This window comes from Nitrospirota bacterium (genome assembly GCA_016214845.1).
GTDB lineage: Bacteria > Nitrospirota > Thermodesulfovibrionia > UBA6902 > UBA6902 > SURF-23.
This window is the reverse complement of the sequence record JACRMS010000030.1, coordinates 111,434-152,249: the sequence shown is the minus strand read 5'-3', so window position 1 is coordinate 152,249 and position 40,816 is coordinate 111,434. Positions and strand designations below refer to the sequence as shown.

At 45.6% G+C, this 40,816-nt stretch carries 35 protein-coding genes and 2 tRNA genes (1 of these 37 only partly in view); 6 read left to right on the top strand and 31 right to left on the bottom strand.

The genetic code is table 11. From position 1 onward, the window contains the following. The 9 genes from HZB61_10760 to thrC form a co-directional block, all read right to left on the bottom strand. A partial coding sequence (locus tag HZB61_10760; GenBank protein MBI5057082.1) for a hypothetical protein occupies positions 1 to 1,692 on the bottom strand: 1,692 nt, incomplete at its 3' end. 234 nt (positions 1,693 to 1,926) lie between these two features. Continuing rightward, entirely contained in the window at positions 1,927 to 2,943 is a 1,017-nt protein-coding gene (pheS, locus tag HZB61_10755) for a phenylalanine--tRNA ligase subunit alpha (GenBank protein ID MBI5057081.1), read from the bottom strand. Continuing rightward, a complete protein-coding gene (gene rplT / locus HZB61_10750; GenBank protein ID MBI5057080.1) occupies positions 2,933 to 3,292 on the bottom strand; it encodes a 50S ribosomal protein L20 in 360 nt (119 codons plus the stop codon). Before rplT ends, pheS begins: the two co-directional genes overlap by 11 nt. Before the next feature lie 227 nt (positions 3,293 to 3,519). Next, positions 3,520 to 3,714: a 50S ribosomal protein L35 gene (gene rpmI, locus HZB61_10745; protein MBI5057079.1), complete on the bottom strand. Its 195-nt coding sequence runs from the start codon at positions 3,712 to 3,714 to the stop codon at positions 3,520 to 3,522. Positions 3,715 to 3,743: 29 nt separating this feature from the next. Beyond that, positions 3,744 to 4,241, bottom strand: a complete 498-nt coding sequence (locus HZB61_10740) for a translation initiation factor IF-3 (protein MBI5057078.1) — start codon at positions 4,239 to 4,241, stop codon at positions 3,744 to 3,746. Continuing rightward, complete coding sequence (gene thrS, locus HZB61_10735) at positions 4,238 to 5,986, bottom strand: threonine--tRNA ligase (protein MBI5057077.1); 1,749 nt, start codon at positions 5,984 to 5,986, stop codon at positions 4,238 to 4,240. The genes HZB61_10740 and thrS overlap by 4 nt, the downstream gene beginning before the upstream one ends. A gap of 102 nt (positions 5,987 to 6,088) precedes the next feature. Then, positions 6,089 to 6,163, bottom strand: a tRNA-Val gene (locus tag HZB61_10730). An 84-nt stretch (positions 6,164 to 6,247) separates the two neighbouring features. Then, positions 6,248 to 6,481, bottom strand: coding sequence for a hypothetical protein (locus HZB61_10725; GenBank protein ID MBI5057076.1), 234 nt, complete (start codon positions 6,479 to 6,481; stop codon positions 6,248 to 6,250). Between the two features lie 111 nt (positions 6,482 to 6,592). Then, on the bottom strand, positions 6,593 to 8,053 hold the full coding sequence (gene thrC / locus HZB61_10720; GenBank protein ID MBI5057075.1) for a threonine synthase: 1,461 nt from the start codon (positions 8,051 to 8,053) through the stop codon (positions 6,593 to 6,595). A gap of 279 nt (positions 8,054 to 8,332) precedes the next feature. Here thrC and HZB61_10715 point away from each other — a divergent pair, with 279 nt between their 5' ends. The 3 genes from HZB61_10715 to HZB61_10705 are packed head-to-tail and all read left to right on the top strand — an operon-like array spanning position 8,333 to position 10,052. Continuing rightward, positions 8,333 to 8,785: a CBS domain-containing protein gene (locus tag HZB61_10715; GenBank protein MBI5057074.1), complete on the top strand. Its 453-nt coding sequence runs from the start codon at positions 8,333 to 8,335 to the stop codon at positions 8,783 to 8,785. A gap of 19 nt (positions 8,786 to 8,804) precedes the next feature. Next, positions 8,805 to 9,161, top strand: a complete 357-nt coding sequence (locus HZB61_10710; protein ID MBI5057073.1) for an antibiotic biosynthesis monooxygenase — start codon at positions 8,805 to 8,807, stop codon at positions 9,159 to 9,161. Between the two features lie 36 nt (positions 9,162 to 9,197). Next, positions 9,198 to 10,052, top strand: a complete 855-nt coding sequence (locus HZB61_10705; protein MBI5057072.1) for a hypothetical protein — start codon at positions 9,198 to 9,200, stop codon at positions 10,050 to 10,052. 219 nt (positions 10,053 to 10,271) lie between these two features. Here HZB61_10705 and HZB61_10700 read toward each other — a convergent pair whose 3' ends face one another. From HZB61_10700 to HZB61_10690, 3 genes are all read right to left on the bottom strand, one after another. Then, positions 10,272 to 11,663, bottom strand: a complete 1,392-nt coding sequence (locus HZB61_10700) for a glycosyltransferase family 39 protein (GenBank protein ID MBI5057071.1) — start codon at positions 11,661 to 11,663, stop codon at positions 10,272 to 10,274. A gap of 159 nt (positions 11,664 to 11,822) precedes the next feature. Continuing rightward, positions 11,823 to 12,245 (bottom strand): type II toxin-antitoxin system VapC family toxin, encoded by a 423-nt coding sequence (locus HZB61_10695; protein MBI5057070.1) that lies wholly within the window; start codon positions 12,243 to 12,245, stop codon positions 11,823 to 11,825. After that, on the bottom strand, positions 12,242 to 12,475 hold the full coding sequence (locus HZB61_10690; protein MBI5057069.1) for a hypothetical protein: 234 nt from the start codon (positions 12,473 to 12,475) through the stop codon (positions 12,242 to 12,244). Before HZB61_10690 ends, HZB61_10695 begins: the two co-directional genes overlap by 4 nt. Positions 12,476 to 12,631: 156 nt before the next feature. Between HZB61_10690 and HZB61_10685 the strand changes: the two genes are divergently transcribed. Further along, positions 12,632 to 13,114: a hypothetical protein gene (locus tag HZB61_10685; GenBank protein MBI5057068.1), complete on the top strand. Its 483-nt coding sequence runs from the start codon at positions 12,632 to 12,634 to the stop codon at positions 13,112 to 13,114. A 117-nt stretch (positions 13,115 to 13,231) separates the two neighbouring features. On the opposite strand, the gene cysK is transcribed toward HZB61_10685, so the two are convergent. The 5 genes from cysK to HZB61_10660 form a co-directional block, all read right to left on the bottom strand. Beyond that, positions 13,232 to 14,143, bottom strand: coding sequence for a cysteine synthase A (gene cysK / locus HZB61_10680; protein ID MBI5057067.1), 912 nt, complete (start codon positions 14,141 to 14,143; stop codon positions 13,232 to 13,234). A 126-nt stretch (positions 14,144 to 14,269) separates the two neighbouring features. Next, entirely contained in the window at positions 14,270 to 15,412 is a 1,143-nt protein-coding gene (locus HZB61_10675; GenBank protein ID MBI5057066.1) for a GHKL domain-containing protein, read from the bottom strand. 109 nt (positions 15,413 to 15,521) lie between these two features. Next, positions 15,522 to 15,607 (bottom strand) — tRNA-Leu (locus HZB61_10670). A gap of 156 nt (positions 15,608 to 15,763) precedes the next feature. Further along, a complete protein-coding gene (locus HZB61_10665) occupies positions 15,764 to 17,317 on the bottom strand; it encodes a 4Fe-4S binding protein (protein MBI5057065.1) in 1,554 nt (517 codons plus the stop codon). 92 nt (positions 17,318 to 17,409) lie between these two features. Continuing rightward, on the bottom strand, positions 17,410 to 18,300 hold the full coding sequence (locus HZB61_10660) for a DUF362 domain-containing protein (GenBank protein ID MBI5057064.1): 891 nt from the start codon (positions 18,298 to 18,300) through the stop codon (positions 17,410 to 17,412). 188 nt (positions 18,301 to 18,488) lie between these two features. Between HZB61_10660 and motA the strand changes: the two genes are divergently transcribed. Both motA and HZB61_10650 read left to right on the top strand, forming a co-directional pair. Then, positions 18,489 to 19,337, top strand: coding sequence for a flagellar motor stator protein MotA (motA, locus tag HZB61_10655; GenBank protein ID MBI5057063.1), 849 nt, complete (start codon positions 18,489 to 18,491; stop codon positions 19,335 to 19,337). After that, entirely contained in the window at positions 19,334 to 20,587 is a 1,254-nt protein-coding gene (locus HZB61_10650; protein ID MBI5057062.1) for an OmpA family protein, read from the top strand. Before motA ends, HZB61_10650 begins: the two co-directional genes overlap by 4 nt. 114 nt (positions 20,588 to 20,701) lie before the next feature. On the opposite strand, the gene HZB61_10645 is transcribed toward HZB61_10650, so the two are convergent. The 14 genes from HZB61_10645 to HZB61_10580 all read right to left on the bottom strand — a co-directional run. Next, positions 20,702 to 21,370: a transposase gene (locus HZB61_10645; GenBank protein MBI5057061.1), complete on the bottom strand. Its 669-nt coding sequence runs from the start codon at positions 21,368 to 21,370 to the stop codon at positions 20,702 to 20,704. Between the two features lie 82 nt (positions 21,371 to 21,452). After that, the gene (locus tag HZB61_10640) at positions 21,453 to 21,926 is read right to left on the bottom strand and encodes a hypothetical protein (GenBank protein ID MBI5057060.1); all 474 of its coding nucleotides are present in this window, start codon (positions 21,924 to 21,926) and stop codon (positions 21,453 to 21,455) included. 817 nt (positions 21,927 to 22,743) lie between these two features. Continuing rightward, positions 22,744 to 23,844 carry a PAS domain-containing protein gene (locus HZB61_10635; GenBank protein ID MBI5057059.1) on the bottom strand — a complete coding sequence of 367 codons (1,101 nt, stop codon included), beginning with the start codon at positions 23,842 to 23,844 and terminating at the stop codon, positions 22,744 to 22,746. Continuing rightward, positions 23,841 to 24,551, bottom strand: coding sequence for an OmpA family protein (locus HZB61_10630; protein MBI5057058.1), 711 nt, complete (start codon positions 24,549 to 24,551; stop codon positions 23,841 to 23,843). The genes HZB61_10635 and HZB61_10630 overlap by 4 nt, the downstream gene beginning before the upstream one ends. 128 nt (positions 24,552 to 24,679) lie before the next feature. Beyond that, complete coding sequence (locus tag HZB61_10625) at positions 24,680 to 25,435, bottom strand: flagellar motor protein (protein MBI5057057.1); 756 nt, start codon at positions 25,433 to 25,435, stop codon at positions 24,680 to 24,682. Next, complete coding sequence (locus tag HZB61_10620; protein MBI5057056.1) at positions 25,436 to 26,014, bottom strand: PilZ domain-containing protein; 579 nt, start codon at positions 26,012 to 26,014, stop codon at positions 25,436 to 25,438. Positions 26,015 to 26,127: 113 nt separating this feature from the next. Continuing rightward, entirely contained in the window at positions 26,128 to 26,754 is a 627-nt protein-coding gene (locus HZB61_10615) for a response regulator (protein ID MBI5057055.1), read from the bottom strand. A gap of 113 nt (positions 26,755 to 26,867) precedes the next feature. Next, positions 26,868 to 27,296, bottom strand: a complete 429-nt coding sequence (locus HZB61_10610) for a hypothetical protein (protein ID MBI5057054.1) — start codon at positions 27,294 to 27,296, stop codon at positions 26,868 to 26,870. Positions 27,297 to 27,345: 49 nt separating this feature from the next. Next, entirely contained in the window at positions 27,346 to 29,145 is a 1,800-nt protein-coding gene (locus tag HZB61_10605) for a glycosyltransferase family 9 protein (GenBank protein ID MBI5057053.1), read from the bottom strand. After that, positions 29,142 to 30,932 carry a glycosyltransferase gene (locus HZB61_10600; protein ID MBI5057052.1) on the bottom strand — a complete coding sequence of 597 codons (1,791 nt, stop codon included), beginning with the start codon at positions 30,930 to 30,932 and terminating at the stop codon, positions 29,142 to 29,144. The genes HZB61_10605 and HZB61_10600 overlap by 4 nt, the downstream gene beginning before the upstream one ends. A 194-nt stretch (positions 30,933 to 31,126) precedes the next feature. Further along, the gene (locus tag HZB61_10595; GenBank protein MBI5057051.1) at positions 31,127 to 34,078 is read right to left on the bottom strand and encodes a methyltransferase domain-containing protein; all 2,952 of its coding nucleotides are present in this window, start codon (positions 34,076 to 34,078) and stop codon (positions 31,127 to 31,129) included. Beyond that, complete coding sequence (locus HZB61_10590; protein MBI5057050.1) at positions 34,056 to 36,845, bottom strand: glycosyltransferase; 2,790 nt, start codon at positions 36,843 to 36,845, stop codon at positions 34,056 to 34,058. Before HZB61_10590 ends, HZB61_10595 begins: the two co-directional genes overlap by 23 nt. Continuing rightward, the gene (locus HZB61_10585; GenBank protein MBI5057049.1) at positions 36,842 to 38,533 is read right to left on the bottom strand and encodes a glycosyltransferase; all 1,692 of its coding nucleotides are present in this window, start codon (positions 38,531 to 38,533) and stop codon (positions 36,842 to 36,844) included. Before HZB61_10585 ends, HZB61_10590 begins: the two co-directional genes overlap by 4 nt. A 42-nt stretch (positions 38,534 to 38,575) precedes the next feature. Beyond that, positions 38,576 to 40,816 carry the 3' portion of a glycosyltransferase family 2 protein gene (locus HZB61_10580; GenBank protein ID MBI5057048.1) on the bottom strand. 1,638 nt of this gene lie beyond the right edge of the window, so only the last 2,241 of its 3,879 coding nucleotides appear in the window; its start codon lies off the right edge, out of view; its stop codon occupies positions 38,576 to 38,578.

Genomic DNA, 40,816 nt, shown 5'->3' with positions numbered 1-40,816 from the left:
TGCCGCGTATCCGCAATCATATCCGCCATTCAGTGTTACTGATTTATTAAGGTTGAGGTTGAAGCTCTCTGTAAACGCCGCAGCCTGAACTTGAATCGTATCCCCGTCTCCAGCCGCGTCGTAAGCCGCCTGAAGCGTGGTGAAATACACAGGACTTGTCCCTGGAATTCTTGCCGGAAGCCCTCCGGGATATATGTTGGCATCGTTATCATTGCAATCAACATCCGCAAGATAACCGTCGCCGTCTGAATCAATTATGACGGCAAAATTGTCGAAATGCGAATGGCTGTAAAGTGCCGCAAGTCCGATTGGGCCGGCCCCGGTATTTGTAAAAGCCGCCTCTGTCTTGTAAACATATCCGCTTCCGTCCCTGTCATCATCCACATACAGCCTTGCTGTGTTGCCGTTAATCTCAACCCTCAACCTGTACCATCTCGCTGCATCAACCGGCTCTGATAATTCCGCAAGGTCATGCCAGCTCCCATCATAATATCCTATCAGCCATTTATTAAGCCCTTCTTTGGCCCCGGCATATTTGAAATCGTTAGGCCCCTGATAGTCGAAAATAATAAAACCGTTGGTATACAGCACATCATCAGGCTGCATGAAGAGGTCTGATTCTATTACCACGGGATTGACTGTTTGTGAATTGCCGAGAACCGTGATCGCCAAAGTCCCGGCTGCGTCCAAACCGCTGTATTCGCCGTTCTCATAAACCCAGTCGCCGGACACAGACATCCAGACATTAGTGCCTGCCTGAATAATCGTCCCGTAATCCCCCACGGCAACAAAGGTATTATTGCCGCCATAGACTACGCCGCCGAGTGTATTGGCAGTTATTGATGTCCTCTGCGTCCAGGCTGTCCCGTCAGGAGAAGTGAGAATTGTTCCGTTTGCTCCCACTGCTACAAAGGTATTGCCCCCATAGGTGACGCCGTAAAGCCTGTAGTAAATCCCCGGGGTCCTCTGTGTCCATGTTGTCCCGTCAGGTGACGTGAGGACCGTTCCGTTGTCTCCCACAGCGACAAATGTATTGACGCCATAGGCGACGCCATAGAGGCCATTGGCAGTCCCCGATGTCCTCTGCGTCCAGGTTATCCCGTCAGGTGACGTGAGGATCACCGGATACCCCACAACAACAAAGATGCCGTTGCCATAGGTGACGCCCCCGAGATAATTGACAGTCCCCGATGTCCTCTGCGTCCAGGTTGTCCCGTCAGGTGACGTGAGGACCGTTCCGTTTGTTCCCACTGCTACAAAGATATTGCCTCCATAGGTGACGCCGGTGATGAAATTGGCAGTCCCCGATGTCCTCTGCGTCCAGGTTGTCCCGTCAGGTGACGTGAGGATCGTTCCGTTTGTTCCCACTGCTACAAAGATATTGCCTCCATAGGTAATGTCATTAAGAGGACTGGTTGTCCCCGATGTCCTCTGCGTCCAGATCGTCCCGTCAGGAGACGTGAGAATTGTTCCTGTGTTTCCCACGACAACAAAAACGCTGCCGCTGTAGGCGACGGAAATCAGGTTACCTCCAGATAAGGAATCCCTGCTCTGCCAGTCATCAAGCGGCTCAGTAAAGGGTATAAAAACCGCGGGGCTCACACTCCGGCTTAACGCCGACACAAAGATAAACAGTAAAAAGCATAATACAGGTGCTGAGAAAAACCGGTGGGTAACTTTCTTTATCATCATATTCCCCTTTCGATAAAGATTACTTTTGAAAAAGGTTCGTAAAGAATTAATGAGTTGTAAGATGTTACAGCTTAAGAGCAAATGGTTAACTTAACTTAAAACAGATTATATGAAAAGTCAATAAAAATCTTGGTAGTGGGTCAGTTTGGGAAACTGACCCACTACCAAAATCTTTGATAAGGTGTAAGTCGGATTTTTCAGATGGAAAATGCCCGGTCTGACAGTTGGGATCTTCTAAAACTGCTGCAGAAACCTTTTATCGTTCTCGTAAAAAAGTCTGATATCGTCAATCCCGTACTTAAGCATTGCAACGCGTTCGATTCCCATTCCAAAGGCAAACCCTGTATAGACCTCAGGATTATATCCTGCCATTTCAAATACCCTTGGATTGATCATGCCTGCGCCGAGGATCTCAAGCCATCCTGTATTTTTACAGACATTGCATCCGGCGCCTTTGCAAATGACGCATGATATATCAATCTCCGCGCTCGGTTCAGTGAATGGAAAGAAGCTCGGCCTGAAGCGTAACTTCGTATCAACTCCGAAAACCATTTGAATGAATACTTGCAAAACGCCCTTCAGGTCGCTCATTGTAATATGCTTGTCAACCATGAAACCTTCCAACTGGTGGAACATCGGGATGTGCGTCACATCAGCATCGCACCTGTAGACCTTTCCAGGGGCGATGACCCTTAGCGGCGGGGCAGTATTCTGCATGACACGCACCTGCACGGATGAGGTATGTGTCCTCAAGACAACGTCATCAGATATGTAAAATGTATCCTGCATATCGCGCGCGGGGTGGTTCTTCGGCATATTGAGCGCTTCAAAATTATAGAAGTCGAGTTCGATCTCAGGGCCTTCTTCAACGTTGAAGCCTAAAGAGGTAAATATTTTTATGATCTCATCAAGCACCTGAGTTGTGGGATGGAGACGCCCGGTTGGGATGTAGCATCCGGGGACTGTAACGTCAATGCGCTGGGTCTGGAGAATTTTATTCAGTTCGGCGGTATTGAAGGTCTCTTCATATTTACGGAGAAGGTCTTCAATATATATCTTTGCTTCGTTTAAAACACGCCCGTATTCGCGTCTGTCTTCCTGAGGAATAGAGCCGAGGGATTTAATCTTGACGGTAAGGAAACCTTTTTTGCCAAGGTATTTGATTTTCAGATCTTGTATTTCTTTAAGGCTTTCAGCTTTCTCGATTTCGTCCCGTGCAAGATTCTTTATGGACAGGATATCATTGAGCATTACCCTTCTTGACCATTTCTACAAGGTTGTTAAAACCCTGCGGATCGTTGTAAGCCATGTCAGCAAGGGCCTTCCTGTTCAGCGCGATATTAAGTTTCTTGAGTTTGTTCATGAATTGGCTGTAAGAAATTCCCAGCGCCCTTGCCGCTGCGTTTATCCTTATAATCCACAGGGACCTGAAGTCTCTCTTCTTCAGCTTTCTGTCTTTATAGGCATAGGTCAATGCTTTGTCAACCGCCTCGGTTGCGATCCTGTACAGGCTATTCTTTGCTCCATAATAGCCTTTCGACATCTGGAGAACTCTCTTCCTTCTCCTTCTTGTTTTAAAACCACCTTTAGCTCTCGGCATTTATAGTTACCTCCTGAATTTACTATTTACATTATGTCATTGCGAGCACCCAAAAGGTGCGCGGTCATTCTGTCTAACACTTAAGAGACTGCTTCGCCGTTACGCTTCTCGCAATGACAAGTATCAGACAATCTCGAAACGTAATTATACAGTATTTATTAAAATTTTTGAATACGTAATCTATTAATTATAAAAAGATGATGCGGATATGCCTGATCAGATGTATATTAATTAGGGAGCATTTTCTTAACGTGGTCAAGATTTGCCTTATGTACTAATCCGCTCTTTCTTAGATGTCTGGTCCTTTTAGAGGCCTTGCTTGCTAAAAGATGGCTCTTATACGCCTTAAATCTTTTTATCTTTCCGGTCGCAGTCTTTTTAAATCTCTTTGCAGCTCCTCTGTGTGTTTTCAGTTTTGCCATTTCTACCTCCTCTCTCCGTATTCTGTTTGTTACTTCGGCCCGAGAACCATTGTCATGCGGTTGCCTTCCATTTTTGTGGACTGCTCAACATTGGCTGTCTGAGAAAATTCTTCAAGGATGCGGGTAAAAACCTTTTGCCCTATTGACGCGTGAACAATCTCTCTGCCCCTGAACATCATGGTGATCTTCGCCTTGTCTCCATGCTCTAAAAATTTCTGTATGCTTTTCATCTTGAAAAGCAGGTCATGCTCATTGATCTGAGGTCTGACCTTTATCTCTTTAACATTTATAGTCTTGCTTTTTGTTGAATGCTTTTTGCTCTGCTGGTAACGGTATTTGCCATAGTCCATTATCCTGCAGACAGGAGGCGCGGCACCCGGGGCCACTTCTACAAGATCATAATCCTGCTCTTGTGCAAGCTTAACTGCGTCTCTGACATCCATGACCCCCAACTGGCTTCCGTCGCTGCCTATCACTCTAACTTCTCTTGCCCTGATCCACCTGTTTATCCGTAACTCTTTTTCTATGATTTCCTCCTGTTTGAGATTTCATCTTTGAGAAATGCTATTAATTTTTCAACTGACATTTCCCCGACATTTTCTCCGTTTCTTTTCCTGATATTTACAGTATTATTTTCTAATTCTTTATCACCTATTATACACATGTAGGGTGTTTTTAATACAGTAGCTTTCCTTATCTTATAACCTATTTTCTCATTTTCGCCGTCCATGTCAACCCTTATCCCCTCCTTAATCAAGGAGTCCATTATGCCCCTGCAATATTCTACATGTCTGTCCGAAATAGTCAATAAGGACAGTTGCACCGGGGAAAGCCATAACGGAAACGCCCCCGCGTAATGTTCGATCAGCACGCCGAAAAAGCGCTCCAGCGAGCCCATGAGCGCGCGGTGTATCATTATCGGCCTGTAGTCCTTGCTGTCCGCGCCCCTGTACGTAATGTCCAGCCGTTCAGGGATATTGAAATCGACCTGTATCGTACTGCATTGCCATTGCCTGCCGAGGGAATCTCTGACCTTGATATCGATCTTGGGCCCGTAGAAAACACCTTCGCCCGGATCGATTTCGTATTTCAATCCTTTATGTGTGAGCGCCTGCTGCAATGCATCGGTTGCCTTTTTCCACGCATCTTCAGTGCCCACGTATTTTTCAGGCCGTGTTGAAAGGTATATGTCATAATCTGAAAATCCAAAGGTCGCCAAAATGAAGAGTGTAAATTCCAGCACCTTCAGCACTTCAGTTTCGATCTGATCTTCCCTGCAAAATATATGAGCGTCATCCTGTGTAAAACCCCGGACCCTTAGAAGCCCATGCAGCACGCCTGAGCGCTCATACCTGTAAACAGTGCCTAATTCTGCAAAGCGCAGAGGCAAGTCCCTGTAGCTCCTCAACTGGCTCTTAAAAATATATACGTGGAAGGGGCAGTTCATGGGTTTTATTTCATAATCAAGACCCTCTATCTCCATCGGCGAGTACATGTTCTCTCTGTAAAAATCCAGGTGGCCTGTCTTCTTCCATAAATCAAGTTTTGCCATGTGAGGCGTGTAGAGAATCTGATAACCCGACTTGTAGTGTTCGTCCAGCCAGAAGTTTTCAATGGCCCTTCTGATCGTTGCTCCACGCGGATGCCAGAGGACCAGTCCTGAACCAATATCATCGTTCATGCTGAAAAGGTCCAGCTCTTTTCCAAGACGCCTGTGGTCTCTCTTTTTGACCTCTTCAAGGAAATCAAGGTGCTTTTTTAATTCATCTTTTGTCGGAAATGAGACCCCGTAAATGCGCTGGAGCATCTTGTTCTTTTCATCCCCGCGCCAGTAAGCGCCTGCGACGGACAGAAGCTTGAACGCCTTAACTTTTCCTGCTGATTCCAGATGCGGGCCCCGGCAGAGGTCAATGAAGTTACCTTCCTCATAGAGGGAAACCGTCTCATCCGGGATCTCATTTATAAGTTCCACCTTGTAGGTCTCGCCGCGCTCCTGGAAAAACTTTACAGCTTCCCCCTTTGGCATCTCTTTTCTCACAAACGGTTTGTTGGCCTTTATGATCTCCTTCATTTTTTCTTCGATGCGGGGCAGGTCTTCCTGAGTAAAAGCATGATCGCAATCGAAGTCATAATAAAAGCCGTCCTGAATAGCAGGGCCTATCGCAAACTTTGTGTCCGGGAAAAGTTCTTTAACAGCGTGGGCCATTATGTGGGAAGTGCTATGGCGGTAGACTTCAAGAAATTCCTTATCGTTTTGCGCAGATTCTAAAATTTAAACCTCCCTGTAATAGCTTTTAGCTGTTAGCTTGCAACAAAAAAAGCTGGGTAAAGCTTCTTCGGCTGACCGCTGATAGCTGTCTGCTTTCTTAAAAAATGGTAGGCACGAGGGGTATCGAACCCCTGACCTCTTCCGTGTCAAGGAAGCGCTCTCCCACTGAGCTACGCGCCTTCAATGTGTGTCAATTATCAAAACAGTATTCTGTATGATATTGAAAATATTAAAGAATGAAGGAAGCTTTGTCAAGGTATCGCGCTAACCGCTTTCAATAATGACACCGCAGTCTTCACATCTGTATTTTGAAATTCCTGTTTCATTCACCTCTATCTCTTCAAAGTCATAACGTTTCTCGTTGTGTGTCTCAAAACATTCAGGACAAAAACTCTTTCCGAGTTCATCAGCCTTGATTGTCAAATGGCAGCGCCTGCACCGCAGCATGTTCTTCGCCGCAGGCAATAGCACGAGATTACTGTGTTTGCATGACGTCATATCGAATACCTTATTCTCAAACCAATTGTCCCTCCGCTCATAACCAATTGGGCAGGCACAGGGGCCTGCCCCTGCTTTTGCACTTTTGCTCTATGGCACTTTGGAACTTTCCTACTTGCCGTTAATCAGTGCTTCCAGTTTCTCGACGATCGCGCCCGGCTCGGCAGGCACCCTTTTGGGGCGGATGGCTTTAAGATCTACCCTTGCCAATTTTTTAACTGCAGGGCACTGCGGAATGGGGATGTCCGGATAGTTTTTCTGAAAATCGGGAAACTTCGACGGTGACGCGGTCTCAAGCACAGCGATAATTGATTTGTCGCCGCTGAAATACTGGCGGTATCTGAAAGACGCTGCCACGCCTATTACTCCATGCGGTTCGAGGACGATGTTATTTCTCCGCCAGAATCTTACGATGTGCGCCTCGATATCTTCGTTCGTGATAATGTCCTCTCCGAAAACATCTTTGCGCAGGCTTCTCACCACCTCCGGCGAGATGCTTCTCTTTTCTAAAAGAATATCAGGTATATTTTCCGGTGATTCGCCGTACAGGTAAAGTATACGCTCAAGGTTTGAGGGCACGGAGATGTCCATTGAATTTGCAAGCGTGTTCTTATTGCTGAGACTGCCGGAGGAGGTCCCTTTACCGACAATGTTCGCAAAGATATTATTTGCGTTAGTTCCGGCGATAAAAACCTTGACAGGCAGACCCATCCGCTTTGCTATCAGTCCCGCGGTGAGATTGCCGAGATTGCCCGATGGCACAGCAAATAAAATATTCTGGCCGGGGAACTTCCTGTTGAGCTCCAGCCAGATATGGAAGTAATAAACGGTTTGAGGCAGTAACCTCCACACCGATATGGAATTGGCCGAGGTGAGATTAAACCGTTCACGGATATTATTATCATTAAGCAGCCTCTTGGCCAATTGCTGGCAATCATCAAAATTCCCATTGACCGGGACAGCGCGGACATTTCCCGTTACCGAGAGCATCTGTTTTTCCTGCACATCGGAGACCCTGTCGGCGGGGTACAGGACGAGGACATTCGTGTTCGGCACGCCGTAAAAGGCCGTCTGTATCGCCGTGCCGGTATCACCTGATGTGGCAACGATGACAGCAGCCCGTCTCTTTTTGATTGAGAGATAATGGCCCATAAGCCTTGCAAGAAACCTCGCGGCAAAGTCCTTGAAGCTGCACGAAGGCCCCCTGTCAAGACGCGCAATCACAAGATTGTTGTCATCAACGGCTTCCTCGATCGGGATGATCGTTTCACTGTACGCGCCTTCACAAATGTCCGCAAGAATGACATCGGATATATCTTCTTTAGGGAGAAAGCCCCTCATTATCACCCATGCCAGTTCCATGTAGGTAAGACCTGATAAATTATTGATGGCCGCCTCGGTAAAACAGGGAAGACAGGCCGGCATGAAAAGCCCGTAATCAAAAGAAAGACCCCTTTCAAGCACAATATTCCATTGATAACGGTTCTTCCCGACATGGTCCCGCGTAGAGACGAACAGGTGCTCGTCTTCCAGACTATCGGGCAGAAGCTGACGCAATTTATTGATGTCCATTTAAGTCTCCTTTGTAAAACATGAACGCGCGATTTAAATGCTCGTACTTATAATTTATGCAATCGATGTCTCCGTGGTCAAGTGCGCTGGTCCTCTGGCACTTTTGCTCTTATATACTTTTGCTCCTCTGCACTTTTGAACTTTTGCCCTTCCATCTCCCCGTTATTTTGTTAAAGTTGTATAATAACCGCATTCATGCGTTAGCGCTTTTTCGCTGCCATAATACGCCGCATGAAGCGATTTTATAATTGAAAAGAAATAAGATGGAGTGACCATGCAATGTTAAAAATCAAGGATGTACTGCTGTCAAAAAGTTCTGCTGTCTGGTCCATAGGCCCCCAGGACACCGCCTATACGGCTATGGAAATCATGGCGGAAAGGAATATTGGGGTATTAGTCGTCATCGACAGGGACAAGGTCGCCGGAATCGTTTCCGAGAGAGACCTGGCCAGAAATATAATCCTGAAAGAATTGTCCCCCAAAGAAGTGCCGGTCAAAAAAATAATGACAAGGGAAATCTATTGTATTACTCCAGACAAGTCCGTTGACGAGTGCATGGGCGTCATGATAACTGCGCGCATCCGCCACATGCCTGTCTTTGAGAACAAAAGGCTGATCGGGGTCGTAACTTATGGCGATATCGCAAACGCGCTGCTCCTGGAGCAGAAAATAAAGATCCAGGACCTGGAGAACTACACTGCCTGCGAGTCATTCTCATTCGATGAGAAATAGTCATGCGGGATGACCAATAGTGAATACCACTAAAGAGAGGATTAGAATGAGAGAATATGTGATGATTCCGTTTCAGGTGAAGGAAGAAAAACTTGATGAGGCGAAGAAAGCGATAAATGAACTTATCTCAAAGGTGAGGGAAAAAGAGCCGGGAACACTGCTCTACAATTCACTTCAGTTAAAGCAGGACCCGACAAGGTTTATTCACTTTATAATTTTCGCAGACAACAACGCGCACATGAAACACCGCGCCGCGGCATATGTAATGGACTTTGTGGAAAAGCTGTACGAACTTTGCCCTGAGGAACCGTTCCCTGTCTTTCTTGAGAATTTTGATTCATGCGGCATTGCCGTTGAAACATTGGAGCAGAGGTAAAAAGGGCAGACACGGCCTGCCCCTACGATTTAACTTATGAACTACATTAATATTGACAACAGGTCCGGGCTTCGATCATACCTTGGGAAGTTTGAAGAAAAAGGGCTCCATATCATCGCACTGGATATAGAGGCGGAGTCCAATCTGCACGCTTACGGAGAAAGGTTATGTTTAACGCAGATCTTCGATGGAGTGAACAAGGTGATCATCGATCCGTTCAGGATAGATACCGCTACCCTCAAACTCCTCTTTGAGAATGCGAACATACTGAAAGTAATGTATGACGCGGGGAGCGACTTATCTTTACTTAAAAACTCCGCCGATATAGAAATTAAATCGATACTGGATCTGAGGCCGGCTGCCGATCTCCTTGATTATGACAAGAAGGACCTTCATTCGGTAATTGCATTTGAACTTGGAATATTTCTGGAAAAGAAAAAGAAATTTCAGAAGCATAACTGGGCAAACAGGCCTGTATTTGAAGAGGCAATTGATTATGCCCTCAACGATGTCATACATCTGCTTCCATTGAAGGACGTTATTTTAGCGAAACTGTACGCAAAGAAATTATTTGAGCCCTTTTTCCTGAGGAACCTGCAGATCCAGAACAAGGATTACACCAGGAACCCTGAAGACAAATACAGGAAGATAAACGGATACGGCAGGCTCCGGGACGACAATAAGGCCGTTTTCCGCAAAGTTTTCGATATCAGGGAAAAGTACGCGAAACGATGCGACATGCCGCCCCATAATGTTATCCATAAAGCTGACTTGATCAACATAGTCAAAGACCCAAAATACGTTAATAAACTCCGGTTCTCAAAAAGGATCAGCACGGATTTAATTCAGGACATACTGCACGAACTGAGAGCGGCGGTTGAAGCGGATTAAATGTGGCTATGCATAGATTACTTCTTGCAGGCACTATCTTTAAATAGTGCTGGTGTTGCATTCATAAAGCGCAGCCTGCCCCAGTGTGCCAAGAGGATTATCTGATCCGGGCAGCCTGAAACTGTGGACGCTTTAAACAGAACTCCCGTCAATCTGGCACTTCCGATGATGTTATCATTCGGCAGGAGGCCGCCTGTATGTATGGGAGGTTAAGGTACACTAATAAGACTTTGTCAAATAAATTTCATCACGCTTGCCGTTGTTCTCAATTATCTTGTGCGGACTAAGATTTTGCTGATTAATTATTTCCTTAATCTTCCTGTTATTGGGGTGTCCCTGAAGGGTATAAATAATGATGTCGCAAGGCTCGTCGACCCTTACAACTTTTACAGGCTTATTCACATATCCCAGATAAGGGTATTTTAGCGCGACCGAAACGGGCCATTCGGCCAATACTGTTTTCCCGGGAAAGGTTTCTTCTATATATTGGCACGTCTCTTTATGTGTCCGGACTACGTCCACATATTGCATGTCCGTATCAAAACCGCCGCTGTGCTTTTTACTGCTGTAAGTCTTGCCGATAAAAACAGCAAGTATAACAATTACGATAGCTATCCGGAGCCTCGAATCTTTGAATAGTTGGACAACGGAATATGCGCCGAGAATGCAAAAATACGGAAGGACAGGCAGGATATAACGTCCACCAAAATAAATAAAAGAAAAAGTCCCTACAAAGAATAAAAAAATCATCATAAAAAGAGCAATTTCTTTTTTCCGGACTATTGTCTTTTTATTGATAAGTAAATTCAAAACGATCAAGGAAGTCAATATTATTCTGCCCTGCTTATAAAAGGCCCATTTTATACTATCAAAATTAGGCCGTAAGAATGGATTGGAATCAAAATATGTATTAGGAAGGAACATACCCGTGGTTATTTTTTGTACTATAAAGAAGACGCAAAGCAGGATAAAAGGGACAGCATATTTAAGGGTTTTGATTTTTACATCAGGGCGGGTCCTGTCCTGAAGATAGGAATAAAGCATTATTGCAAAGAGTATCGCTGCCGCAGATTCTTTGATCGTAAAGAGATATAAACCGCAGGCGAGATAAGCCATGTATCTTTCCTTAAGCATGAAGTATACGCACATGATTCCTAAAGAAGCGACGAGAAGCTCCGGATAAGCAATGCCTGACAGGGTAAAATAGAGCGGCGTAAAAAATAATAACAGTGAAGCTAACAGCCCGGTTACGCGATCAAACAAATGGCTCGACAGTAAGTATGTGAAATATACGCCCAAGAATGAAAAGCCTGCCATAAATAAATGGGGCAGCCATATTTTTTCACCAAAAACTTTAAAAAATAAAGCCAGGGTCAGGTGAAAACCGGGGGGATGACCGAAAAACACTTCGGGAGGATGAAGTCCCGGTAAAACTCTAAGAAGGCTGCCCTCGGCTAACCAGTGAGCGGGGACGACAAATGCGCCCATCTCGTCCCAGTGATATGGAAGGTTTAAAACGTTGGCCTTTGATATAAAAACTATTAAGAATAAAATTCCACCTATTACGACATCATACTTAGCATCTTTTCCGACAACACTGTTCTCTTGCATAATTTAAGCAATGATTATACGTCAAGCAGCTTTAAAGGGCAATAACTCGAATTGCCTTGAATTGCCTCTGAACTATTCAGCGCCGCAGAGCAACAGAACAATAATAGAAGAGCGAAAGTGCCAAAGTGTGAAAGAGTGGAATTCCCGGTTAACAAGCATCTATGGGATATCCTCGATCCATAGAATATGTTTCTTTAGATTGGACTTATGAAAGGCTTTATATAGTTTGTTGTCCGCAGTAATTAAAGCGCACTCAGCGCTCAGTGCAAGTGCAACATAGATACAGTCATAAAATGTCTGGTTGTGCTCCTTTGCTATATCTAATGCATCAGCCGATAGGTCGAAGCTCTTATGGATCTGAAAAGTTATAGCCATGAAATCCTGCATAATGCCGCTGACATCTTCACCGGACAACTCTTTCCGGCGCCATTTCTTCCATAAGACATTTCCCATCTCAGCATAAATTAAATCCGGGGCATAGAGTTCAACAGCACTGTCCAGTACCCGCAAGGAGGCCTCTTCGTGAATTTCAGGGACAAACCACTTGATGCTCACCGACGCATCTACAACATATTTCTTCAACGGTCCCGGTCCTCTCTTATCAGTTCCGCGCTGTCGCTGAACTTTTTGCCTGCGAATTTCTTGCGCCACTGCTGGACCCGTTTTCGCGCCTCTTCCATGGTGATTTTTCGCGCGGCCTCTTCCAGAATTATTTTTGCTTCACCCTGCAGGGAACGGTGATGACGCTTTGCCCGCACCTTGAGCCGGTCAATGGTTTCAGGTTCAATATTTCTTACAAGTAATTGGGCCATGCTTTCTCCTTTATAATTAGTGATAGCATTATGATAGCAAATTGACCTGGCCGATGCAACTCGATTTACATCACCTCTGCCCTTTTTCACCAGTGCGGAATGTGCAAGTCAGATAGTATGCTGGCAAATGGGATGCGTTATCTTTATAATTAAACAATGACTCGGATTAAAATATGCCCTAATTGCACCACTGAGTATTTCCCGCATATCGAGCGCTGCGCGGATTGCGGCGCGGTCCTGCTGACGCCTGAGGAAAACAAAAAGATGCAGGAGGAAAAGAAGCGGTGCATGGATAAGTCCCTGGAGAATACGGTCGTTGTCAGGGAAGGCGGTTTAAAGTGGATGGATGAGCTTTATAATGTCCTGATCGATTCCAATATCTCCTGCGCTGTCAATACCGATGCCGGCTGCAAAAAAGGATGCTGCGGCGATACATACCGGCTGCTGGTGTCATCGCAGGATGCTGAGAAGGCGAATGAGCGCATAGAGGAACACTGCGCTGAGATACATCCTGAGCTGCAGGCTTCAAGGGAAATGATGAGCCAGGGGAAGTGTCCGGCATGTGCCTCTCCTGTGAGTGATGACGCGGTAGAATGCCCCGATTGCGGCTTGACCCTTATTATTATTGAAGACAACTAACATCAAAGAGTAGTCAGTAGACGGTAGTTTGGGAGCCCTAACTACCGTCTACTAACTACTTTTTTTGTCGATTATAGAAATTCAGGAGCAGACTTTTATTTCGGCCGCCATTGCTTTTTAGTACAGCCCCTCTACTGACAGATACCTTTCACCTGTATCGTAGCAGAACGTAAGTATGCGGCTTCCCGCCGGGACCTCCTTTATTTTTTTCGAGACCGCTGCGAGAGACGCTCCTGAGGACACGCCGACAAATATCCCTTCTTCTTTAGCGCACCGCTGCGCGTATTCAAAGGCCTCTTCTTTTGTGACCAGTATGATCCCATCCAGAAGTTCTTTATGGAGTATCCCCGGAATAAACCCCGCGCCGATTCCCTGTATGGGATGCGGGCCGGGCTTGCCGCCGCTGAGAACGGGTGAAGCGGCCGGTTCAACGGCAAAGACTTTCAGATTTGGAAACTCTTTCTTGAGGACCTGAGAACATCCTGTTATGTGTCCGCCTGTTCCAACGCCTGTGATCAAACAATCAATGCCTTCGGGAAAATCCCTGAGGATCTCCTTAGCGGTAAACTTCCTGTGCGCCTCTGTGTTGGCCTCATTTTCAAACTGCTGGGGCATCCATGCATTCGGCACTTCCCCGGCCATCTCCGCGGCTTTATCAACCGCCCCTTTCATCCCCTTCTCTTTCGGGGTAAGAACGAATTCAGCTCCATAGACAGACATCAGCTTGCGGCGTTCAATTGACATTGATTCAGGCATGACGAGAATGAGCTTGTATCCCCTGACAGCCGCGACCATAGCAAGGCCGATGCCTGTATTGCCGGAGGTCGGTTCAATGATCACGCTGTCCTTTTTGAGAATGCCTTTGCTCTCAGCGTCTTCTACCATTGATAACGCTATACGGTCTTTGATGCTCCCGCCGGGATTTGAACGCTCCAGCTTCATCCAGACCTCAGCCCTGTCACCGAAAAGTTTATTGATCTTTACATGGTCCGTGTTGCCGATTGTCTCAAGTATGGTCCTGACTCTCATTCCAGCCTCCTTATGTTTAACTGCATGGTAACGTTTTATTTGACTACAATATTATGCACATTATTCTGCGGCAATCAACTTTTCAGGAAAAATGTTTGAAACGAATAATGCGGAAATTAATTGGCGCTACTTTTTCGGCAAGGTGAAATAAAACGAGGCCCCTTCATCGGGTTTTCCTTCCGCCCAGACCCTTCCGCCGTGTTTTTCAACAACTCTCCTTACTATGGCCAGCCCGATGCCGGTCCCCTCATACTTGCTTGGCTCATGTATCCGCTGGAAAGAGTCAAAAAGTTTATGACAGTACTTCATATCGAACCCTACGCCGTTGTCCTGAACGTAATATATGTTCTCATTATTCTCTGTACGGCCGGCGGCGGTGATCACTGTTGTCTTGCGGGTGCTTGTGAATTTGACAGCGTTCGATAATAGATTAACAAGGACCTGGCGGACCATTGACATGTCGCCATAAGCCGGCGGCAAGGCCCCGATCTTCAGATGCATGGACCTTCCCCAGGCAGCCTGCTTCATGTCCTCAAATATACTTTTGATCAGGGACTCCATATTTATTTCGGTACGCTGGATCTCTCTTGTGCTCACCCTGGAAAACTCGAGAAGGTCATCAATAAGCTGCGACATTTTTTTCGTATTGCCTCTAATGCTGTTCAGCAATCCTCTTCCGTTGTCGTCCAGTTTATCTGAATAATCAGTAAGCAGGATATGTGAGAACCCTTCAATGATCCTGAGCGGGGTCTTGAGATCATGAGATGCCGTATAACTGAAACTCTCCATGTCCTTGTAAGAAGCCTCAAGCTGCGCCGCGTGAAGGCGTAACTCCTCCTCGAACCTTTTTTCTCTCGTGACATCTTCCAGCACAAGCAGGGCGTATGTGCTGTCCCTGTAGGGAAAAGCGCTTGCTGTTATCGAAAGGTAGACCTCCTGTATCCCGGTGTCTGCAAGGTGTTTTACTTTTGTGGTCTTTCGGAAAACATTTTTCCCCTTGAAAACCTCGGTCACAGAATTTCTGATGACACACTCTTTACAATGCGCTGAACGCCCGCACCCTTCGGGCACTTCATGGGAGTAGAGGCAGTTTAAGACCTCCCCTCCTCTTTTCAACAGGATTGCTTCCCTGTCTTTGTTTAATAATTTTAACGCGGAAGAATTCAGATGGTGTATACGGACATCGGAATCGACAATAAAAAGAAAGGAAGGAACGGCATCAAATAAATTCTGTAAGAAATCAGCGCTCCTGAAAAATTCTGCTTTCATAATTCCATGCTTCTTTATTGAGGAGTCGACAAGAATAATAATTCCTGTTTTACAGGGATATGTTAAAAAATCTAATGGTTGTCAGTCAAACTTTCAATTAATTCATAGGTGGTGCCGGAGGGGGGACTTGAACCCCCACGAGGTTGCCCTCAGTGGATTTTGAGTCCACCGCGTCTGCCATTCCACCACTCCGGCGGCTTAGCTGTCAGGGGTTAACTGCAAGCAATCAGCTAAAAACAGAGCCTATATTTTTGCTGACCGCTGATAGCTGACCGCTTCCAGCAATATAGATAAATAAGATAAATTAACCGTTGAATAATATCAAGGGCGGAAGAGAAGCAGCGGGTTTTCCTACGACAGGAGCAGCCGGTTTTTGTCCGATCGTGATTCGCCGATGTTTGTCACATAGATAGCAGGCTGACTTTTTACCGGGCACTTTGCCTCGCATATCCCGCAGCCGATGCACAGTTCCAGGTCCACCCTCGGCTGTTGAATCTCAATGGCCCTGCCCTCTCTGTCTTTCACAATGCTTTTTTCAAACCAGACTGCCTTCCTTGGCGTAGGGCAGACTTCCTCGCAAACAATACATGGGGTTGCATGAGCGTGAGGCAGGCACCTGTTTTTATCTATCATAGCAAGACCTATCTTGACCCTCATCTTTTCTTCAAGCGGTAATTTTTTTATGGCGCCTGTGGGGCATACCTGTCCGCAGAGCGTGCACCTGTTCTCGCAATATCCGACTTTCGGCACAAGCATTGGCGACCAGATGCCCTCAAGTCCCGCTTCAAGAAAGGCCGGCTGAAGCCCGTTGGTAATGCATACCTTCATGCACTCGCCGCATTTCACGCACCTTTTTAAAAACTCGCTTTCCTCAAGAGAGCCCGGAGGCCGCAGGAGCTTTGTTGAAAGCATATTGGATTGTGAAAGCGGATTTACCCTTAGTAAAGGAACGGCAACAACACCTCCCATCATAGACGCGACCACCCTGCGCCTTCCGAGGTCAATTCCCGTCGCTGGTTTGGGACCTGCGGCAGAATGAAATCCGAAGCTGACCGCATTTTGCGGACAAATGTCATCACAATTCCAGCAGTAAAAACATTCCGTTGGTTTCCATTGGTCTTTTTTATCGGGCGAGACATTGCCCTGACACTCTATAGAACACGCGCCGCATTCCGTGCATCCCTCGCTGACCGATCTTTTAAGAAGTGAATACCTTGAGAGGATGCCGAGGAACGCGCCGAGGGGGCAGAGGTACCTGCACCAGAATCGTTTTTCATAAAGGTTCAAACCAAGTATCAGAAAGAAAATCAGCCCGACAAACGCGGCCTGTCTGAAATGCGGCTGCTGAAATGATAGGACGCTTTGCTTTAACAGAGAATATATTGATTCCGAGACATCAACAATGCCGCGCGGATTTAGATCATAAACGGTATCGAACATTGCCCTGATGCCGTAATTGAACAGCGGGTAAACACTGAGAGAAAAGGACCTGATAAGCAGGGACAGCGGGTCCATGACGCCTGTTAATTGCATTGTGAATAATGAAGACGCGAGGAGGAATATCATGAGATAATATTTGACCTTGTTCCAGTTGAAATTATTACCCCCCGCCTTCCTTCTCTTGAAATAACTTACGATGTTATTCAAAGTTCCAAGCGGGCAGGCCCAGCCGCAGAAGACCCTCCCTAAAACCACTGTCGCGATAATTACAATGAAAGATAAATAGAAGGCTTTCTGCGCGGCATGTGATGACAGGAGAGTGGTGACAAAGATCAGCGGGTCAAAATCCAGAAAGAGTTTTACAGGATAACCGAGCTCGTCCGCGCCCTTTGACTCTGTTTGAATAAAGAGGAAAAGAAAGACCAGTAAAAAAATCGCCTGTGATGATCGTCTAAGATTCTGCATTTATATTTAGTATGGATAATGATTAACCACAGAGGCACTGAGACACAGAGAATAAATTTCTTATCTCCGTGCCTCAGTGTCTCCGTGGTTTTCTAAATACTTATCTTTTTAACATTGACCTTTGAGAGGTCCATCGTGCCAAGACCTGACTGCGCCGCGATCCTGACGTATCCGAGGTCGCTGCCTTTCATTCCAAAAAGTGTTGCCCCGTATGAATCCACCGCGACCTGGTCTGCCCCGACGATCACGGTATCGAGCTTCTTCACATCGGAAAGACTTCCGCCCTGAGGGCCGTTTGCTGTCAGTATCCTCACAGCGTCAAGCACTGTGAGAGCCGGTTTGATCTTCAGTGAGAGATCAACAAGGCTCTGGTCCAGCTTCTGGTGGATCTGGTTTCTTTCTCCGCCCATGACGCCCATCCAGTTTTTCATCGACATCGTGATCTTGGCAAGCCCGTGATGTTTTGCGATCGGGATATTTATCACCTTGTCAGCCTCAAAAATTTCCGTATAAAGCGGCCATTCCTTTATCGCCTCCCCCTGTATCTTCATTGACTTGAATTTTCTTTCATCTGTAAAGATCACGTCCGCCCCGGCGTTCTTTGCGGCATCGGCAACCCCGCTTTGAACATAGCATCTGCGGGGGTCATTCACGGACCTGTCAAACACCTTGACCTTTTTTGCGCCAGCCTCAAAACACAGCTTCACAACCGTAGCGACAACTTCGGGATTTGTGTTGGCGGCCTGTTCAGGCAGCCTGTCCCACGCCATATTAGGTTTTATGACTACAATGTCGCCTCTTGAGACGAACTTCTTCATCCCTCCGAACGTGTCGATCGCGGCCCGTGTGATCTTTTCAGGAGAGGCCCCGGTGGCAACGGCAAGCGAGGTCTCGCTTGGATCAACTAAAGCTTCGATGCTCTTTGGGATGGAAAACCCGATCCCTGCAATTCCTGCTATTTTCAAAAAGTCCCTGCGGTCCATATCTGCCTCCCGTTTAAAAAGTTTTCTACAATATTATCTCAAACGCCGTCTTTTCTCAATCCGCAATTTTGGCAGTAAAAGGCATTATCTATGTTAAAGTTCCACCCTGTTTTTACCGATATAATTAGTAGATTTAATATGGGGAACCGCTTGGAAGTGAGAGAACCTGAATTTGGAGATGTAAGCTTATGTTTGTAATCATAGGAATGGTTGTTGTCCTTGGGGCTGTTATAGGCGGTTACCTGCTGGAACATGGGAATATTAATCTTCTTTTTCAGCCGGTTGAGCTTCTCATTATCGGCGGCGCCGCAACCGGAGCATTCTTTATCTCATCGCCCTCAAAAGTTGTAAGCAGCGTCTCAAAAAATATTTCCAGGGTTTTCTCAGCTAAGGGCGCGACCAAAGCTGAATTCCTTGAGATTCTCGGGTTACTCAATTCTATATTTTCAAAGATGAGAAAAGAAGGCCTTATCGCTATTGAGGGTGATATTGAAAACCCTAAAGAGAGCGCTATCTTCACCAAGTATCCAAGTGTTGTCAAAAACCATCACGCCGTCAATTTTATTTGCGATAACCTTAAAGTGATCATCTCCGCCAATGTCTCATCCTTTGAGCTTGAAAATATAATGGAGCTCGAAATGGAGTCGCATCATCACGAAGCAATGATACCGGCGCATAGTGTCTCAAAAGTTGCCGACGGTCTGCCTGCACTTGGAATTGTTGCTGCGGTCCTCGGTGTTGTTCTTACAATGGCAAAAATCTCCGAGCCGCCTGAGGTGCTCGGACACAGTATCGGAGCAGCTCTTGTCGGAACGTTTCTTGGAGTTTTATTGAGTTACGGATTCGTGGGACCGATAGGGACGCATCTCGAACACATTGCTGAAGCAGACATGAAGCTCTTTCAGGTCATCAAGATCGCGCTTGTGTCCTTTGTCGGAGGCGCAGCGCCTCAGATAGCGGTTGAGTATGCAAGACGTGTTATTCCTTCGGACGCAAAACCCGGCTTTACCGAGCTGGAAGAAGCCATGAGAAAATGAGTAAGGGCAAAGCAGTAATCGTTAAAAAAGTCAAAAAAAGCGGCGGAGGGGGACATCACGGCGGCGCATGGAAGGTTGCTTATGCCGATTTCGTGACAGCCATGATGGCATTTTTTCTGCTGATGTGGCTCATAAATATGACATCCGATGAAAAAAGGGCTCGTCTCACCATGTATTTCAAGAACTTCAGCATTTTCGACTCTGGCGGCACATCCTGGATGGACAGATCGAGTGAAATATTTAATGAGGCCGGGGAGACCAAACAAAAGGCGATGATGGAGAAGTATGCGGAAACTGTCACTAATTTAAAAGACATGGAAGATGAGCTCAAAAAAGGCATCTTGAACCAGCTGGGGGACGCAAAAGACCAAGTAGTGGTGGACACTGTGGATGGGGGCGTCCGCATCCAGATGACAGATAAAGACGGCAGCCTTATGTTTGAGACAGGCAGCAATAAATTGACGCCGAAGGCAAAGAACATTCTCCAGGTAATAGGAAATAATATCAAAAGCATTCCAAGCAAAGTTGCTATAGAGGGGCATACCGATGCCTTGCCATATTCAAGAAGCGATTACAGCAACTGGGAGCTTTCCACTGAAAGGGCCTCAACAGCAAGAAAAGAGCTTGAGGCGAACGGACTCGACGCTCAGAGAATTGTCCGCGTTTCAGGGTTTGCCGACAAGGACCCTCTAATAGGTGACAATCCCTCAGACCCTCGCAACAGGCGCATCAGCATCATTTTGAAAGCTCCTGACGCCGGTTATAAGCCTGTAAAAGTTACTGAGCAGCCTGTGGCAAAAAAGGAAGAACCGGACCTTCTAATTAAAAAATTTGACGAAAACCTTTCTTTGGTAATCGATGGGGCGCAAAAACCTCCCCCCGCGAAAACTGAAATTAAGTCCGCCTTAACAAATGATGATGCTCCTCCTGCGAAAAATTGGGGGGCCGTTATAAAGAAGGATGAATGGAGCCCTGTGGTAACACCGGTAATAAAAGACGCATTACCTCCAGTAATCGACAAACCGAAAACGAACCCTTCGGCAAAACAAATGGAGCACAAAGAGTTTTACAACAGCATTCAGACTTCTAATACCGCAAAGCCTGCCGCTGTCCCGGTAAAGAAAAAAGAAACTGCGCCTGTCATAAAGAATGTCGAAAAAGAGCCGGTCCCGACTGTAATTAAAAAGACACCTTCCATAATTAAGGAACTTGCAAGCCCGATCATATCAAAAGATGATTTGTTCAGGTAGCAACTCTCAAACTCTATCCTCGGTTTCCTTGCCATGCGTCACGTTAGCAATGCACCTTTCAAATGTCAATAAGGACACAAGGACACATCCCATATTTCCAAGCCCCATAACTCATCATCTTACTTTTCTGGGTCTCCCCGGTGGCTTCAAGAAAAATCTTCTCTGAAATTTATTTTCCATTTCACCGACAAACTCCTCCCTCCCAAGCGGCCTTCCTGTCCTCGTGTAATATCTTATCTCTTTCATCTCATCTTCAGGGACATTTGTCCGCACAAATTCTGCGTAATCCTTCCTTTGCTTTTCATCAAATAGTAGTTCGCCTATAATTTCGTCTTCCGTTCCATTCAGGTGAGCACGTGCACTCGAATAAGGAAATTCATCAGCCGCCTTCACCATCTTTGCACGAACAGGATTTTGTTCAATGTATCTTGCCACCGCCCACAGATACTTCTCGTTATCAACTATGCATGAATGATATCTGCTTTCCCATAGTCTGCCGGTTCGCTTATATTTTCTGTTCGTATATTGTGTGTAGCATAAAGCTATCCCCTGCATCATTTTGTAAAGCGATAATTCTTCAAGCGGTTTGACTAACAGATGGATGTGATTTGTCATTAGACAATATGCCAACACAGGTGATTTCCATTTATCAGAATACTTCTTCAATAAAGACAGGTATTTCTCTTTGTCCTTTTTATCGAAGAAAACCTTCTCTCTATTATTCCCTCTCTGAATGACATGGTGCGGATATTCCTCCGCTACCACTCTTGCTATTCTCGGCATAATGTCCCCTCATTCTTGTCCCTTTTGTGTGCAGTGTTTTAACGAATGGATTTCAACACTGTCAAAATATGGGATGTGTCCCTCATTTTGTCCCCACATTCACCGAGCCTGTGTTTGTCTTGATCTCTCCGTATGGATAGTAGAACAGGTCTTCAACCTTATTCCCTGCCGCATCGGTAATGATACTGCTGCTTCCAAGATGATCGGTATGATAGTAATTGGTCTCCGTGCCTTTGAAGCTCGCTATCCTCTGGCTTCCTGCAAAGATATACTTTGTACACTGCCCCGTGCCGGAATTGCATTCGTACAACTGTCCGACGTAGGTGGTTATGTCCTCCATAGGCGATGAGATCATCTTCTTAACCCTGTTGCCAAAGGCGTCATAGACATTGACCGTAGCAGTGCCATTATAAGTGATGCTCGTCGCCCTGTTGTCATAGTCATAGGTAAACGTCCTGCCAACTCCTGACATCATGTTGCCATTAGCGTCGTATTGATAACTGTCTATCAAAGTTCCATCTGCTTTTTTGATCTTGGTTACCGCGTGTTTATGCAAAGGATCGCGTATAACTGCAAATACGGCTATTACTATTACAACGGGTGTCCACTATTGACATCAGATATCATGTAACACTAAGAAGGGCGGAAGGAAAACCAAAAGCAAAAGAGCCGTCCAATTCATCACTTACGCCAAATCCCGCTGGAGCAAGTGAAGTCCTTTGTCTTGTTAAATCAATATATATTCCTATCTTGTCTGTTCCTGCCAAATTTATTAATCTTGCCGGTGTCGATGATGTCCCTACTGCAATATCTCCGGTGCTCCCGTCAACTTTTAAATTTGTCTGTCCCGCCAACATTCACATTCCTCTCAACAACAAAATCTCCCGCATAGAGATTTGATGCAATAAAAAAAACTCCTGCTGTTAAAGACAATATTTTTTCTTCATCTCGTACTCTCCTTTCGGTGAATAGAATTTAAATAAAAATCTTGATGGAAATTTTTTTATGGTGTATTAATTTACCACGTCGAAGAGGCTCTGTCACCTGTCCTTTCGGACAGGTAACAGAGCTCTTTATTTGCATGGTTGCGCAAGTAATTATTAATGTTCTCATAATATAGTCTGAACATTCCTGTGGCGTCATTCCCGCATGTCTTTAGCGGGAATCCAGTAGTTTTAGTCTCTGGATGCCCGATTAAAAACTTCGGGCATGACGGACAAAGACCGACAGTTTGTAAATATTATTTTGAGACTATTAATAAGTGGATGTACGGTACTCTAAAGATGTAAGAGGTGAATGCAAAGCCAGGTTCAAAGGCACATTATGGATTTGGCATGACATGCTGCATCATTAATGTAATTTATGCGGCAGCCTTAATCCGCATGAAGCGTGATGATGAATGAGGTGCCCTTCCCTTCTTCGCTCTTTACGTCAATCGTGCCGCCCTGTTCGGCTATGATACCGTGGGCTATTGAAAGGCCGAGTCCCGTTCCTATATTGACGGGCTTTGTCGTGAAAAAGGGATCGAATATCTTTGGAAGTATTTCCTTTGGAATTCCCGCCCCATTGTCGGAGACCGTTATTGTGAGGTTCTTTGATGTTTTATCATAGATGGTTTTAAATTCTATCCGCCCGCGCCTGCCTGTATCGGTGATCGCGTGTTCAGCATTGATGAGCAGATTCAGTATTACCTGCTGCATCTGCTGCCGGTCCACATCGACATACGGGACCACACCGTAGCTTTTTACAATCTCTATGTTGGTTGATTTAAGCCAGTACTCATGGAGCTCAATCGTTTTGTCGATGATCTCATTTATGTTTTCAGGGCTTTTCTGAGAGGGTGATTGCCTTGAAAAGGTGAGCATGTTCTCAACAATCTTTTTGCACCTTATTGCTGAATCATATACATTCGTCAGATATTTCCTGGTGGTCTCATCAACATTTCCCATAAGAAGCATTTCCGTATAACCGATGATCCCGGTGAGAGGATTATTTATCTCGTGAGCGACGCCTGATGTAAGCGTACCGAGGGAAGACAGTTTGTCGAGGTGATAGATCTGGTCTTTTAGCCTGCGGGTCTCGGTGATGTCCTTCATGACATAGACCATTGCGTCATGCTGATCATATGATATGGGAAAGCAGCTTATCAGATAGACCGCGTCGTTTATCGTCCTTTCAACGGAACCGGGGCATGATACGCCCTTGTTTTCCGGCGAAGCACACCATTCGTGCGGTCCGCTGAGTCCGAAAAGCTCATAGTACGGCTTCATTATTATGTCAGCGGGCTCTTTGCCGAAAAGGCCGGCAAACGCCTTGTTGGTCCTCAATATCCTGTAATTGTTGTCGATAACGAAGAGGTAATCGGTCATCGCATCGATTATGTGCTGCCACCACTTTTGGCTTTTCCATATCTGCCTGAACAGTACAGATTTTTCCCCAAGCTCCTCGGCAGTCTCTCCGTTGAAATCCATCATTGCGGTTCCTTCTTTCCCTCACTCTCGCTTAAGATCACTATGTCGACTCTCCTGTTCTTCGCCCTTCCATCCGGCGTGTTGTTTGATGCAACAGGCCTGTATTCAGCGTAACCGACAGCGGAGATCCTTCCAGGCTGGATCCCGTGAGCATTTATAAAATACTTTGCGACATTGATAGCGCGCGCAGAAGACAGCTCCCAGTTGGAACGGAATTCTCCGCCGTTTATTGGAATATTATCGGTATGGCCTTCGATACGCACCATGTTAGGATAAGTTTTAACGGCCTTTGCCACCGCGTCAACCATGGGCCTTGCCTCCTCCCTGAGTTTTGCAAAACCGCTCTCAAATATAAACTTGTCCATTACTGATATTACCACACCTCTCTTGTCCATTCTCACATCTATCCCGCCCTTTGATTCCGATATCAACAAGCCGAGCACGTCTTTTACGTCAGATTCGATTTCCGCATCGCCGGGGACGATCGGCTGAATGCCTTCAATTACCGCAATGGCGCTGCCTTCCGGCCCGGCTGTATGAAACGCCGAGCGCATTGATTTTACAAACTTACCGAGCTTGTTAGTGTCGACATTACTAATAGCATACATCGCGGTGAAAAAACAAAAAAGAAGGGTGACGAAATCGGCGTATGAAACCATCCACCGCTCAACGTTCTCGTGTTCTTCTTCTCTTCTTTTTCTTACATTCATAATAATTTATATTTCTTATCCACAGATATCGCAGATGCCACAGATAAAATAAAAAATCTGTGTTAATCTGAGTAATCTGCGGATTGATTCACTTTTTGTCTCTGCGTCCTCTGTGGTCAACCTGTCTATTATTTCCCCTTTGATATAAACGCATTCAGATATTCCCTGAGATAATAGGGGTTCCTGCCCGATTGAATGCCGAGCACGCCTTCTATTATTATCTCCCTGAGAAAGACTTCGTGTTTCATATTATTTGCGATCTTCTTTGCCATAGGCAGGAACAATAAATTCGCAGACCCGACGCCGTAAACTGTAGCTACAAAGGCAACCGCGATCCCTGCTCCTAATTTTGTCGGCTCGCTGAGATTTTCCATAACGTGTATCAGTCCCAATACTGCGCCGATTATTCCTATCGTAGGGGCGAAGCCGCCGGCGGATTCAAACACCTTTGCCGCCCTGAGCCTTTCTTCCTCGAAGGTCCTGTTCTCCTGCTCCAGGGTACTCCTGAGTGCCTTTGGGTCTGTCCCGTCTATAACAAGCCTCAACGCCCTGTTGAAGAAACCATAACTGACAAACTGCGCGTCTTTGTCCAGGGACAATATCCCGGTCTTTCTCGCCTTTGTGGCAAAGGTTATAATTTCCGAGATGATGGAATAGTCTTTCGGCAGCAGGGGGTCTTCAAAGAAAATGTTCCTCAGCGATTGAGCCGCGAGCTTCATGTCTCTCATAGAAAAACTTAAAAACGTGGCCCCGAGTGTGCCGCCGAATACGATCAATGCGGCAGACCCCTGAACAACGGAAGTGATCTTCCCGCCTTCAAAAAAGTTGCCTAAAAGTATCGCTGATATGCCAAGCAGTATGCCTGCAATGCTTGCCTTATTCATTTACTCCTGTTCCCGAGATTTTCTGATCGCCTCTCTCTGACAGTTAAGGGTGTACTTTATTATTTCATTTCTTACAGGCTCGGACATGTTGAGATATTCCAGGGCCACTTCACAGGTCTTGTCATCAAGCGGCGTGGCCCTTTTTACTTCTCCGTAAGCAAACACAGCAACAGGCGGAAAGGTCGGCAGGAGGAGTTTTATCTCCATTATATCGCCTTTCTTTACGGGCCTGTCGATCGTGAATTTTATGCCTGACGCGCTGATGTTGACCGATTTTTTTTCAGGCGTTAGCAGCCCTTCTTTTTCAAGTATGAAATGATTGATGATGAAGTCGAGCTTGGTATTGAGCTCCTGGACCATGGCATACAATTTTCCGTTATCCGCAAATTCCCCGGAACTTTCATTGAAATCTTTTTCAGCGCTTTTCGAGGGGGCGTGTAATGAAAACGCCTTTGAGCTTGAAAGTCCTGCTTCCTTGCCGAGGTCAACGGGGTTCGCAACAACCGATATCACATCATTCACCCTGAAGTAGCTTCTTTTTTCTCCTGCATTGAGACTGCCCTTTTTTTCAGACGACATTCTTGCCTCCAGTAATCAATAATTACGAATTAGGAATTACGAATGATGAATTAATACTGGCTGAAATATTTTGGTCCATAATTCTTAATTCCCAATTCTTAATTCGTAATTTATTAAAATTCTTTTTTTAGATCATTCACCAGCAAATTGTACTTTCTTATTTTTTCATCCCCGGAGACCAGCCTCTCTTTCAGTATCCTGGCCTCATCAGCGTTAATGATATTCAGTTCTTTCAGCTTTTCGATCCTCGCCAGGGAATCAGGCGCAGCGGTTGTATTATTTACGCTTCCGGAGGCCCCGGCCGTTTCATGGTTTTTGTGCGTCTCCTTCAGTTGCCTTGCAAGTCTATCATTCTCATCAAACAGGCTCGTCATTCTATAAGCGTTTCTAACGACCAGCAGGAGCTGCTGCATTACAAACGGCTTAACGATATAATCGTACGCCCCTTCCCTTACCGCCTCCAGCGCTGTATCAAGCGTACCGTAAGCCGTGAGTATCACCACAGCAACTCTGTGATTTGATTGCATGGCCGTCCTTAAAACCGTCATCCCGTCAGCGCCCGGCATCCTGAGGTCGGTTATCACCAACTTTATGTCCTCAAGCCTGAGGAGCTGTAAGGCTTCAAGGCCGTCAGACGCGGTAATAACGGTGTATCCCTGTTCGCTGAGAAACTTCACAATAACTTCCCTTACCATTGCGTCATCGTCTGCTACAAGGATTTTTAACTCATGTTTTTCCACTTTATAAGCTCTCCTTGATAGTTGAAAGCCGGCAGCTATCAACTATCAGCTCAAACAAAAGACCGCTTCGCTTGCGGTATCATCCTTTTGACTTTATCAAAAGCCTGTTATACCTAATAAGCTTTCAGTTTTTCCTCTAATGAACCAAACCACTCATCTTCTTTAATCAACAAAGGGGCTAATTCATATTCAATAAGATCTGACAGCATTATCCAGTCCTTTGTCTCAATAGCATTATTCATCTCCTTAAAAAGATTAATGCCTGCTCCCTGATTAGTTATGGGATCGGCCGGCAATCCAAAATCTTTAAAGAACTGCATTGCTTCCCGGAGCTTTTCTGTGAAATCCATGACATTCTGAAGGTCCTCTATACTCCGCGTGAGTTGATTGAGCACGCTCTCTGTCTGTTCCAGCCTTAACTGCAAAACATTGTCCTTAAATACCTGCGCAAGTTTTTGCGCCGTATCTCTGGCGTCCTCAAGGCTGTCCTTAATGACTTTCAGCAGGGCAGAATTCTGAACTTCATCCTTTAAATCATTCATCACTTCCTCCTTTTCTTTAAATGTACCCTAAACAGGGTGCAAACAAACCTCAGTTCACTCCGTTAGATATACCTGCCTGGTATTCCTTCCGGACGGGATGATCTTTGTATTCAGTATGTATCTGTTCCGTATTTAATTTTCCGTTTACTGGATCTGACAACGATTCAAAAAACAGTTTAAGTTTTGTCATTAATTGCAGCATATATGCGGACCCGGCCAGCAGGCCTTTATAAATACTGCGGGTATTGTCAGCCAGACACAGAAGGTCGTCCCCCTCCAGTGCCTCTATTGAATATATAAAAATTGTGGTAAACAGCATGAAATGGGGATTTGTATGCCCGGCAATTTCTATCTTGTTATCTATCTCTTTCAGGCATTCCCATGTTTTCTTAAGTTTTATAATGTCCGGGTCACTATTACCGGCTTCTTCAGCTATGACTCCGGCAAGTTCTAATCCGTCCTTTGCCAATCCCGACAGGTGTTCAAGCATAATAATGTCTCTGCCCAATGAAAGAGAAATTCCCTCAAGATTATTTAACGCATAAAAAGTTGATAGCTCTCTGCATATACTGTTATAAACCGGTTCCGTATCCCCGTCTGTCTTTTCAAAATCCCGTGTCCATACTTCCCGGTAGAGAATTCGATAAAGTATTTCCTTTTTGAGCTGTCTTTTGAGCAGAGGGGAAAAGCCTAAAAGCCCGTTATCTTCAAAACGGGTCCTGTATACCTGAATGTCCCTCAGGAGCGATCCGGCTTCATACAAGACCGATTCCTTCCCCATACTTTCCTTTACTACTTCAAAAACAATCTCAGGTTTAATAACTTCCTTGCACACCATATTGCTGCACTGCACATTGAAACTGCATGGGACGCACGGGATGTCAGCCTGGATAACATAATGTCCCTCTCCGTAAGGCCCTGTTTCAAGAAAATGCACGTTTGCCGTAAAAATATCTATGACCTTTGTTCCTGCAGCGGTGGCAAGATGGAGAGGCCCGGTGTCGTTACTGATAAGCAGGGAGCATTTTTTAAGAAGAGCGGCCAGCTCTCCGATACCTGTCTTTCCGATAAAATTTATTGGCCGGGACTTAACGAGCTTTTCAAATTCACTGCCCAGGTCCGTTTCAGACGTAGAACCGAAAAGAAGTATCCGGGCCCCTAATCTCTCAGTGATCATATCTGCAAGCGCTGCAAAAGAGGACACAGGCCAGGTCTTGTCGCTTTTGCTTGCTCCAAGATGGATCCCGATCAGCAATTCGTTCTCCGTAACTTTCTGGTCCGCTAAAAGTTCTCCGGACTTTTTCTCGTCTTCACGGGGTGTCTCATATATCAACCCTTTCCTTGACGGCATCACTCCGCCTGCCTTAAGGTACATATCAACAATATGGAATGGATTATAGTCCCTGTTGGGAACAACATTGAAAAAGTATCTCAACCACGGATGCTTTATTACCCTGTGGCCTTCGGGGTCAACTGTGAATCCCCTTTTTTCCTTTGCCCTGACCAGAGAGATCATTAAAGCGCTGATGCGGGAATGTGTAAGGTTCATTGCCAGATCGTATTCTTTCCCGCTGATCCTGTTTATCAGGTCCTCAAGGAATCTGTAATTTTCAATAAAGCTGTATTCCTTATTTAAAAGCCTGTCCCTGAATCCGTGCATATCAAAGACTATAAGCTCATCAATGAACGGAATGCCTTTACAAATCCCGACAAATGATGAATTGATCAGCAGTGTGATCCGCACACCGGGGTTCTCCTTCTTGAGCCCTGACATTAACGGAGTTGTCTGCAGCAGGTCCCCCATTCTTGTCAGGTTTATGATCAATATTTCTTTCACTTTTGCATTCATTTCAAGAATTCGTTCATCGTAAGAAATAAAGTTTCAGGAATATTAAGGTCGCCTTCGCTCTCTTCTATGTCCTTGACGATATCGGAAAGTGTCATTCTTTCACGGGACGGAAATCTCGAAAGATACTCTCCAAGCTCTGTGTCCCGTCCCGCTTCTTCAATCAGGCGCTCAACGATCTCGCCTTCCTGCTCCCATAACGCCGGTGTGAATCCGTTGTCAGCCAGATATTCCAGCATCTCTACCATCCTGTGTTCGTACGTATGATCTCGCAGGACTCTCTGTTTAGCGCTTTCGGCTATGCTTTCCCTTTCCGCGGGATTATCGAGGTAATATGTGATCTTCTGCTTCAGGTCTTCAAGGCCTTCAAATACAATGATCTCTTTCCCTGCTTCAAAAAGGTCTGCAAGTTCCGAACGGCTGTCAACAAGCTGAAAAGCCCCGCAGGCCGCGATCTCAAAAGTCCTCGGATTTACAAAATCTCCGAAAGGATTTATTCCGTTGTGGTATGTAGATGAGTGCAGATTGATATTTATCTTTGAAGCGTTGAATATTTTTACTATCTCATCGGTGTCGACCCTTTCACCCGCCCTTTGTACGCATTGTGCAAGCGGAGAGTTCATGTCCCAGTCCGTACCCCATATCTTGAAATCATGATCGAGAAGTCCCTTGAACAAATTTCTCCTGTTGTAATATCCGGCCCCGACAAAAGAAATATCACTGCCGTAATAATCTCTTTCATCATCAGGCATTTCAACTTTCTTATGAACATCCGGGCTTGCCGCGAGAGGGAGATAATGGTAATTCTTTACTCCTGCCCTTTTCATCTCATTAATGAGATCTCCTTTCTGTATGACAAAAAAGTAATCATAGAGCCCGGCAATGTTCTTCCAGTAATCCATCAGCCTGAAATCCTCGACAAACCAGTACGCGGTTGGGATGTTATTATTTTTTAATCTCTTAAGACAGTCGGCCGTCAGAGGCGACTGCGCAAGCGCAAAGACCAGGTCCGGTTTAAAGGTCTCACATCTGGCTATGACGGCCTCTGAAAGAAATGACGTTAACATATCGATCATCCTGTTATGCCTGCGCTTGTCTTTTGCTATGTCCTTCGCAAAGAACATAGCATCGGAGAACCTGCTGTTGTCTATGAGTTCCACATTGTGTCCCATCTTTTTCAGCGTTGAAGCGCAATAAAGGGCAATGGGATGTGAACCTCCGTACACGGGGCTGACAACAAGGATCTGTATCCCCTTGTTTATTTCCTCACGTGATCTCAACCGCGCAAGCAGATGTTTAAAATATTCACGGCTGATATTTACAGACGGTTTATGCTGAAGGACCACTGCGTTTTCACCCCCCTTAATTCCCACCTTGCCAAGGGGGGACAAAGAGGGGTTTTCATCGGTCAATATCCTTACCCTTTCAAGCACCGTAGTCAAACAAACAGATTCCATTGCAGCCCTGATAATATCCAGCCGGGGTTCAAAGACGATTATTTCCTTTTCTGTTTTTTTGCACAGCTCAAGCAAATGATAACCAAGCCCGAAACCGAGGACAAAGATCGACGACGCAGCTTTGGTCTTTTCTTCATGATGGTTAAACCATTCCCGGGCCTCTTTCGCAGGATCATAAAGACTGTGCAGTAAGATATTATCAACCTTCAAAGACTTCATCCCGTTCTTTGCTTTAACAATGTCATGTTCATCCAATGCCCTGCCCTTTTCTATCGATCCCGCAAGGCCGGGGTCCACTTTTTTCAGCGCTGTAATATTTTTTCTAAAAAACATTTTCCCGCTTCCCGGGTATTAAATACCCTTCTGAAAAAATTATCCTTCCGGTTTTATTGCAAGTTACTTGCCATGGATAAATTGAAAGAAAGCGATTAGGTGGGAAAAGCTCTATCTGCTTGTTATAAATAGATTAAATTGCTGTCTCAATAGCACTTTAATTAAAATCCCATTTGCAAATATAACCGCTCATGTCAATGTGTTGACATGGATATTCGTTTTTTTAACTCCAGAGCGTCCGGCCTTTGAGGTTCAAACAGCAGGATCCTTTCGAGATTCTCGATTGCCCTGGCATAAAGGCCGAGCTTACAGCAAACCTCAGCGTGCATGAATAGCGCATCCGTGTCAGCAAGATGCAGTTCCAGATATTCCTCAAGCAGCCTCTCTGCCTCATTAATATTTCCTGATCTGACGGAAGAGTCAACAAGGTCTTTCAATCTTTTGAATTCAGAACCCGCCTTGCTTGCCATGATCAGATATCGCGGTACGAACAGGTCCTTAATTTCAGCGGGATCAAGTCCTTTCAATACGATCTTGCCGAAGGAGACAGTTTCCGGAACTGAACCGTTGAGCTCATAATATTTGGGATGCACCGAACTTTCACTCATCCCTTCCATTTCAAACCCCGCCTCCGCGAAAAGGGCCTGCATTTCTTTTTTTGCAAAAAACCTCAGGGGAGCTTTATCTATAATGCCATTATCGTCATATCTCCAGTAACCCTCTGCAAGCATGTTTATTACACTGAAGTATCTTGTATTGGGAATGCTTGCAACGGCAACACCGGTATCAGAAAGATATTCCTTCATTTTCTTTAAAGTCGAAAGCGGGTCTTTTAGATATTCCAGTACACCGGCAAAAACAATACAATCAAAATACCCCTTCTCAAATGGAAGCTCCATCTCTTCGATGTTGCCGCAAATAACTCTTGACAGGTTCCGGCGGGCTTCCTCGCAGGCAGAATTGTCTATATCGACTCCGACAACATCATCCGCGCCTCTGGATAAAAGGGCCTTTCCAAGCAGGCCGGTCCCGCATCCCAGTTCAAGCACCCTCCTTGCGCCGGAAGGTATAAGCGCTTCTATTTCCGTTCTGTCCCGGCAGACGTGATCATTCCTGACAACGCTTTCCTGACCGTTCTTAACAGAAATTGTCAAAAGGTCTTTTTTCCGGTCCTGTACTTCAGGACATCTCCCGGCTATCGCGGGCGCCTTACGGGCAGTATAAAAATATCGAATGACCCTGGACTCCTCATTAAAGCTGCCGGTGTCAGGCATGTATTTGCTGAGAAAATCAGATAGATGCTTTAAAAAAACAGTGTCATCGCCTTTATATTTATAAGTAGAAAGCAAGCTGTAGCCTTCATTCTCAATATATGATTTAACGTCCTTGACAGATTCCCCCTGGGAAATATCTTTATCAGGAACTCCCCATCGCATATACTGTAACGTTCCGTCAGTTGTTTCAAAAGGCGGACGTCTTATTCCAAGCAGGGAATACGCGAGGTATGAAAAGTGCATCCTGTTTGCGAATGTGCCGATTATAAAACCGTTCTCATTGAGGAGTTCGCGGTAATGTTTCATCATCAGGCTGCCAGGAATAGTTTCATTGAAAATGATAAGCTCAAAATATCCTTTTTTATATGTGGACATCAGCTCTTCAACGCCTCCGGTCAGCACCTTGTCCAATCTCCTGATACTGTCCGCTATGTGGTCCGGTTCCGGATTTAAACCTGCAACCTCTGCGTCAAGCCTGGACTTTATTGCTGCGCCGAGCGCTCCATCCTCACAACTGGCATCAAGCACCTTTATCCTTTTTTCAGGGAATACGCCCTTATCAAAAAATCCTTTGACAATACCTTTTACTCCCCGTGTTCTTACACGACGGTCGATAAGCGTGCTATCCAGGTCTATCATCATCTTGTAGATCTCGATGAACCTGTTTTTGTCCACGGAGCACAGCAGGCGCTTGTCCTTGATGGTTTCGGGTGTTATGGTCTTCATAGCATAAATGCTGTCATCCCATTCGTCCTTTATATGTCCTTCGGAAACAGCATAATTCCAGAGTTCAGTCCCTGGGAAAGGTGTCGCAACATTGATTCCCGTCTCTGTCAACTTCAGGTCTTTAATAAAATTGTAAGTCATCATCATATCTTCCTCGGTCTCTCCCGGAGTACCGATGATGAATGACCCAAGGACCTCCATGCCATTGTCAACACCTGCTTTGACAGCATTACGGATTTTCTCTGTAGTAACAGTCCCCTTCTTAAGATATTTGAGCATTGCCGGAGAACCTGATTCCATTCCAAAACTTATCCTGTGAACATTCATCTTCTTGAGATCAGAGGCCATCTCCGCGCTGAAATGGTTGACATTGCTCAGGCACTCAAACTTGACTACTTTATCGAGCCCCTCCTGACAGATCAATTCGCTGATACGCTGTATCCGTTTACTGTTTGCCGTAAAGAGGTCGTCATAAATAAGTATCTCTTTTCTGCCGAATTTTTCCACGATCGTCTTTATCTCACTTACGACATATTCGGGAGAGAAGAACCTGATCTTCCGCCATATTGAAGCAGAAGCGCAAAAAACACACTTATAAGTACAGCCGCGTGAAGTCAAAATGTGTCCCGGGCCTGACTTGGATAAACCGAGCATGTCCCAATCCGGGAATGGTATCCTGTCTAACGGTTCTATTAATTCCCTCTCGTCTGTTTGACGCAGGTGTTGGCCGTCCCGGTATATTATGCCCTTGATATTTTCATTAAAAAGGGACCCGTCTCTCCTGTATGATCCAACCATCTCAAGGAGCGTCTGCTCTCCTTCTCCTATCACGCCGGCGTCGATCCACTGAGGCAGGCACTTCGGAAGTATGGTTATATGAGTTCCGCCGATTATCAAAGGTATATTAAAAGACCCCTTTATTTCCTTTCCCAATCTGATAACATCGTTAAAGGACTCGGTAGTTGCAGTGAGCGCTACAATATCCGGTCTGATGGTCCGTATGGTCCCTGATGTATCATCACCTTTAAAGGAAACGCTTACTTCTATATCATCACCATATTTTTTCAGGTAGGAGGAAATGTATCCCAATCCGAGCTTCGGTCGCTCCGTACTGCGTGTCTGGTCATTTACAAGATGTATTTTCATTGTCCCTTCTCTTTATCTTTTCCGCGATCTCAAGCGCCTCCGGCATGACGGGATTGAGCAGCAGAACTTTCTCAATATTTTCTATAGCAGTGTCCGTGTCGCCAAGTCTTAAACATACGTCCGCGTATTTAACAAGCATGTCCAGATCAAAGGGATGCAATTGCAGATATGATTCTATATGTCCTCTGGAATCGGCATATCGCCCTTCTCCGGTTGCTGAAGATATCTCTGTTAGAAGAGTCGCGAGTTCATTGCTCTTCTGAAAGATACGCGGGTACTCGCCATTAAGCATTTCCATGCCTAATGATTTTATGAAATCATAAAAAGCCTCGTCCGTATATTTGTCCACGTTCAGGTGCCAGCCGGCTTCGCCGTGATTGTCAACAAATGATGTAACGACTGCAAGGTATCCATCAGGCTTTATATGTCTCGTCAGATACCTGACCGCGGCCTCAGGATCGACAAGATGTTCAACCACATCCAGCGTTATTACGACATCGAACATCCGGCCATCAAGAAAGTCCTCCTTGCTCGCATCGATCATATCTATGTCGATATGTCTGCGGTTGAACCGCCATTTGGCATAGTCAAAGGTCTTGCCGGGGATGTCCGCGTAGCTAAGCTTTGTTCCCTTCATTTTGGACAGAGAGATCATCTGGCTTCCTATGCCGCCTCCGAAGTCAAGGACATTCAATTCCCCTCTGTCCTTTTTCAGGCCTGCGCAAAAATTTAATATATCATCAGTCCACTGGATGTAATATGAATTTTCGTAGTTGTACTGGACCAGGTCAAAAAGATATGAATCGGTCCGGCGGTAAAAATCAAGGACCTTGTCCTGCGTCAACTGCTCCCCGATGACACTTTTCCATTCCTGTACCTGGCTGGAATATACCGAGCGTATCCGTTTTAAAATATCGTTGTCCTTCAACTGAGTATATTCTGCAAGCTCAGCTATTGCGCCTTTAAATGTTGAACGAAATACATCTTCAAACAACGCTGCGAATTTCCCGGCGATCTTTTTCGAGTCATATTCCCTTACAGCCCGTTCCCTTCCTTTTGCCCCGAGCTCTTTTCTCAGGTCATCATCTTTCAGGAGGTTTATTATAGCGGCGGAAAGTCCTGTCGGGTCATTAGGCTGCACAAGGAGTCCGGCGTCGGCTACTACTTCGTCTATAGACCCGGATACGGTCGAGACCACAGGGACCCCGCATGCCATCGCCTCTGCCAGGACCATACCGAACTGTTCCTTCCAGGTCCTTGTTGCGATGCTTGGAAGCACAAAGATATCGGCCATGTTATAGATCTCGTGCATCCGATGATATGGATGACTTTCAATAAACAGAAAAATATCATTCATACAGAGTCTACTGATAATTTTTTTGATCTCCTGGGACTCCTGCCCCCGTCCCACGACCACAAACCTCAATGGAAGTGAGTTTGCGCTTTTGTCCAGCATAATAAGCCTTGCGGCATGCACCAGATCATAAATACCCTTTTCCCAAACCATCCTGCCGGTAAACAGTACGACCTTTTCTTCCTCAGTAATACCAAGGCCCTTCCTGGTCCTTATTCTTGTTTCTTCATCAGGACTGAACCTGCCGGTGTCAATTCCCATAGGAATTACAACGATCTTGTCCTCAGGCACACCTTCTAATAAAAGGGCGTCTTTCGCGCGTTTTGTTACAGCCACAAAGACATCCACAAGGTCCCTGTTCAATTGTTTGATGTCCCGCACGATCTCGTTCTCTTCGTGAGCAAAAGGTATATTTTCCCACTCAAGCGCAATGACCTTCTTCCCGAATTTGTGCTTGGCGATAACAGACTGGGAGGTGAACATCCACGTAATATCGGCTGTGTAGATAATGTCCTTATCAAAAAGCTCGAACTCCAGCCCTTTCATGTAAGCCCTGTCCTCAGAGTGTGACGGGAGTTTGACAACTGGCAGATTTATGTGGGTCAGATCAAAATTGGGGCTGTCATTAGAGTACAGCGTGATGTTGAATTTATCTGATAACGGCCCATAGTTCTGCATCTCCCATTGATTCAGGTTCGGGCCCCTCACGATCGCTATCTTGGGCAGGCCTTCAAAAGATTCCTCCGTGTTGTACGCAGGAACGTACGGCGCGACTGCCGCCCTGGCCGGCCTGCGCTGAATATCATATTCCCTGAAATAGAGTTCATCAGGATTCTCAAAGCCGCTTTCCTTCAGCTGAGAATAATATTTCCCTTTTTGCCTGTAGCGTTCTTTATCCAGGAACCCGTAATGGACCACATAAACATCCCACTGTCCTATCCTGCCGTAGAGGCCTCCCAATATTTCGTGTATCTGTTGCTCCCATCTCAAGACCGGCAGGTTCCTCCAGATCCTTGGATTGGTCTCAAAATTATCAAATGTCTTTGAATAAAAATTCTCATTGCCTACAAGATTGCACTGGCGGATGTTATATCCGGTCACATCCGGCGGGGTCGAAGACAGCAGGTTTCTTATGTTGGACTCAAATTCACTTGAGAAGGTCTCGTCGGGGTCGAGCCGTATCACCCATTCGCCGGTGCAGTGATCGAGGGACACCTGCCTCTGCTTCCCGAAATGGTCCTCCCATGGATGCTGTACCAGGACCACCCTGTCATGCGCCCTCAGAATATCCAGGGTACCGTCCGTGCTTCCGCCGTCCACAACAACTATTTCATCCGCAAAACCGCAGGAACTCAGTGCCCTTGCCATATTCCTTTCCTCGTTAAGCGCTATCATTGAGACAGATATTCTCATGCGTATCTCCCCTTCATGGCACGGATCATAACATCGAGTCTGTGCTTATAGGTGTGCTCTTTCAATATCCGCTCCGCGCCATTTTTTGCAACAGCTTCTCTCTTGTCCGGGTTATCGAGATAATATTTCACAAGCGCCGGAATTTCATCTTTGTCTTTGTAAACGATCATTTCTTTGCCGACATCGAAAAGTTCATCAAGGCCCTTCTGATAATCGGTCAGTATAAACGCCCCGCAAGCCGGGACATCGAAGACTCTCTGGTTCACTGCTTCTTTCATCTGACGGCTCGTCGCATTAAAATTTATCCTGCAGGAGTTATAAAGCAACGGCAGTTCTTTATAGTAATTCAGCGGTGGGAACAACTTGAAGTTTTGCTTCCTCAACAGTTCTTTCCATGCGCTGTCGCCATAAATGCTCACATTAAATCCGTTAAGCGACTCCAGGCATGATAAACGGTAAAGCAGTGTTGATTTCCATAAGATTGCGGCCTCAATATCCATTTTCTTTTTCTTATTTAATGCTTCAATTTTTTCTCGCTCATTTTCAGGTATTACTTTCATAATATCTTCATTCGGGCACCCTGAATGAGCAAAATATTCTGCCGTTTTCTCGACTATCGAATGAAGGCCCGCATCAACTTTCATCATCCATTCCTTGACAGGACCAACCATGGAATTTCCTACAAAACCCACATCACAGAAATACTTGCCCGGCATTTTTCCATGCTTCCTTGCCGTAAGTGGTTTAAATAAACTTTCGTCAGTGCCAAGGGGCAAATTTACGACTGATTCAAAACCCATCGCTTCCATATCTTTCATGTATGATTTGTCCCATAGAAAAAGAGACATCCATGGAGAAACATTTTTATCGAACGCCTGGACAATGAGATTGGGGCTATCAACATACCACGAGGCAACCGGCATTTCTATTGACCTGAAAAAATCAGTCAATACTCCTTCTTCGTCAAAACCGAGGTGGTTCATTGTAAGCAGGAAGTCCGGCTTGAAATTCACTATCGCATCTACAAGACTCGTAATTATTGTTTCTCCATTACCTCTTGTTTCAACCGGCACCCTCAGGACTTCGTGGCCGAGGGCCTTTAATGCCTTCTCCGCTTCCCTGACCAGGAAATACCCGGTGTCAATCAATAAGACTTTCTGTTTATACTTTTTGAATTTTGAATATCTGAGCCTGTCCCAGAGTTTTACGGACACTGTCCTGTTGAGAGACTCTATAAGGGGGCTGTAATAGTTCTCAAATGCGGATACAGCGGAGCTCAGGGAAAAAAAGGCCAGTGGCCCCAATCTTCTCTTCACCTGATGTTCTGTTACTCTTCGTAATGCCTCGCCGGGTGTAAGGCCTGCGATAATTATTATCCGTTTATCCAGTTCCGGTCCGTGTTCTTTGGCAAGTTCATAGATATCCGGGTCAGCTTCTATTACAATAATCCCGGCGTCAGGAAACCTTCCGGCAAGTTCAGCGACATGATATCCAAGACCGAGACCCAGAACGACCAGTATCCCTTTTCCGTCAAATTCAAATGCGCCGACAATTTTCCTTGCCTCTTCCTCCGGATCATAAAGGCTGTGAAGGGTCTTGGCGGAGGAGTCACCGAAGCTCACTTTCAATGAAGGCTTTCCGCTTTTGGCCTCTATAAGAGAGAATTTATATTCAGATGTTAATGTCATGTTCCGCGCTGAATTCAGGCATCAAATATTTTTAACGTTATTTTAATTCGCGTGCACCATATTGGATACCTCACCCCTTGCCTTTATCGCCTCATCGATCCTCAGAGATTCCTGCCTGCAGGCCAGCTCTTTTCTGTTTTCCCCCAGCGCCTTGTAGCTCAAACTCAGGCATTTATAGAGCACAGCTTCCTGCTCTGCCGACAGGGTCACTCTTTCAGCTATAAGTTGTTCAAGTGCCTGAGCAGCCTTTTCATACTTACCCAGCGGTATACAAGCCATAGCAAGCCACATGATATAAAGGGATTCGTCTTCGGCGGGGAAAATATAATCATCAACATAACGTTTCCTCTTTTCAATCCCTTTTTCAAATGTGGCTTCCGCCAGTCCATACTCATCTTGATTGAAGTAGAAATTCCCAACCGCGTAATATGGACTTGGATGGGCGTCCAGAAGACCTGATGACTGCTCGATGCATTTTGAAAATAATGCGTGGTCGCCGCGTCCGCTGTGCCAATAACTCTCAAACAACAGCTCATATGCCAGGTTCTTATTCATTATATCGTCAAGGTCGATGCTGTTTCTTGCTGCATATCTGTTCAGCCAGCCTTCCCCCTCAATCCTGCGTATCACATCGTTGATGCCGAGGGCAAAATAATAATTCAGGATGATACAGTAGCACTTATCCAAAAGGGACATTCCGGCAAATCTGTAATTATTGAGAATGTCTTCCGGCATATCCTCAAGCGCTCGGGTCACCTCTACTGCGCGTTCAAATATTTTTTCCTTGCCTATGAAATGACGCAGGCACTCTTTTTTTGCAGTGTCCAAGCGCCATATATTCGGGTGCCTGTATGTCATAATTGCGTATTGCCTGCCGACTGAAATCCGACGGTCGATAAAAGTCTTAGCATTTATTTGGGCGCTGCAAAACACAACCGGTTTCCGGCTATACACTACCCTGTGTCCGTTTAATGCGAACCTTGAGGCGAATTCTATGCTCTCCCATCCATCCTGCGACCCCCCATCAAACATTCCGACTTTCTGAAATACCCGCCTCTTTACTGAGATATTCGTCAAATAAAAGAGTCCCGCGTTTTCCGGATCGCCAATACCACCGTAATTGTAAACAAGCTGGGAAACAAACGGCAGTTTGGGGTTCTTTGACATAAATTTTGTAAAAGGAGAAGGATCATCCACACTGTTGGAAACAATGTTTCCCAACACTGCAACATCTTTTCCCGCATATTTCAAATGTGTCTTTAAATGTTCGCTTATCAGGTCCTCATGGGCAACTGTTTCGTGTGAAACAAGCAGAATGTATTCACCGGAAGCCTCTCTTATACCTTGATTTAATGCAGATGAATGGCCTCCTTCATGTATAAAATATTTAAAATCGCATGGAGCTTTTAAGCCGCTCAATATATCTATTGCCCCTTTGTCGGACCCGGTATATACGACCACTATCTCGACGTCGCTATAATCAATATCTTTTTGCATGAATAAGGAATTCAGGCATGCAAGCAGTCCTTCACCGCTGTCGCTTGCAGTAACAATTGCGCTAATTTTCTTATCCGGGGTCCTTTTAAAAACCACGGGGGCCTTCTCCTTCAACCCTTTCTGCAGATGGAAGGCAAGTGTATCCAGGGCCACGGCGGTTTTATGACCTGCCGTCAAATTCTTCAAAATGCCCTTCGGACCTGGACAGCCATTTTTATTTAATAAGGAAGGTCTGAAAATCAAGCAGGGGACATCTATTTTGCCGGATGGGATGTTGTTCCCCGCGTATTGTTCATATAGCTCAAACGCATCATTCTCAAGCTCATAAATGGATTCGTAGAGAAAATCTGAGCGTCTCGCAGTGATTATACTTATATCCGGGAATTTATTAAGATGTGCCGCCAATCTCCTGTCCCATTGTGGAGTGACTATCACCCTGTCTTCGACAACGGCAATATATTTGCTTTGACAATTCCCGATAATCCCGGCAATAAATTTGTCCCTCTCGTACTCGCTATCATGCTTAAAATAGTGCCTCGCTTCTCTCCCAAGTTTCCTGTCAACTCCGCCGCATTGTTTATTGTTCAGGGCGACAATAACATTTGAAAATTCAGGGTCGGAATATTTCAACAGCGTATCAAGTGACAACATTGATGTATCACTATTGTTGTTTAGGATAAAAATCTCCGTCACCTCGGTTTTCTTCATACTAAGCATTGCATCAGGCAGTGAGTCCGGGAATAGCCTGAACCTCTCAACATTCCTGTTTGCCGGTTGCGGCAGTTT

Excerpts from the sequence above, each read along its gene's own strand:
- pheS (MBI5057081.1), bottom strand. The coding sequence starts at position 2,943 with ATGCTCAATGATATCCTGTCCATAAAGAATCTTGCACGGGACGAAATC.
- rplT (MBI5057080.1), bottom strand. The coding sequence starts at position 3,292 with ATGCCGAGAGCTAAAGGTGGTTTTAAAACAAGAAGGAGAAGGAAGAGA.
- rpmI (MBI5057079.1), bottom strand. The coding sequence starts at position 3,714 with ATGGCAAAACTGAAAACACACAGAGGAGCTGCAAAGAGATTTAAAAAG.
- HZB61_10725 (MBI5057076.1), bottom strand. The coding sequence starts at position 6,481 with ATGACGTCATGCAAACACAGTAATCTCGTGCTATTGCCTGCGGCGAAG.
- thrC (MBI5057075.1), bottom strand. The coding sequence starts at position 8,053 with ATGGACATCAATAAATTGCGTCAGCTTCTGCCCGATAGTCTGGAAGAC.
- HZB61_10715 (MBI5057074.1), top strand. The coding sequence starts at position 8,333 with ATGTTAAAAATCAAGGATGTACTGCTGTCAAAAAGTTCTGCTGTCTGG.
- HZB61_10705 (MBI5057072.1), top strand. The coding sequence starts at position 9,198 with ATGAACTACATTAATATTGACAACAGGTCCGGGCTTCGATCATACCTT.
- HZB61_10700 (MBI5057071.1), bottom strand. The coding sequence starts at position 11,663 with ATGCAAGAGAACAGTGTTGTCGGAAAAGATGCTAAGTATGATGTCGTA.
- HZB61_10690 (MBI5057069.1), bottom strand. The coding sequence starts at position 12,475 with ATGGCCCAATTACTTGTAAGAAATATTGAACCTGAAACCATTGACCGG.
- HZB61_10685 (MBI5057068.1), top strand. The coding sequence starts at position 12,632 with ATGACTCGGATTAAAATATGCCCTAATTGCACCACTGAGTATTTCCCG.
- cysK (MBI5057067.1), bottom strand. The coding sequence starts at position 14,143 with ATGAGAGTCAGGACCATACTTGAGACAATCGGCAACACGGACCATGTA.
- HZB61_10675 (MBI5057066.1), bottom strand. The coding sequence starts at position 15,412 with ATGAAAGCAGAATTTTTCAGGAGCGCTGATTTCTTACAGAATTTATTT.
- HZB61_10665 (MBI5057065.1), bottom strand. The coding sequence starts at position 17,317 with ATGCAGAATCTTAGACGATCATCACAGGCGATTTTTTTACTGGTCTTT.
- HZB61_10660 (MBI5057064.1), bottom strand. The coding sequence starts at position 18,300 with ATGGACCGCAGGGACTTTTTGAAAATAGCAGGAATTGCAGGGATCGGG.
- motA (MBI5057063.1), top strand. The coding sequence starts at position 18,489 with ATGTTTGTAATCATAGGAATGGTTGTTGTCCTTGGGGCTGTTATAGGC.
- HZB61_10650 (MBI5057062.1), top strand. The coding sequence starts at position 19,334 with ATGAGTAAGGGCAAAGCAGTAATCGTTAAAAAAGTCAAAAAAAGCGGC.
- HZB61_10645 (MBI5057061.1), bottom strand. The coding sequence starts at position 21,370 with ATGCCGAGAATAGCAAGAGTGGTAGCGGAGGAATATCCGCACCATGTC.
- HZB61_10635 (MBI5057059.1), bottom strand. The coding sequence starts at position 23,844 with ATGATGGATTTCAACGGAGAGACTGCCGAGGAGCTTGGGGAAAAATCT.
- HZB61_10630 (MBI5057058.1), bottom strand. The coding sequence starts at position 24,551 with ATGAATGTAAGAAAAAGAAGAGAAGAAGAACACGAGAACGTTGAGCGG.
- HZB61_10625 (MBI5057057.1), bottom strand. The coding sequence starts at position 25,435 with ATGAATAAGGCAAGCATTGCAGGCATACTGCTTGGCATATCAGCGATA.
- HZB61_10620 (MBI5057056.1), bottom strand. The coding sequence starts at position 26,014 with ATGTCGTCTGAAAAAAAGGGCAGTCTCAATGCAGGAGAAAAAAGAAGC.
- HZB61_10610 (MBI5057054.1), bottom strand. The coding sequence starts at position 27,296 with ATGAATGATTTAAAGGATGAAGTTCAGAATTCTGCCCTGCTGAAAGTC.
- HZB61_10605 (MBI5057053.1), bottom strand. The coding sequence starts at position 29,145 with ATGAATGCAAAAGTGAAAGAAATATTGATCATAAACCTGACAAGAATG.
- HZB61_10600 (MBI5057052.1), bottom strand. The coding sequence starts at position 30,932 with ATGTTTTTTAGAAAAAATATTACAGCGCTGAAAAAAGTGGACCCCGGC.
- HZB61_10595 (MBI5057051.1), bottom strand. The coding sequence starts at position 34,078 with ATGAAAATACATCTTGTAAATGACCAGACACGCAGTACGGAGCGACCG.
- HZB61_10590 (MBI5057050.1), bottom strand. The coding sequence starts at position 36,845 with ATGAGAATATCTGTCTCAATGATAGCGCTTAACGAGGAAAGGAATATG.
- HZB61_10585 (MBI5057049.1), bottom strand. The coding sequence starts at position 38,533 with ATGACATTAACATCTGAATATAAATTCTCTCTTATAGAGGCCAAAAGC.